This window comes from Streptomyces sp. NPDC048637 (genome assembly GCF_040650675.1).
Classification (GTDB): domain Bacteria; phylum Actinomycetota; class Actinomycetes; order Streptomycetales; family Streptomycetaceae; genus Streptomyces.
This window is the reverse complement of record NZ_JBEZHQ010000026.1, coordinates 55854-110678: the sequence shown is the minus strand read 5'-3', so window position 1 is coordinate 110678 and position 54825 is coordinate 55854. Positions and strand designations below refer to the sequence as shown.

Genomic DNA, 54825 nt, shown 5'->3' with positions numbered 1-54825 from the left:
CCCGCAGGCAGACCGCCAGCAGACGGCCGCAGGAGCCGGACCTTGTCCCACTGCTCAGGGCCGGGATTTCTGGCAGTAACTATCTCGACCTCATCCTCCGAGTACAGCATTCCTCGCGCCGCATACGAAGTATTCGGCCCCGTCCGGAAATTGAGACCGCCCACCATCACCAATTCCGAATTCGGTTTGCTCGGCGGAACTTCCGAGGCGTAAGCCGTTCCGATACCAAGACCCGCCATCGCCATAGCGCCGACAGCAGCGACGACTACCCGCAGACGCATGGGCTTCGACACAGACCTCACAGTGAACTCCCCTTCCAGGATCGATGACGAGCACTCCCGGAAGCCCGGTTGGGCGCTCGTCCTAACGAGTCACCAGCATGAGGGGCGGGCGGACGTGAGGCAACCTCTTATCCTAATAAGTTCGCCCATGAAGATGCCCCGTCACGCCCCCGGCTCAGGGGATGACGGGGCACCGGCCGTACTGGCGCGCCAACGCGGCCCCGGGCGGTCAGACGGTTCCGAACGCGCCGGCCTTGACGCCCACCACGAAGGAGGCGAACGCATCAGCGGTGAAGTCCAGCACCGGACCGTTCAGGTTCTTGGAGTCACGGACGGGGACGATGCCATGCGAAGCAAGGTTCGTGGCGACCGCAACGCACTGGCCGCCGTTGCCGCTGTATGAGGACGTGATCCAATGCAGGTCTTCGGTCGTCACGAGGTGCCCTTTCGAAGCTGTTCGATCATGGCTACGGAAGCCGCCTGAGAGAGGGCTTCGGCCTGTAGCTGATGGTAGGCCGTCAGTATGGGCAGCACGAACAGGCTTTCTCGTTCGAGGTGCCCACGCTGCGTTGACTCGGCGTACGACATGAGCGAGCGGTCAGGCATCGTGAGAACCGTGATGGGCAGGCTGAACGGCCTGCGCGCTCCCATGGTGAATGGCGCAACCTGCAACACAGTGTTCGGCCGTTCGGCGAACTCAAGCAAGCGCGCGAACTGAGCACTCATGATCGCGGGTGGCCCCATTGGTCGGCGGATGCATCCTTCATCAAGCACCGCGGCGATCAGAGGTGAGGGCGACCGCACCAGTGCGGCTTGCCTCCTGGCCACCAGTTCCACCCGCTCGTCCGCTTGCTCTGGGGTGATCGCCTCCCGCCGCACTGCGTCTGCTTCCAGCGTCGCCGCGTACTCCGGCGTCTGGAGCAGCCCAGGGATGACACCTACCTCATACAGCCTGATCTCTGCTGCCCGCGCCTCGTGCGTGACGTACTCCGGGAAGCCTTCAATGAGCGCGGTTTGCCGTGCAGCCCGCTCCTGACGCTCGAACTTGTCACCTGTGCCGAAGGCCTTGTCAGCGCTCGCCGCGAAATGAGGAGTTGGAGGACGCCGACCAGTTTCTACGGCCGAAATGTGCGTCCCGGAGTACCCCATGCGCGTCCCAAGCTCGTCCTGCGTCCAGCCGCGCTCATCGCGCAGCGCACGTAACCGCTGGCCGAAGCGCTCACCGGGCGACCCTTCAGGGTCCAGTTCTTTACGGTTCACCATCTTGGCGCTCAACTCCCCGAGCAATTCACGCAAGTTGAAGACAGCCTGACTGTAGGTCACGCTGAACTGGCTTGGTAGTGGAAGCGCTACGGAGAGGAGCGGACGTTGGCCCGGAAGCAGTCTCCCAACAAGCCCCACCCTCACCGTGCGACGGCCGGGAGGAGGAAGAGTGAACCCCGACTTCCCCGAGCGCGGTGAACCCCCGATGCGGTCCGCATTGAAGGCGCCGCCATGTGACTGTGAGCACCCGATGTGCCCCAACGTGAAGAGCCCAGATGCCACCGTGCAGCCGGAGCAAGAGCGAGCCGCCAACAGCGACAGCGAGACGTTGACACGCCTTCGTGCGCGGGTGCACCAGGACTACGCGCGGTGGCAGCAGTACGGACCACTGGGGCGGTTGCTGTGATAGAGGAAACCAGAGTTGACCCCTTCGCCGACACACCATACGCAAACAGCCCCAAAGGCTGGTGGACGAAGTACGGCGGCGCGATGGACGTTAAATCGGGCGTGATCCATATTCCGCTTGGTTCCCCGCACGTTCCATGTCGATGGCCCCGCTGTACGCAGGGATGCCCGGGAGGGAGTGCGCAGACGTGAAACGCGTATGCGAAGTGGCTGCCGCTTTTACGGGACCACTGCTCATCATCATGATCAGTGGCTCATGTGGATTCGTCATCGGAGCTTCATTCCGCCTCTAGGCTCCCACCCCTACCGAATATCGCCGGATCAATGCTCTCCCACATAAATTCGGAATCCCGGTAGGGGTGGGCCTCAACTCCGCAATTAGGGGAGTTCCCGGGACGTCGGTACCCCATCGCGGCCGGCGGTCCAACTGATTGCGGGTGCCCGGCCTTTCGTAGGGGAGGGCCGGGCACAACCAAGCCAACAACAAGGAAGATGGATGAGCGGGCAGCATTCCATAACCACATCGGTCTATGTCACTTCGAGTGGTGGCCGATACCACATGGCCAACGACTGCGTGGCACTTGGCAAACACAAGGCCCCAAGCGTGGTGGTGGTATCGCTGACCAAAGCCCAGCGGGCACGCAAGAGCCCCTGTCGGTTCTGTGACAACCGCTCTGGAACTTCCAACTAGACCCCCGGCAATCGAGTCCGCCGGGCGTGCTCCTCACGGAGGGCCCAACAAACCACACCGGCCCCAGTCTCGTTTTTCCCCAAGTCTCCGGGACGAAGAGGGGAGCACGAAAGGCCATCCGAGGTTCCAGACAGCTTCGGATGGCCCCAAAACGCCGCCTTGTACTGAAACTCATCGTTTTTCGGTACGGGGCGGGCAACACCCATCCTGCTGCCTTCCAGGGCAGCGGAAGCCGGGTGTGCAAAGAAATACACACAACCGAAAAGGAGAGTGCAGCAGTGACTACCGTCGAACTCCCCAGCGCTGAGCGCGTAGCGGAGCGAGCAACGGAAATCCTGGCAGCAGTTGAGGCTGACCATGAATTCCCCGCCTTCGTCGCGGCCAGCCTCAAGTACGACTCCGATTGGCAGTGCTTCACCGGCTCCGTAGTTGTCGCCGAGTACGACCAGGAGCAGGACAAACACGGGCTCTTCGCGGAAGGGCTCAAGGCCCTGTGCCTCAAGGCAGCCATGTTCGAGATGACCGGCGACGAGAACGCGGCGGAAATCCCGATCGCTGTCCCCGTGGACGAGATGACGCACGCGATGATCGCGCAGCCTCAGCTTCTCGCCCGCATCACGGCGCGGGTCGGTGCGCCCATCATCCACCAGACCGACCAGGAACACACGGATTGGCGACCGGAGGACTTCACCCACCAGGCGTATCGGGCGGCATGGGGCGAGCCGCCCGCCCGCTTCTGGATCGACGCGGACGAAGTCGCCCGCCGGCTCAAGTGGCTCGACGAGAAGTATGCGGCCATGGGCTTCCGAAAGCAGGGGCAGGCGCATTCCTTCCGCTTCACCGCGGATGAACTCGCCAGCGTTGCTGCATAGCGGCTAGCTGAGCGCCTGCCGAAGAACCTGGAGCGGATCTAGCGTCGGGAAGTCGCGCCGAATCTGCTCTTGCGCCTGAGCAATAAGAGATTCGAGCAAGACGGGCGCAGCCCCGTACAGCACGTCATGCAAGTACGCCACCAGCGCGGAAGGGTCGGGCGGCAACTGCAATTCGGCGGTCAGTGGCACGTTTTCGCTCTTGTAGCGAGCCGCAGGCAGCCCGACCTTTTCCGGATGGACGCAGACCGGTGTCCCGTCACTCAAGTACCGGTGTCCGTCCCCCTTGCTGAAGGGGCATTCCGGCGTCGGACGCTCGAACACGTCGAACTCTCCAACGGCGTGGAAGCGGGACGGACAGATGCCGCAAGCACCGTGGTGTACGTCGCCGTTCACGAAGGGTTCAGGCATAGCCGGAGCCTAGCTTTCACAAGCATCACAGACACCCGTTTCGGACTGCAGTCACCCCGCGCGGGGATGAGCGACGAGACGGGTTGCAGGGCCCGTTGCGGGGCCGCTGGGCGTGTTCCGCAACGGATGAGGAGCTAGCCCACGGTGCGCACCGTGCAAAGTTCCGCCCCCGTCCGTGCGTTGCCACCATGACTCACGGACGGGGCTCTTGTGCCTCAGACGGAGGCGTATCCATGCATCACTGCAATCTGTCCGCCCGCGCACCCTGTGCGGCGCGCCCTCGGCCCCACACGCGCGAATCCAGATCTCCGGACTCATCTGCTGCGGCTGCGGCCATCCGGTACCAGTTGACCGCCTTTTCGCCGTCGCTGCTGGGAAATGTATTGGCACACAAGGTCATCAACCGAGCAGCGACGGACCAAAGTCGCCGGTGTCCAACTGTTGCTGATGGCAGGGGACCCCGATCTGTTGTGGCAACCCTGGGCCGACCACCGGTGAGGCACGGCGATGACCTCACCGACATTCATCCTTCACTCATCGGAAACCGCTCATGCAAATAGAGAAGTATCAGTGAGGCGACGGAACGTGGCTTCCAACCCAGCTCCTTGACGAAGGTCGATCTTTTAATCAACTCCCTCGCGCGCGCCGCCATGTTCTCGTCGATTTCTAAATTGAGGTTCGTGCGTTGCCTGCCGGTGTCGACCTGCATAGCTAAAGCTTCTTTAGGCTGCGGCCGGAAAGTTCCATCCAGAAGCTCACCGAGGGCTTGCTCCCCGAGACTAGAGAGATCGATACCAGCATTTTCGGCGGACGATCGAAAGTGATCCCTCTCGACATCCCACACGTAAATCACAATACCTCGCTTGCCGCTCTCCGTGATGCGAGATGGAAGTTCAGCTAACGTATTAGCGGAATACGCTTCTACTCCCGCCTTGTCGATGTACACCTCGACCAGGAGGGACCATTCACGAATGGTGTCGGAGGACAGTACAGACCCTGCGGGGATCTGCACCCAGGTCGGCGGCTCCTTGACTCTCCTCAACACCTCGGTGAGGTTTACCCAGAAGAGACTTCCTAAATCCAAATCATAGACAACCCCCAGAACAGGGATGCGGCTTCCCCTCCAGTCGTCATAGTGGTCATCGATAGGAACTGCGTATCCGCGGGCACGCTTATATTTCTTGCCGCTCTTTACTTGAATCGCCACGACGTGCCCGGTACGACGACCATCCCGTGCCAGAGAAACGATGAGGTCTTCTCCGTAATCGCTACCCCCGTCGACCTCATGGACAATGTGATCATGCTCCTCCAACAATGCCCGCAGACTGTTCACGCCTGCCCGCTCAATGCGACGGCTCGGACGGATGGTCGTCATCGCCCTCCCTAAACTTCGTCCGGACATCTACGACGGCCCCACCCACCCCTCCGGGAGGGACCTTTTCCAGTTAGCGTGTCTACCGCCTTCGCTGGACGCACAACAAGTCCCTAAGCGCCCTCGCTACCCCCGCGTACTGCTGGAGGATGCCTGGGCGCTCAGCTGGTGCTGTACCCCGCAAGCAGACGCACATACCGCCAACGATGGCGACGCAGATGAATACGACTCTGAGAAGCAGAGCGGCCGACAAGGTGAACATGGCTAGCAGCGCGACCGGCGATGCGCTGGCTAGGTCGGTGATCTTTCCCCACATAGAAAACTCCTCCACGGAGGCTGCGTGCCGTCTCATGGAGGGTGGCGAACCTGGCTCGACCCCACGGGACGGGAAATTTCTCTCCTGGCCGGCGCCCTCGAAGGGAAGCGCGTCCGAGTGGGGTCCGCTCTCGGTAGCGTGTGGGAGCTAAGCTCCACTCTCTTAAAGTAGCAGCTCGACACCCCTGGGCCATAGGTCTTAAGGCATGCTCATGTTCTTGCCAAAGGCGGAAGCTTGACGCCTCACTCCACTTGCGCCGATTCGGAACCGCTTGCCACAGGGGCCGATCTCCCCCCTACGGCAGCACGGAACCCACTCCATAGGCTCTGCTCCCAGGTCGACACCAAGTCATCACCAGACCCCGCACAGTCCGGTTTGAACTGGTATGAACAGGGATTGAGGGTAGACCATGATGAGCCGCCTGACCTGCACAGATGCCCGTCAGAGGGGTATGCCCTCCGCTCGTACGGTGAACTTCCAGTTCACGCAGCAGAGGGCGTATGCGATCCGGAACGGCCGTCTTCGCGGGCAGGTGCGGGATGTCGCCTATCAGGGCATCACTCCTGAGTTCTGGGGTTCCATGGAGGCGGTCGGAGGACCGCAGACGTACGTCCTTGGAGGCGCTTTCAACTGCGGAAAGGCTCAACCTGGCCAGGTCGCCGCGGTGTCCCACGGGTGCCCGTCAGCGCTCTTCCGGCAGGTGAACATCCTGAACACCACGGAGGAATCGGGCCGGTCCTGACGGGGAGCGCGCCGTTACGCCTTGCGGCCGGGCCGCCGCCCGGCTGTCGGGGGGCGGCGGACGATGTCGTCGGAGCCGTCAGGCTCGCCAGGCGGGAGGGCCTGCGGATCGCGGTGCGCTCCGGCGGCCACAGCTGGTCCGCCTCACACCTGCGTGACGGCACGGTGCTGATCGACCTGTCGAATCTGCGGCACGTCGCGGTCGACCGGGAGGCGATGACCGGCACCGCCCAGCCGGGCATCAAAGGATCCGAGTTCAGCGCGGTGCCGGCAGATCAGAACCTGTTCTTCCCCACGGGGCACTGCTCAGGCGTCTCCCTCGGCGGGTATCTGCTGCAGGGCGGGTTCGCCTGGGCCGGGCGGGACTACGGACCGGCCTGTATGTCGGGCACCGGCATCGACGCGACAGCCCGCACGCCCGTCGATGGCCTACTCCGTGGAGGACGAGCTGTATGACGCGCTCTATGCGGCGTGGACCGATCCGGCCGACGACAGCGCGTACACCCGGTGGGTGACCGACCACATGCGCGCGTGGGAGCCCTGCGCCAGTGGCATCCAGCTGGCCGACGAGAACCTGCTCAACCGCCCGTACCGCTTCCTGACCGACGAGAACCTCCGTCGGCTCGACGGCCTCCGTGCCACCTGGGATCCGGACGGGATGTTCGTGTCCTGGCTCGGCCGGCCGGCTGAGCGCTGACGGTTCCCTGCCCCGCTCGGCCCTGCCCCGCTCGGTCGCCGGAGTGGCTGGTGGACACCCATCGGGCGCCGTCCGCCCGTGACGGCGCCCTCCCGTGCCGGGCAGACCGCTCGATAAGCTCTGCTCCCAGGTCGACACCACGTCATCACCCCGTCCCGCACAGTCCGCTTTCCACCAGGAGGCCGGTCGATGAGCACGCGCAGGTCGCGTACGAACACCCCGCACGAGATCGTCGAGCGGGCACTGGAGCTCTCCCGTGCCGACGGCTGTGTGGTCATCGCCGATGAGCACTCCAGCGCCAATCTGCGCTGGGCGGGCAATGCGCTCACCACCAATGGCGTCACCCGCGGCCGCACACTGACGGTGGTGGCGACCGTGGACGGCGGACAGGGCAGCGCGTCCGGTGTCGTCTCGCGCTCCGCGGTGACCGCGGACGACCTGGAGGGGCTGGTCCGGGCCGCCGAGGCGGCCGCCCGGGAGTCCGGGCCCGCCGAGGACGCGCAGCCGCTGGTCGGCGGCGAGAAGGCGTCCGCCGACTTCACCGAGGCGCCCGCCGAGACCTCCTCGGAGGTGTTCGCGGCGTTCGCGCCGGCGCTCGGCGAGTCCTTCCGGCAGGCCCGCTCCGGCGGCCGGGAACTGTACGGCTTCGCCCACCACGAGGTCGTCTCGTCATATCTGGGCACCTCGACCGGGCTGCGGCTGCGGCACGACCAGCCCACCGGGACGCTGGAGCTGAACGCCAAATCCCCGGACCGCACCCGCTCGGCCTGGACCGGCCGGGCGACCCGCGACTTCACCGATGTCGACCCGCGGGAACTGGACACCGAGCTGAGCCGGCGGCTGGGCTGGGCCGGGCGGCGCATCGAGCTGCCCGCCGGGCGGTACGAGACGCTGCTGCCGCCGACCGCCGTCGCCGACCTGCTGATCTACCAGATGTGGTCGTCCGGGGCCCGGGACGCCGCCGAGGGCCGTACGGTCTTCTCCAGGCCGGCCGACGGCGACGGCGCGGCGGGGCCCGGGGCGGGCACCCGGCTGGGCGAGCGGCTCAGCGAGCTGCCGCTGACGCTGCGCAGCGACCCGCGGGCGCCGGGTCTGGAGTGCGCACCGTTCGTCCTGGCGCACTCCTCCGGCGACGATGCCTCGGTCTTCGACAACGGGCTGCCGCTGACGGCCACCGACTGGATCCGCGAAGGGGTGCTCAACCGGCTGCCGACCACCCGGCACAGCGCCGGGCTGACCGGCCTGCCGGTGGCACCGGGCATCGACAACCTCCTTCTGGCGGGCGGTGGTTCGCGCTCGCTGGACGAGATGGTGGCGGCCGCCGGCCATGACGGTCCCGCGCTGCTGCTGACCTGCCTGTGGTACATCCGCGAGGTGGACCCGGCGACGCTGCTGCTGACCGGTCTGACCCGGGACGGTGTCTATCTGGTCGAGAACGGCGAGGTGGCCGGCGAGGTCAACAACTTCCGGTTCAACGAGTCGCCGGTGGACCTGCTGTCCCGGGCGGTGGAGGCGGGCCGTACGGAGCGGACCCTGCCGCGCGAGTGGGGCGACTACTTCACCCGCGCCGCGATGCCGGCGCTGCGCATCCCGGACTTCAACATGAGTTCGGTCAGCCGCGGGGTGTGAGACACCTGAGTGCGCCCGGCCCGTCGCGGCGGGCCGGGCGGGCGCACGGCGCGGGAGTGTCGTAGCGGGCTAATAGACTGTCCGCTTGTCCTCCCGTTTGGGAACCACGATCGATCAGGAACGCCATGACACGCCTCGGCGAATCCGTCGCCCGCGCCACCACGCTGCTCTCCACCGACCTCTCCTCGGACGCCACGGTCCAGGAGCTGCTCAAGGAGACGGGCGCACGGCGGTATCTGGATCTGACGGACCTGCCCGCCAAGGAGCAGGCCGCGCTGATCGCGGCCCGTACGGTCGAGGTCCTGCCGGGCGTGGAGAAGCTGGCCGAGCGGATCGAGGAGCGCCGGGCGGCCGGCACGGGCCTGCACATCAAGCTGGGCATCGACCCGACGGCGACCGATGTGCACCTCGGGCATGCGGTCCCGCTGATCATTCTGAGCCGGTTCCAGCGGCTGGGTCATGACGTCACGCTGATCATCGGTGACTTCACCGCCAAGATCGGCGACCCGTCGGGCCGTACGGCCGAGCGCCCGCCGCTGACCGACGAGGACATCGCGCAGAACCTCGCCACGTACCGCGAACAGGTTCGTCCCTTCTTCGACTTCGAGAAGGTCAGCTTCCGGCAGAACAGCGAGTGGCTGGCGCCGTACACCTTCCCGGAGCTGCTCTCACTGCTCGCCCAGGTGCCGGCCTCGCAGCTGCTGCAGCGTGAGGACTTCCGCAACCGGCTGGCGGCCGGGTCCGGTCTGACCATGACGGAGCTGCTGTACCCCATCGCCCAGGGCCTGGACTCGGTGGCGCTGGAGTGCGATGTGGAGCTGGGCGGCTCCGACCAGCTGCTCAATCTGCAGATGGGCCGCAAGCTGATGGAGCTGCGCGGGCAGCGGCCGCAGCTGGTGGTGACCATGCCGCTGATCGAGGGCACGGACGGCACCGGCGCCAAGATGTCCAAGTCCAAGGGCAATTACGTCGGGCTGAGCGCGCCCGCCGACGATGTCTTCGGCAAGATCATGTCGGTGCCGGACCGGCTGATGGAGCCGTACCTGAAGGCATGGACGGAGTGGACCGACGAGGAGATCGCGCTCGTTCTGGGCCGGATCACGGACCGCTCGCTGCACCCGATGGACCTCAAGAAGGTCCTCGCGGGCGAGGTCGTGGCCGCGCTGTACGGGCTGGACGCGGCGATGGCGGCGCGGGCCGGTTTCGTGGCGCAGTTCTCCAAGAAGTCGTTCTCCGATGTGGAGTCGCTGCCGTCCGTCGATGTCGCTGCGCACGGCGCGGAGACGGTGGCGGCCGTGCTGACGACGGTGCTGGAGTTCACCCCGAGCGCCTCGGCGGCGCGGCGGCTGGCCAAGCAGAATGCGCTGCGGCTGGTCGTGGAGGGCGAGGGTGCGGGGGGCCAGCAGACCGTGGTGCTGGCGGAGGCCGACGCGGTCCGGCCGCTGGGTGAGGTGCTGGCCGAGAAGCTGGCGGACACCACCGGCGTCGCGTACCTGAAGGCCGGCCGCAAGCTGGGCCGGCTCGAAGGCCGCTGAGACGGCAGAACGTACGGGCGGCCGGTGCGCGGGGGTGCGCGCCGGCCGCCCGTGGCGTGACTCGGCTGGGGCCCGCCTTCCGGTTCAGGGCGCGAGCGCGCCCGTCATCCGGGAGACACGCCCTAGGTTGCCTGTTTCTTGCGGCCCCGCATGGACATCCAGAGGCGGTCACCGATGGCGACGACGAGGACCGCGCCGGCCAGTTGCAGCAGATGCCGGATCCAGTCGATGCCCCTGGTGTCCGCCACCCCGATGCCGGTGGCCGCCCAGTTGCCGAGGACGCTGCCCAGCATGCCGAAGATCACGGTCAGCCACAGCGGAATCTGCTGCTTGCCCGGGATGATGGCCTTCGCGATCAGGCCCAGCACCAGGCCCACGATGATGGCCCACAACCACGTCATGTCGTCTCCTCTTGCGGCGCGGTGCAGATGACGGTCGCTCCGTCAGTGTCGCCCCGCTTCGACTACGGCGCACGCCGGAGCCGCTCGTACGCACGGTGTCCCGGCCGGACCGGGCGCAGCGGGGCACGACCCGGTCTCGAAGGCGGCGCAGTCGCGGCGTACCGTGGGAACCGACCGGACATCGGGGAGAATCCGGCATGACCGACCAGGTGGTGGAACGTGATGCGGAAGCAGAGCAGCGGCCAGACCTTCCGGATCACGGGGGCCCGGCAGGGGCTGTCCGAGGATGTCCGCGGGCGGCAGCGCCGGTATGTGATCTCGATGGTGGTGCGGACGGTCGCCGTGGTGCTGACCGTCGTGCTGTGGAACATCGAGCGGCCTGTGGCCATCGCGACGTTGGTACTGGGGCTGGCGCTGCCCTATATCGCGGTCGTCATCGCCAACGCGGGCCGGGAGAACGCCCCTTCGCTCCCGAAGACGTTCGTCGCGGGCCCGACCAGGCCGATGCTGACGCCGGGGGCCTCGGACGCCCCGGCGGAGTCCGTTCCGGAACGTCCGGCGGCGGGCTCTTCGGCACCGCAACACGACCCGAGCTGATCATCTCCCGGTCTGCAAAGCTCAAGAAAAGCTCAGATCAATCATGGAGTTCCGGTGCACTCGGCACCATCCCCCGTGACATACTGCGTACGCGCTCCGCATCCCCCGTCGGAGCGACGGACCGACGCCGGGCGGCTCCCCCCGTGGCTGCCCGGCGTCGTCATGTCCGCAGGGCCTGACGGTGGGATCGCCGGGCCGGGACCGTGATCCCAGGACGTAGGGTTGAGGCCGTGAACTCCCCGAATCCCCAGGACTCCGCCGACAGCACCGTCATCTGCTCCGCGAAGGGCTGCCGCGCCGCGGCCGTGTGGGTGCTGGCCTGGAACAACCCGAAGCTGCACACTCCGGACCGGCGCAAGACCTGGCTGGCGTGCGAGGAGCACCGGGAGCATCTGTCGCAGTTCCTCGGGGTGCGCGGCTTTCTGAAGGATGTCGTGACGCTGGCGGAGTGGGAGGCGTCGGCCGCCGGCCGCTGAGGCCGGACCGGCTCAGCCGCCGATCGCGGACATCGGGCGCTCCGGCTGCAGGAACGACGGGTCGTCCAGACCGGAGCCCGCCTTCTTGCCCCACATCGCGACCTTCCATATCCGTGCGATCTCGTCATCGGGGGCCCCGGAGCGCAGGGCGGTCCGCAGGTCCGTCTCCTCGGTGGCGAACAGGCACGTACGGACCTGGCCGTCGGCGGTCAGCCGGGTGCGGTCGCAGGCCCGGCAGAACGGGCGGGTGACCGAGGCGATCACTCCGACGCGGTGCGGGCCGCCGTCGACGATCCAGCGCTCGGCGGGTGCGGAGCCCCGCTCGTCCTGGCCCTCGGGGGTGAGCGCGAAGCGGGTGCGCAGCGAGGCGAGGATGTCGCCTGCGGTGATCATGCCGTCGCGCTTCCAGCCGTGCTGTGCGTCCAGCGGCATCTGCTCGATGAAGCGGAGTTCGTAGTCGTGGGCTATCGCCCAGGCCAGCAGGTCGGGGGCCTCGTCGTCGTTGAGGCCCGGCATCAGGACGGTGTTGACCTTGACCGGGGTCAGACCGGCCGCGCGGGCCGCCTCCAGGCCGCGGAGGACATCCTCGTGCCGCTTGCGGCGGGTCATGGCCTGGAAGACCTCCGGCCGGAGGGTGTCGAGGGAGACATTGACGCGGTCCAGGCCGGCGTCGCGGAGGGCGGCGGCGGTGCGCTGCAGGCCGATGCCGTTGGTGGTCAGCGACATCTGGGGGCGCGGGGTGAGGGCGGCGACGCGCTCGACGATGCCGGGCAGACCGGGGCGGAGCAGCGGCTCACCGCCGGTGAAGCGGACCTCGTCGATGCCCAGGTCGCGCACGGCGATGGTGATCAGCCGGACGATTTCGTCGTCGGTGAGCAGATCCGGCTTGGCGAGCCACTGGAGGCCCTCCTCCGGCATGCAATACGTGCACCGCAGGTTGCACCGGTCGGTGAGCGAAACGCGCAGGTCGGTGGCCACGCGGCCATACGTGTCGATGAGCACTGGGCCCCCTCCCCAAGAGTGATGGCTCGGTACGTCTCCTTCGGTGGATCAGTACGTCTTCGAGCCTACGCGATGGGTGTGACAGTGCGCAGAGATGAGAAGCACGAGGTGGGCGGGGGTGGTGTCGTAGCTCTCTACGACACCACCCCCGCCCGGCCCTGTGCGGACGCCTCAGCCGGGCCGCGTCAGTGGGCGCCGGTCCCGGTCAGCGAGCGGACCTCCAGTTCGGCGTACTTCTGGGCGTCCGGCTCCTCCTTCGACAGCAGCGACCCCAGCCAGCCGAGCAGGAAGCCCAGCGGGATGGAGATCAGGCCCGGGTTCTCCAGCGGGAAGAAGGCGAAGTCCGCGCCGGGGAACATCGAGGTCTCCTTGCCGGAGACGACCGGGGAGAAGAGCACCAGGAAGACCGAGGAGGCGAGGCCTCCGTAGATGGACCACAGCGCGCCCTGGGTGGTGAAGCGCTTCCAGAACAGGCTGTAGAGGATCGTCGGGAGGTTGGCGGAGGCGGCGACCGCGAAGGCGAGGGCCACCAGGCCGGCGACGTTCAGCCCCCGGGCGAAGACGCCCAGCACGATGGCGACCGCGCCGATGCCGACGGTCGCCCAGCGGGCCGCGCCGACCTCCTCCTTCTCGGTGGCCTTGCCCTTGCGGAGGACATTGACGTACAGGTCGTGCGCGAAGGACGAGGACGAGGCGAGGGTGAGGCCGGCGACCACCGCGAGGATGGTGGCAAAGGCGACGGCGGAGATCACGGCGAGCAGGATGGCGCCGCCGGTGGAGCCGGCGCCGCCACCGATCGCCTCGGCGAGGAGCGGGGCCGCGGTGTTGCCCGCCTTGTTGGAGGCGGTGATCGTCTCGGGCTTGATAAGGGCGGCGGCGCCGAAGCCCAGCGCGATGGTCATCAGGTAGAAGACGCCGATGATGCCGATCGCCCAGTTCACGGACTTACGGGCGGCCTTGGCGGTGGGGACCGTGTAGAAGCGGATGAGGATGTGCGGCAGGCCCGCGGTGCCCAGGACGAGGGCGAGGCCCAGCGAGATGAAGTCGATCTTCGAGGTGGCGGTGACGCCGTATTTGAGGCCGGGCTCCAGGAAGGCGGAACCCTTGCCGCTGTTCTCCGCGGCGGCGCCGAGCAGCGACGAGAGGTTGAAGTGGAACTTGAGCGCCACCAGGAAGGTGATGAGCAGGGTGCCGGCGATCAGCAGGACCGCCTTGACCATCTGGACCCAGGTGGTGCCCTTCATGCCGCCGATGGTGACGTAGAGGATCATCACGATGCCGACGAGGACCACGACCAGGATCTTGCCCGCCTCGCTGGTGATGCCCAGGAGCAGGGTGACCAGCGCGCCCGCGCCGGCCATCTGGGCGAGCAGGTAGAAGATCGAGACGATGATGGTGGAGGTGCCCGCGGCCGTACGGACCGGGCGCTGGCGCATCCGGTAGGCGAGGACGTCACCCATGGTGAACCGGCCGGAGTTGCGCAGCGGTTCGGCGACCAGGAGCAGCGCGACGAGCCAGGCGACGAGGAAGCCGATGGAGTAGAGGAAACCGTCGTAGCCGAAGAGGGCGATGGCGCCGGCGATGCCGAGGAAGGACGCGGCGGACATGTAGTCGCCCGAGATGGCCAGCCCGTTCTGGAATCCGGTGAACTGCCTGCCGCCGGCGTAGAAGTCCTCCGCGCCCTTGGTCTGCCGGCCGGCCCAGACCGTGATGGCGAGGGTGGCGGCGACGAAGGCCGCGAAGAGGGTGATGATCAGGGCGCGGTGTTCGCCCGCGCCGCCGGCCGCGAGCTGCTGCACGAGCGGCTGCTGGGTCAGGTTCATGCGTCACCCTCCAGGCGGGACTTGATGGCCTCGGCCTTCGGGTCGAGCTGTGCGGCGGCGTGCCGGGAGTACCACCAGGCGATGAGGAAGGTCGTCGCGAACTGGGCGATCCCGAGGACGAAGGCGACATTGAGGTGACCGGCGACCTTGAGGGCCATGAAGCCGCCTGCGTAGCTCGACAGCAGCACATATCCGAGGTACCAGGCAATGAAGGCGACGGTGAGCGGGAAGGCGAACGAGCGGTGCGCGCGGCGGAGTTCATCGAATTCCGCGCTCGACTGCACCTGGAGGTAGTCGGGCGGCTCATGCGTCCCCGGGTCGAGGGTCGGTGCGGCACTCACGGGATCTCCTGACGCGAAGGGGCTGGTTTCCCAGGGGCCGGTCCGGGATCTGCACGGGAGCGCCCCCGACCGGTCATAAGGCTTATATAAGTGATCTAGGTCACGCATGGTAGAGGCGCGTCACACGATCCGACAGGGGTGCGTTGGTTGAATCCCAGAAGAAACCGGGGGAATGCCCGCGCCGACCGCCACCGCGTGCGGGGCGCTTCGTTGAGCCCGGTGTGAATCCGCCGCCCCAGGCCCCGCAGCCACCCGCTCCCCGACGGCGCCCGTACGGCAGTGTCCGGCTGCCGGCGCCGCTCACCGTCACCCCGCCGGAACCCCGGCCGGGGACCACCGCGGCCGCCCGCCGCTGGTACGGCCCGCGGATCGCCCTGCCCCCGCTGAGCATCACCGCCCTGCGGCGCAACGGCTGACCGGTCCGCCCGCGGGGACCGTCCGGCGGCGGAGCGGGCAGCGGCAAGACGGGCGACGACTCACCGGCCATGGCCGCGACGGCGGCCACGACGGGGCGGCCAGATCACGCCGCGGTCGGCTGACGCGCCATCAATTCGGGGCTCATGAAAGGTTTTCGCCCCGTTTTTTTCCGTTTCCATTGCTGTCCGCGAGTGATCGCCGATAACTTCACGTCTCACTGCACCCGCCCGTGCGCAATCCGCCGCACGGGCGGTCTCCCGGATGATGTGGAGTACCCATGGCTCATCCCCGTTCCAGACGCATGCGGGCGCTGGCCGTACCGCTCGGACTGGCGCTGACGGCGTCGCTCGGTTTCCTGCCGAACGCGGCCACCGCCGCGCCGCAGGACTCCGCCCCGGCCGCAGCGGCCTCGGCCGACGGCCCGCTGCTCTCGTACGTCGTGAACACCACGCCCGGCCACACCACGGTCGGCAAGGTCAAGAAGGCGATAGCCCAGGCCGGCGGGAAGGTGATCATCGCCCATGAGCAGATAGGCGTGATCGTCGTCCACTCGGCCAACCCGCAGTTCGCCGCCACGGTGCGGACGGTGCCGGGCGTGCAGTCGGCGGGCGCGTCCCGTACCGCGCCGCTCAAGGCACAGGGCACCACCGACGTCGGCAAACCGCAGAAGGTCGACCTGCCGAAGTCCCAGCTCAAGGCGGCCGGCCAGGCAGCGAAGGCGAACGGCGCGGAGCCGCTCGAACCGCTGCAGTGGGACCTGCCCGCCATCAAGGCCGACAAGGCCGCGAAGGTGAACCCGGGCAGCAAGAAGGTCACCGTCGCCGTCATCGACACCGGCGTGGACGACACCCACCCCGATCTGAAGGCCAACTTCTCCGCGAAGCAGTCCGCCAACTGTGTAGGCGGCGTGGCCGACACCTCCAAGGGTTCCTGGCGCCCCTGGAACCCGGACGAGGACTACCACGGCACACATGTCGCGGGCACGATCGCCGCGGCCCGCAACGGCGTCGGCGTGGCGGGGGTCGCCCCGGGCGTGCAGATCTCCGCCCTCAAGGTCAGCGAGCCGGAGACGAGCCTCTTCTACGCCGAGAGCGTCGTCTGCGCCTTCGTCTTCGCGGCCGACCACGGCGTCGAGGTCACCAACAACAGCTACTACGTCGACCCGTGGATGTTCAACTGCAAGAACGACGCCGACCAGGCCGCCATCATTGATGCGGTCGGCCGTGCTGCGAGCTACGCCCAGCGCAAGGGCGCGATCAACGTCGCTGCGGCGGGCAACTCCGACCTCGATCTGGGGGCGGCCAAGCTCACCGACGACTCCAGCCCGAACGACACCACCCCGGTCGAGCGCACCATCACCCCGAAGACCTGCTGGGACGTGCCCACCCAGCTGCCGGGCACGGTGACGGTCGCGGCGAGCGGAGTGCAGAAGCTCAAGTCCGGTTACTCCAACTACGGACTCGGCCAGATCGATGTGGCCGCGCCGGGCGGCGACTCGAAGCAGGTGCCCGAGCTGCCCGCCAAGAACGGCAACATCCTCTCCACCATGCCGGGCGGCGACTGGGCCTACCTGGCCGGTACGTCCATGGCGAGCCCGCATGTCGCGGGTGTCGCGGCGCTGCTCAAGAGCGCCCACCCGAAGTCCAGCCCGCAGGAGATCCAGTGGCTCCTCAAGAAGCAGGCGGACAACCCCGGCTGCCCCACGGGTGAGACGACCTGCACCGGCACCAAGCATGTCAACAGCCACTTCGGCTACGGCATCGTCGATGCACTGGACGCGGTGAAGAAGTAACTCCACAGCCGGTAACGGCAGTTGCGGGGAGGGCCGGGTGATCGCACCCGGCCCTCCCTTCTGTCGTCCGGTGAGCGGGCCCGTGGGGCGGTCAGGCCAGGTCGCGGCCCAGGAAGGCCGCCAGCCGGTCCGTGGCGCTCGCCCCGGGCGGAGCGGGGCGCTCCGGGGCGAACGAGCTGCCCTCGGTGCGCGGCGCGGCGCCATAGATCCGGCGTGCCGCGGCCAGGGTCTCCTCGGCGGCCTCCGGCGCCAGTCCGGTCGGCGCGCCGGTTGCCCGTGCCAAGTCCCAGCCGTGGGCGAGGAGTTCGACCACGACCTGCTGGACGATCATCGCGCCGGGCGCCTCGTAGGGGCCGTAGGTGCGCTGGAGCATCCCGCTGCCGGTGAAGGCGGCGAGGGCGGCGCGTACCGAGTCGAAGAAGGCGGCGCGGTGGTCGTCGCCGAGGTGGTCGGCGGTGTGGTCACCGCGCGGGGCGTCCTCGGCGATCGAGGTGGCCATCAGGTTCTCCCACACCATGTGGTCGAGCAGCTGCCGTACGCTCCACCCCGCGCACGGTGTCGGCAGCGCGAGGTCCTCGGGCCGTACGGCGGCGACCAGGGCGGCGACGTCCCGGGTCACCTGCTCGTAGGCGCGCAGCACCCGGTCCGGGTCGGTGCCGTCGAACGCGGAGCGGTCCAGCTCGTACGGCCCGGGGTGGGCGCGCAGCGCGGCCGTGGTCCAGGTGCCCGCGGTGTCCCAGCGGGGTGGCGCGGGGCGGCCGGTGACCGTGCACAGCAGCTGCCAGTAGCGCTCGACAACGGGCTCGGCGGCGGTCTCCAGCTGTTCCAGCAGCCGGGCGCGGGCCGCCGGGTCATCCTCGGTGGGGGGGGGTCGGCGGTGCCGGTCTGAGTGGGGAGCCAGGCGGCGACCAGCTCGGCGATGACGGGCTCCGCGGCCGGGGAGTCCGGCGCGATGCCGGCCGCGACGGCCTCCTCACCCCGCACCCGCATCAGCTCCGCAACACGCACGGCGGCCTGCTCCTGCCCGGCCGGGTCCGGCTCCCCGGCGGGGCGCGGCTCGATCGCGGCGTGCCGCTCCCCCGGGGCGTCCGACGCGATCGTGGCGTGCCGCTTCCCCGCGGCGTCCGGCTCCGCCGCCGCCCGTGCCGTCCGCGAGCTGTACTCGGCCAGCCGGCGCAGCGCCGCCCGTAGTTCCGGCTCACGGACCAGGGCGGCCAGCTCGATCCAGGCGCCGATCTGCTCGGGGGTGGGGTCGTCGGGCAGGTCGGGGGTGGCGGCCAGCAGACCGCTGCGGTAGGCGGGGGCGTCCACCCCGTCGAGGGCGTCCTCGACGAAGTCCCTGATGATCCGGCGGCGTTCCCGGGCCGACAGACGGGCCAGTTCGGTCATGTACGGCAGCTCCTCTGCTGCGCTGCCCCGCGCGGCCACCGAACGCAGCACGGCGCACTGCAGCCGCAGGGTGCGGATCTGCGCGTCCAGCGCGTCCGCCCACTGCGCCGCCGTCTCGGCGACCCGTGCGCTCGCGGTGCAGCACGGACCGGATGGCCGCCAGTCCGATGCCCAGGTCGCGCAGGCTGCGCACGATCTCCAGGCGGGCCGGGGCGTCCGGGCCGTAGAGCCGGTAGCCCGCGGGGGTGCGGGCGGCGGGCGGCAGCAGGTGCTGGTCCGACCAATTGCGGATGGTCTTGACCGGAACACCGGTGAGCTGTGCCAGTTCGCCGATGGTGAGCAGACCTGTGCCGTCCTCGTTCATGCCGTCCACTCTCGGGTCTCCCACGGAGGGAGACGCAAACCGCGGCGCACCCGCGGGCGGCCCGGACCCCGCGGTGGCCGCCCGCCGCCCCCTCAGCGCCTTACGGTGTGCCCGCCGTCCGCAGCTCCTGCGCCCGCCGTGGTGTGGACCGCGGAGCCGTGGCGGCGGACCGCAGCACACCGTCGGCCAGCGCCCACTGGGCCGCGACATAGGTGAACATGATGCAGAACTGGGGGGCCGGGAGCTGCGGCCAGTGCGCGATCCCGCTCGCGATCAGGGTGTCGGAGAGCAGGAACAGCAGCCCGCCGGCCGCGGCCCACGGGCCCGCCCGGAGCGCGCCGAACGCCATCGCGGTGAGCAGCAGGCTGTACCCGGCGACCGGGATCCGCAGCTCCGCCGGGAGGTCCGGCCACAGCAGCACCACCGTGCCGGCCAGCAGGACGGCGTACGCGGCACCGGCCGCGGCGGCCCGCCCCCGCCGGCCGGCCGCGGGACCCGCCCCGTGCCGGGCGAACAGCAGCAGATAGCAGACATGTCCCGCGGCGAACGAGCCCATCCCCACCAGGAAGGCGAGGTCCCCGCCGATCTGGAGGAAGGTGTCGCCGCCACAGCCGAAGAGGAGCGCCCCGGCGAGGAGCGGGGGGCCGCCGCGCGCCAGCGCATAACCGGCGAGCACCGGCATCAGCACGGGCTTGGTGATCTGCACGACGGGCAGGACGCCCCCGAGCAGCGCCCCGAGGTGCACGACGCCCAGCAGGACGAACACCCACAGCAGCGGCTGTACGGCCCGCGGCCACCGTGCCGTCACGCGGCCGGCTCCTCGACGGAGGCGTGCGCCCGGTCCCCGGACGGGCCCGCCTTCCGGGCCGCCTCGGCGGCGACCCGCTCGGCCGGCTGCCAGCCCGGCCCGCGGAACACCCGCCCGGCGCGCTCACGCCAGCTGTCCGCGGCCCGTATGTCCCGCGCGATGGCGGCGTACTCATGCGTCGCCACCCGCAGCGGGTTGAAGGTCTCGATGTTCTTGGTGAGCCCGTAGACGGGCCGCTCGGTCTCGGCGACGAACGAGCCGAACATCCGGTCCCAGATGATCAGAATCCCGCCGAAGTTACGGTCCAGGTAGCCGCCCTGTGAGGCGTGGTGGACGCGGTGGTGGGACGGGGTGTTGAGCACGAATTCGAAGGGCCTCGGCAGCTTGCCGATCCGTTCGGTGTGCACCCAGAACTGGTAGAGGAGGTTGGCCCCGGAGGTGAAGGCGATCGCGGCCGGGTGGACGCCGAGGGCGACCATCGGGACGTAGAACGGCCAGACGGTCCACGTGGTCCAGGGCTGGCGCAGTGCGGTGGTGAGGTTGAACTTCTTGCTGGAGTGGTGCACCACGTGGCAGGCCCACAGGACGCGGATGACGTGGTGACCGCGGTGCGACCAGTAGTAGAAGAAGTCCTGTGCGAGCAGCATCAGGAGCAGCGTCCACCACAGCACGGGCACCCGCAGCGGGGTGAGTTCGTAGACCGCGGCGTAGATCGCCACGATGGGTATCTTCCACAGCGCGTCGAACACGAGGCTACCGAGCCCCATGCCGACGCTGGTGGCGGCGTCCTTCGCCTCGTAGCCCGTCGCATCCTCGTCGGGATGCAGGCGATAGCTCACCATCTCCACCACAGTGAGCAGGACGAAGGCCGGTACGGACCACAACACGACATCGGGCAGGTGCGGCATGTCCCGCACCATAAATGCGTTGACGGGGGTGCCGCTAGGGGTTGTTACTGAGAAGTATGTAAGACGTGCCGTCAGCTGGGCCACAGCATCGGCCGCCGGCACCCCCACCCAGACGTCCGGAATCGAGGTCCCATGACTGGTGCACCCACTCTCGCCCTGCTCGGCGGCGGCTTCTCCGACGATCCCGACACCCTCCTGGACGACTTCGTGCTGGACGCCGCGGGGCGGACCCGGCCGAAGGTCTGCTTCCTGCCGACCGCGAGCGGCGATGCGCCGGGGTACATCGAGGGGTTCCACACGGCGTTCGGCGCACGGGACTGCGAACCGAGCCACCTGGAGCTGTTCCGCCGCACCGTGACCGATCTGCGGGCATTCGTCCTCGCGCAGGACATCGTCTACGTCGGCGGCGGCAACACCGCCAACATGCTCGCCGTCTGGCGGGTGCACGGCCTGGACACGATCCTGCGCGAGGCGTACGCGTCCGGGGTGCTGCTGTGCGGGATCAGCGCCGGGGCGTGCTGCTGGTTCGAGTCCGCGTTCTCCGACTCCTTCGGCCCGCCGGTGCCGCTCGCCGACGGGCTGGGTCTGCTGCCGGGCAGCCTGTGCCCGCACTACGACAGCGAGCCGGAGCGCCGGCCCGGCTATCTGGCGGCGGTCAACGACCGGGTACTGCCCGGGGGTTGGGCGGTCGAGGACGGCGCCGCCGGCCTGTTCACCGACGGCCGCCTCGTGGACGTGGTCACCCGGAAGCCGGGCGCCACCCTCCGCCGGGTGAGCGTCGGCGCGGACGGCACGGTGGCGGAGGTGGCACAGGCGGCGCGGGTGCTGGGGGCCTAGGGACACCCCCCGGCGTCCTTGCCGGCCTCGTGCGGACGGGCGCCGTCCCTCACCACACCCGCACCACCCCACCCGGTGCGAACGCCGGGCTGGTGGCGTTCGGGGGGATTTTTTCGAGGGGCTCGGCGATGTCGGTGATCTTCGGGCCGACGCGGGCGGCGAGGGGGGCGAGGCGGGCGAGGTCGAAGCCGTAGACGCGGGCGGCGTTGGTGCCGAGCATGGCGGCGGTCTCGTCGGCCGGGACGCCGGCGTAGGCGAGGCGGAGGGCCTCGTGGGAGTGGGGGTGGGTGCCTTCGTCGTGGGGGTAGTCGCTGCCCCACATGACCTTGTCGAGGCCGATGCGGTGGCGGAGCGGGACTTCGTGCGGGCGCATGAAGCTGGCGCCCACGAAGCAGTGGTCGCGCCAGATACCGGCCGGCGAGTCGCCCATGGCCGCGGCCAGACCGACGCCGAACTTCGCTTCGGCGGTGGCGGCCCGGGACGCGGACGCCACCAGTCGCCCGTGGTAGTAGTCCAGCATGTCCAGGACACCGGGGATCCAGCCGGAGCCCTGTTCGGTGAGGACGAGGCGGAGACCGGGATGGCGGCGGAAGGCCCCGCCGAAGATCAGGTGCCACAGGGCCCGGTGGGAGAACCAGGTCGTCTCGACCATGAAGACGGCACGGGCGGCGGGTTCGTCGCCGAGCGGCGGGGAGGCCGAGCCGCCGTGGTGGTTGACGGGGACGTCCAGTTCCGCGCAGACCGCCCAGAGGGGGTCGTAGTACGGGGAGTGGAGTTCGGGGAGGCCGGAGCCGGGCGGGGTGCCGGGGAGCATGACGCCGCCGGTGAGCCCGGCTTCCCTGGTGCGGCGGACTTCCCGTACGGCTTCGTCGACCTCGTGGAGGAGGATCTGGGCGACGCCGGCCCGGCGGCCGGGGGCCTCCGCGCAGAAGTCGGCAAGCCAGCGGTTGTGGGCACGCAGACCCGCCCAGCGCTGCTCGAACTCCGTGCGGGTGGGCGCGGGGGCCATGAGGGCGGCGCTCGGGAAGAACGGCGGGATGGTGTTCGGGAAGACGACCTCGGCGACAATGCCGTCGGCTTCGAGTTCGGCCAGGCGGCGGGCGGAGTTCCAGTTGCGGTCGGCGGTGTCGGCGAGCAGGTCCTCGTGCGGGTTGACGTAGGACGCCGCCCAGGCGTCGAAGGCCTCGTGGTACCTGGACTCCAAGTACGGCCGGTAGTCGAGCAGGTCGGCGCCGGCGTGGCAGTCGGCGGAGATGACGGTGTAGCGGTCGTCGGTCAGCACTGTGCCCCCAGTACCGGGAAGTCGTGGTCGGTCAGCCAGTGGCGGCCCACCTCGCGGGAGCGTGCCCAGGAGGCCTCCACCGACGGCTGGTCGGCGCGCTGGCCGAGTTCGGCCGGGGTGGGGCCGATACGGCGGGCCAGCGGGGCCAGCCGCGCGGTGTCGAAGCCGAAGGCCTCCGCGGCGGACAGGCCGAGCATGCGGCGGGTCTCGGCGACCGGAATGTCATGGAAGGTTTTCTTCAGCCAGCCGCGGGTGTCGGGCCAGGTGCCTTCGGGGTGCGGGAAGTCGCTGCCCCAGAGGATGTTGCCGACGCCGATCTCGTAACGCTGGGCGAGCTCCCGGCGTTTGGTGTTGGTGGCGCAGACGAAGACCTGCCGGTCCAGGTACTCGTGCGGCGGGCGCTTGAGCGCGGCGAACGGGGAGAGCTTCTTGCCGCCGTGCGCGCCCAGGTAGAGGCGGTCCATGAACCACAGGAGGTTGGGGAGCCACCAGCAGCCGGACTCGGCGATGCCGAACCGGAGGCCGGGATGGCGTTCGAAGACTCCGGACCAGAGCAGGAACCACAGCGGGCGGGCGGGCCACCAGGTCACCTCGGAGACATAGATGCCGAGGTGGTCGCCGTACTCGTGGCGGGGTGCGGCCCCGGAGTGGGTCAGCACCGGCATCGCGCACTCGGCGGCCGCCGCCCACACCGGGTCGTAACGGCGGTCGTGGTACGGCTCCTTGTCGACCCACATGGACGGGATCATCAGGGCGCCCAGCCCCGACTCCTTGGCGCGGTGGATCTCGGCCACGACCCGGTCCGTATCGGCGGTGACCGGTAACAGGGCCACTCCGCAGTGCCGTTCGGGATGCCCGGAGACGAAGTCGGCGAGCCAGCGGTTGTGCGCCTGGGCACCCGCCATGCCGAGGTCGGGGTCCTGGTCGCCGGAGAGGCCGAGGCCGACACCGAAGGGGGCGGCCGTGCCGCTGTCGACGGCGTCCGCGTCCGGGAAGACGACTTCTGCCGCCACCCCGTCGCCGTCGAGTTCCTTCAGCCGCTGGGCGGGGTCCCAGCCGCCGCGCAGGCCCTCCTCGTGGTCCTGGAACCACCGGGTGGCGAAGGCCTCGTTGCGGATGCCGAGGCGGGTGGCCGCCGCGCGGCGGGCGTCCCGTTCACCGAGGAACGTGTCGAAGGCGCGGTGGAAGCGGGCCTCCAGGTAGGGGCGGTACTCCTCGGTGGGGAGCCCGGCGTGGCAGTCGGAGGAGATGATCAGGTAGGGATCGAGCAGTTCGGGACGGGTGTCCGGCCGGTCCGTAGGGACCTGTGGGTCCGTCATGGCGGAACCTCCCTCAGTCGTCCGGGTCGAGGATGAAGTGCTCCAGATAGGCGGGGGCGGTGCGGTCGAGCATCGAGGCGGACCGCGCCCGGATCTGCGCGTCGGTGTGCGCGCTCGGCGGCAGCAGCCAGAAGCGGCCGGCCCGGACGCCGGCCACGACCTGCGCCGCGACCTCCTCGACGGGGGTGAAGGCGACCTCCTGCCCGGCCTCCTTCATCGCCGCCTCCCACTGCGCCAGGCTGCGGTACGGCGTCCGGCGCGGCCGGGACTTGGCATAGCGCACGGGCCGGTTGCGGTGCGACTCCCACAGGCCGGTGCGGAGCATGTGCGGGCCGGGGAAGAGCACCGAGGCACCGATGGGGGCGCGCTCGGCCCTGAGGTGGGCGTACAGCGATTCGGTCATGGTCACCACGGCCGCCTTGGTGACGGCGTAGACGGACGCGGTGGGCAGCGGTGCGACACCACCGTCCGTCGAGGAGGTGTTGACGACATGGCCGGGTGCGCCGCCCGCCAGCATCCGGGGCAGAAAGCACTGGATGCCGTGGAAGACGCCCCAGACGTTCACCGCGAACGCCCAGGCCCAGTCGTTGGGCTCGTGTTCCCACATCCGTCCCTCGGCGCCGGAGCCCACCCCCGCGTTGTTGCACAGCAGATGGACGGCGCCGAAAGCGTCGTACGCGGCGTCGGCGAGGGCCTCGACCTCTGCCCGCACCCCGACGTCCACGGTGCGCGCCAGTACCCGGGCGCCGTCCGCGGTCAGCTCGTCGGCGGCGGCCCGCAGCGGCTCCTCCTCCACGTCCGCGAGGACGACCCGCAGCCCGTCCGCGGCGAAGCGGCGCGCCATGGCCAGGCCGATACCGCTCGCGGCGCCGGTGACGACCGCGACCTGTCCCGCCGTCAGCTCCATGCCCGCTCACCTCTCCGTGCCGGTCGGACCGGCTGCTTCCGCGGCCCGGGGCTTCGGGGCCGGTCTCCGGGCGGACACGGCATCAGGCACTCCCCGCGGGCGGCCCGTCGAGCAGCTGCTGGGGATCGTCGTAGCGCTGGTGGACGTACGGCAGCAGGGACCGGGCGCTGACCCGCTCGACGACCCGGCCCTGCTGGTCGGTGGTCTTCTCGCCGTGGGTGAGCTCGACGAGGGTGCGTACGGGGAGGTCGGCGACGGGGTCGTACATCGACTCGCGGAGGACGACATCGCCGGTGATCCGCTCCAGTCTGCGGACCTTCTCGTGGCGCAGGCAGTGCACCAGCACCGGGTCGAGGTCGAATCCCGAACCGTCCACGGCGGGCAGGAACTTGAAGTAGAAGTCGGTCTTCCGGGTCGGCTCGGGGACCGGCAGCGGTCCGCTCACCGCACCGCGCACCTCGACGAAGGCGATGCCGTGCCGGGCGAGCGCGGCGCGGACGACCGGGCCGTCACGCTCGACGGTGACCTCGCCCAGCTTCTTGGGTTCGCCGAAGACCTCACGCCCGCCGGTCAGGGCCCGCTCGTGGGTCATCGGCATGACGAGCGGATACCAGCCCTCGACGCCGTGGTGGGCGGCGGCGACGGCGACCGAACCCGCGCCCAGGGGGTAGCCGGGCAGCTCGACCTTGCTGATGCTGACGCGGACCAGCGGGCGGGCGGTGGGTTCGAGGGGCGGCGGCAGCACGGCCGCGACCGCGTCCGGGTCGCTCTCCCACACGGCGACCACACCGGTGGACCAGATGTCGGGGAGCCGGGAGCCCGCGGTGCGCGCCGCGGTGATCTCCGCCGCGGTGCGCGCTCCGTAGCGTATGCGTGCCATGGCGTACCACCCTTCGTCGTCGGTGACTTGCGGGGGTCGTGCGAGGCGTCTGTAACACTGTTACACCGAGCGGGATGAAGGGTAAAGGGCCGTGTGCATACGGGAGTTGAGGGATAGTGGGGGAATATGACACGTACCGCGCTGACCAGCGAAGAGGTTCTGACGGCCGCCGCCCGGCTGGTGCGGGCGGACGGCCCCGGGGCACTGACCATGCGCCGCCTCGCCACGGAACTGGGCACCGCCGTCACCTCCATCTACTGGCACGTCGGCAACCGCGAGTCGCTGCTGGACGCCCTCGTCGAGCGCACCGTCCGGGAAATGGGCGAGATCCACCCCACCGGGGACACCCCGCACGCACGCATCGCATCGGTCGCCCGCGCGCTGCACTCGGCGCTGCGCGAACGCCCACAGCTGATCGCGATGGTGCACGAACGCGGCCTGACGGAACGGATGTTCCTGCCGGCGCAGCAGGCGCTGGTCCATGAGATGCACGCCGCCGGGCTGCGCGGCGAGACGGCCGCCGAGGCGGTGCGGGCGGTCCAGTTCCAGGTCGTCGGCTTCGTCCTGGTCGAGCGCAACCGCGAACGGTCACCCGAGCAGCATCCGAGCGAGGGCGAGCTGTGGGACTCCCCCGCCGCCGGGCACGATCCGGCACTGGCCCGCGCGCTGGCCGGCCCGGTCGACACCGGGCGGCTGTTCACCGTCTCCCTGGAGGCGCTGGTGACCTCACTGCTCTCTCCCGGGGCGCCCGCCTCCTGAACGGGGAGGGAGCGGTCGACGGCGGCTCGCAGTTGCCCGGAACTGTCCACCGCTGGGGGTCGAGTGGCGACACCCGGCCATGCGGCCGCCCGTTCGTATGGTTCTCTCTTGCCGCTCCTGGGGTCCGCTTTGCCCCCTTCCTTCCGGTCCTTCCGGGAGAATCCATATGTTCCATTCCTTCGGTGGTGGTGCTCCGTTTCCTCGGGTGGTGGCACTCCCTCCTTTCCGCTGGTGACGCTCCGTCTTTTCCGGGAGCTGTTTTCCGCGCCCCCTGGGGCCTGCTGGTTTTCCCCGCCGCCCACCCCCCTTCGGGGGGTGGGCGGGTGCGGGTGAGGTGAGCACCCCGGAGACCAGATCCGCCACATCACTCCCCCCCACACGCCCCGTCAACTCCCCCACCCACCCCCGAACTGCGGGGCCGCCAGGTGTGTGGGGCTCCGGGTGTCCGATGCGATTCGGTGGCTGTCAGTGGCGGCCCGTATCCTCAGGGACCATGCTCGAAGACCGCATGGCAGCAGCCGCCGACCCGATCGCGCCGAAGATTGGGCAGCAGCCGGGCCCGCAGACGCCGCCGGCTCCCTGGCCGTCCGCGTATCCCCAGGGATACGCGGTGGTCGACGTGGAGACCACGGGCCTGGCCCGCGACGACCGGATCATCTCGGCAGCCGTGTACCAACTCGACGCGCAGGGCGAGGTCCAGGACCACTGGTACACCCTCGTCAACCCGCAGCGGGACCCGGGGCCGGTCTGGATCCACGGGCTCACGAGTGCCGTGCTCGCCGATGCCCCGCTCTTCCCGGAGATCGTCCCGGAGCTGTCCCGGCGCCTGGCGGACCGCGTCCTGGTCGCGCACAACGCCATGTTCGACTGGTCGATGATCGCCCGCGAGTACGCCCGCGCCTCGGCGACCGCGCCGGTGCAGCAGCGACTGTGCACCATCGCCCTGTCCAAGGAGCTGCGGCTGCCGCTGCCCAACCACAAGCTGGAGTCCCTCGCCGCCCATTACGGCGTGGTGCAGGAGCGCGCCCACCATGCGCTGGACGATGCCCGGGTGCTGGCCGAGGCGTTCCGTCCCAGTTTGCGGCGGGCCGCGCAGGAGGATCTGCGGCTGCCGCTGCTGAGCTGCCAGCCGCTGACGGAGTGGTCGGACGCCCCGTCGCCCCGGCAGCACACCTCCGCCGCGTCCTACCGCCCCACGTCCTGGCGGCCGTCCCGTAAGCGCCCGGCGTGCCCGTACCCCAACCCGGGGCGTTACGCATCGGGCGGCCGGCTCGTCCAGGGGATGCGGGTCGCCTTCTCGGGCGACACGTCCGTGGACCGCGAACTGCTGGAGGACCGGGCGATCGAGGCGGGGCTGCATGTCGCCACGAGCATGTCCCGGCTGACCAGTCTGCTGGTGACCAACGACCCCGACGCCCGGACCTCCAAGACCGCCAAGGCCGCCTCGTTCGGCACCGTCGTGATCGACGAGGCGGCCTTCATGCAGCTGCTGCAGGACGTGGCCCCGGCGCCTGCGTCCGGGTGAAGCCCGCCCAACACACCCGTCGGCACCTCGCCGCACACGGGCGGCGCCCGCACGCTGTGGCGCATGGCACGTTGTGAGGTCTGCGGAAACGAATACGGCATGACTTTCGAGGTGCACGCGCAGGGCGCGGTGCATGTCTTCGACTGTTTCGCCTGCGCCATCCACCGCATGGCGCCGATCTGTGAGCACTGCCGGTGCCAGATCATCGGGCAGGGCGTCGAGGCCGACCAGAAGTGGTACTGCGGTGCGCACTGCGCCCGCTCGGACGGCAGAGTGGGCATCGTCGACCGGGTATGAGAGCCGGGCGCGCCCACCGGACCGGCGCGGCGGCCCCGGCCGGGCCCTCCGCCGGCCGGCTCCCCCGGCTGACGCCGGGCGGTCCCCCAGGGGGACCCGCAGCTCGGGGGCCCCGGCGCCCCAGGTACCGTCGAAGCCGTGTACCGCTTCCTGTTGTCCCGGCAGTGGGTGATCCTCACCCTCGTGGGTCTTGTGCTGATCCCCGTCATGATCAAGCTGGGCTACTGGCAGTTCCACCGTCATGAGCACAAGGTGGCCCAGAACCAGCTGATCGCGCGCAGCCTGGCCGCCGACCCGGTTCCGGTCAGCACGCTGGCCGCCCCCGGCCGGGACCTGCCCCGGCGCGACATGTGGCGCACGGTCAAGGCCACCGGCACCTACGACACCGCGCACGAGGTCGTGGTCCGCCAGCGCACCGCCGCCGACGAGCAGAGCATCGGCTACTACGTGCTGACCCCGCTGGTCCTCGGCGACGGCGAGGCCGTACTGGTCAACCGCGGCTGGATCTCGGCCGGCAACGACCTCACCAGGTTCCCGGACGTCCCGGCCGCCCCCCGGGGCAAGGTCACCGTGACCGGCCGGATGATGGCCGACGAGACCACCGCCGCCAGTGGCATCAAGGACACCAAGGGTCTGCCCGCCCGCCAGGTCATGCTGATCAACAGCAAGGAGCAGGCGAAGCGGGTCGGCCGGCCGCTGCTCGGCGGCTATGTCGAGGAGACCGGCCCCAAGCCGGCCGGCAGCACGCCGGAGCTGGTCCCCGAGCCGGACCACGACTCCATCGGCCCGCACATGGCGTATGCCATCCAGTGGTGGCTGTTCGCCGCGGCGGTACCGGTCGGCTGGATCGTCCTCGTACGCCGTGAGCGCCGCGACCGGGTGACGGCCGCGGCCAAGAAGGCGGAGGAGGCCAAGGAAGCCGGGGAGGCCCGGGAGGGCGAGGCCGCCGGGGCCGCGCGGGACGGCGGGCGGCCTGCGGAACCGGCCGGTTCCGGGGAAACTGAGGCAGCCGGCGACAACGCGACGCCGGCCCCGGCCAACCCGTAGCCCGGACGGCCGTCACCACCGCGTAGCGCATCCTCCGGGCGGGAAGAGGCGCTGCGTGCACCCACGTATCGAGGACTATGCGCTCATCGGCGATCTGCAGACCGCCGCACTCGTCGGCCGCGACGGGTCCATCGACTGGCTGTGCCTGCCGCGCTTCGACTCCGGCGCCTGCTTCGCCGCCCTCCTCGGCGGCAAGGACAACGGCCACTGGGGGCTCGCCCCCCGGTCCTCCGACGCCCGTGCCCAGCGCTCCTACCGCGGCGACTCGCTGATCCTCGACACCGTCTGGGAGACCCCCACGGGCAGTGTCCGGGTCACCGACTTCATGCCACAGCGCGACCGTCAGCCCGATGTCGTAAGGATCGTCGAGGGGCTCAGTGGCAGCGTCGAGATGCGCGGGGTGCTGCGGCTGCGGTTCGACTACGGGCGGGTGGTGCCCTGGGTGCGCGCCACCGAGGGCTCCCGGGTGGCGATCGCCGGGCCGGACTCCGTGTGGCTGCGCACCCCGGCCCAAAGCAGCACCTACGGCAAGGACTTCAGCACCCGTTCGGACTTCACCGTCGGCGCGGGCGAGCGCAGCGCCTTCGTGCTGACCTGGCACCCCTCGCACGAGCCCCGGCCGGTCCAGATCGATCCGTTCGAGGCGCTCCAGGACACCCTGGACGACTGGCACACCTGGTCCGGGCGCTGCCGCTACCAGGGGCCGTACCGCGAGGCCGTGATGCGCTCGCTGATCACCCTCAAGGCCCTCACCTACGCGCCCACGGGCGGCATCGTGGCGGCGCCGACCACCTCGCTCCCCGAGGAGCTGGGCGGCGTACGCAACTGGGACTACCGCTACTGCTGGCTGCGGGACGCCAGCCTCACCCTGAACTGCCTGCTGTCCGCCGGATATCTGGACGAGGCCGGCGCCTGGCGGGACTGGCTGCTGCGCGCGGTGGCCGGCGCCCCCGACGATCTGCAGATCATGTACGGGCTGGCCGGTGAGCGGCGGCTGCCGGAGGCCGAGCTGCCGTGGCTGACCGGATACTGCGACTCCGCGCCCGTACGCATCGGCAATGCCGCCGTCGAACAGCGTCAGCTCGATGTCTACGGCGAGGTCCTCGACTCCTTCCACATCGCCCGCTCGGCCGGGCTGCCGGCCGAGCAGCACGCCTGGAACATCCAGCGGGCGCTGGTGGACTACCTGGAGTCCACCTGGCGCGACCCCGACGAGGGGCTGTGGGAGATCCGCGGGCCGCGCCGGCACTTCGTGCACTCCAAGGTGATGGCCTGGGTCGCGGCCGACCGGGCGGTGCGGGCGATCGAGTCGTACCCGAAGTTCGGCGGGGACGTCGACCGCTGGCGGGCGATGCGCGACGAGGTCCGCCGCGAGGTGTGCGAGCACGGCTATGACGCCGACCGGGGCACCTTCACCCAGTTCTACGGCTCCAGGGAACTGGACGCCGCGACCCTGCTGATCCCCCGTGTCGGCTTTCTGCCGGGTGACGACCCACGGGTCCTCAGCACCATCGACACGGTGCGCCGGGAGCTGTCGCACGACGGTCTGGTGAGCCGTTACAGCACCGAGGGCATCTCGGTCGACGGGCTGCCGGGCAGCGAGGGCACGTTCCTGGTCTGCTCGTTCTGGCTCGCCGATGCGCTGCAGCTGAGCGGCCGGCGGGCCGAGGCCCAGGAGATGTTCGAACGGCTGCTGGGACTGCGCAACGACGTGGGGCTGCTCTCCGAGGAGTACGACCCGGCCGCCCGGCGCCAGCTGGGCAACTTCCCGCAGGCGTTCAGCCATATCGGCCTGGTGGGGACCGCCTTCGGCCTCCAGGACGGGGCACAGGCACACTAGGGGCCATGGACCTTGGACTCACCGACCGGACGTACCTCGTCACCGGGGCGACCCGTGGCCTCGGCTTCGCCACCGCCCGTGCACTGGTCACCGACGGCGCGAACGTCGTGATCACCGGACGCACCGAGGAGAGCGCGGCCGCGGCGGCCGCCTCCCTCGGTGAGCGGGCCCTGGGGGTGGCGGCCGACAACGCCGACCCGGACGCCCCCGACCGCCTGGTGGCGGCGGCCCGGGAGCGCTTCGGCCGGCTGGACGGGGTGCTCATCAGCGTGGGCGGCCCGGCCCCCGGCACCGCCGCCGACAACACCGACGCCCAGTGGCAGTCGGCCTTCGAGTCGGTCTTCCTCGGCGCGGTACGGCTGGCCCGCGCGGCCGCCGCCGAGCTGACGGAGGGCGGCGTGATCGGCTTTGTGCTGTCCGGCTCGGTGCACGAGCCGATCGGCGGTCTGACCATCTCCAACGGGCTCCGCCCCGGTCTCGCCGGTTTCGCCAAGTCGCTCGCCAACGAGCTGGGGCCGCGCGGTATCCGCGTCATCGGCGTACTGCCCGGCCGGATCGCCACCGACCGGATGACCCAGCTCGACGCGCTCTCCGGCGACCCGGAGGGCTCCCGCGCCCGTAATTGCGCGTCGATCCCGCTGGGCCGCTACGGACGGCCGGAGGAGTTCGGCCGGGCCGCGGCCTTCCTGCTGTCACCCGCCGCGTCGTATGTCACCGGAGTGATGGTGCCGGTGGACGGCGGGGCCCGGCACGGGTTCTGACGGGGGCGGGCGACGGTCCCGGGGCCGCCTGCCCGACAGGGCGGACAGCCCTAACTGACCCGCTCGGGACGGTGCTTGACCGCGCGCAGCCGGACATCGGCCGGCAGCCGGTCGAGCCCGGCCGAGCGGCGGGCGTGCGCCACCGCCTCGTCGGACAGACGCCGGACTACGGTGCCCGGGTCGGCGTGCGGGGCGAGCGCCAGCACGGCCCGTACCTGCGGTTCGCTCCGGCGGCCGGTCAGCACCACCCCGGCCCCGTCGACGCCGTCCAGCGCCTCCGATTCGGCCGCCAGGGCGGCCTCCAGCGCCCGGCCGCGGAGCAGGGCGCCCTCCCCGTCGCCGCTGTCGACGAGGATCTCGTTCAGCCGGTGGCGCCGGAGCTGGGTCAGCAGCCACCACAGCATCAGCAGTACGAAGACGGCCAGCGCGGCGATGACGACGGGCCACCACCAGCCCTGGTCCGTCCAGCGGGTGCGCTGCCGGGTGGGGAGCAGCACCTCGTCAGGGCGGGACCAGGGCCAGCCGGCGGGCAGTGCGAGGTGCCATTTCGCGGGCAGGCCGAGGCCGCCGAGCAGCACCATGCCCCCCACGCCGAACAGCACCACACCGATCAGGCCGAGCAGCACCCGGTTGACCGTTCCGCGGACCCTGCGCATCTCTCGCTCACCTCTTCTTCGGGCGCCGGACGTCCACGGTCAGGCGGAGCTTGTGTGCCAGGCCCAGCTGCCGCAGGCCCTCGCCGAGCGAGGTGTCGAGGTCGGCGCGGACCTCGTCCAGTTCGCGGAAGTGCGAGACGCAGTGCGCTTTCGCCTTGCGGCGGCTGACGGCCATCCGTACGGACTGGACGCCGGCGACCTCCATGGCGCGGTCGCGCAGCACCAGCGCGGCGGCCGCACGGTCCAGCCCGGCCCGGATGTCCGGCGCCGCCGGCCGCATCGGCAGCACCTGGCGCAGCCCGGGGGTGACGGCCAGCACGATCAGCCAGATACCGAGCACCACGGCGACCGCGGCGGCGCCCAGCACCCAGGGGTTGTCGAGGTGACGGGTGGCCAGTTCGCGGGCGAGCCGCCGGCGCCAGGCCATCGCGGGGCGGTCGGCGCGTACCGCGGCCACGTCGTAGAGCAACAGGCCCGCGGCGGCCAGCAGCAGCAGCGCGACCAGGGCGGCCGGTACCCGGCGGGCCGACCAGAAGCGCCGCACCCGGTGGTGGCCGGCGGTGTCCGTGGACGGGCTGTCCGGGGCGGACGGTGTCGTCCCGTCCGCCTCCCCCGGCGTCTTGTCCAGCGTGGGCAGCCGCCGGGTGTCCGGCAGCTGAGCATCCTCGTCGCTCATCGCACCCTCCGGCGGTCCGTATGGTCCAGCAGCGGGGAGTGCAGACGCTCGACCTCCACCGCGACCTCGGGCACTTCCATGTTCGCCAGCGCGGTCACCCGCTCGGTGACATGACGGCGCACCACACGGCACTGTCCGCCGATGTCGGAGGGGTAGCCCAGCTCCACGGCGATCCGCACCCGCGCCTCGCCGAAGGTCCGGCGGTCGTCGCGCCGGTGCACCGTCACCGTCGCATGGGCGTCCGTACGGGCGTGCGGGGACTCCCCGCGCAGCGCCTCCCGGGCGGCCCGTGCGGCGATCTTCGCCACCACCCGGTCCGCGATTCTGGTCGCGCCCCGCTCACCCGCCGGTACGGCGGTGGCAGCGGCGGCCGGGGACACCGTCGCCACCCGGCTTCACCGCCGCCGGTCGCGGTCGCCGCTGCGCGGACGGAAGAATTCGCCGGCCTCCAGATCCCCGTCGAGGAACCTGCCGGCCACGAACCCGATGGCGCCCAGCGCCGCCACCAGGATGAAGGCGCCGAAGCCACCGAAGTACCCGGCGAAGCCCAGCGCCATACCGGCCAAGAGGCCGACCACGGCCATTCTCATCGTGCGCTCCTTCGCTGCCACTCCGGACGGATCCGGCTACTGGAGCCGCGGCTCCGCTTCCTCTTCTTCGTCTGCCTCGTCGGGCAGCTTGACGTCGCTGACCGCGATATTGACCTCGACGACCTCCAGGCCCGTCATCCGCTCCACGGCGGAGATGACGTTCTCCCGGACCGACCGGGCGACGTCGGCGATGGCGACGCCGTAGTCGACCACGATCTCCAGATCCAGCGCGGTCTGTACCTCGCCGACCTCGGCCTTGACGCCCCGGGTCGCGGTCGCGGACCTGCCGCCGCCGGGCACCCGGTCCCGGACGGCGCCGAGCGTACGGGCGAGGCCGCTGCCCATGGCATGCACGCCGATGACGTCCCGGGCCGCCAGACCGGCGATCTTCTCCACGACACCGTCGGCAATGGTGGTCCGCCCCCGGGTCGCCGGGTCGCCGCTGCCCCGTTTGGCAGGCGCCCTGGGTCCCTCTGCGTGCTGCTGGCTCTCGCTCATCGCCGTATCCCTTTCCGCGGGGAGAAGCGGTCCGCCCGCTCCGTTCCTCACATTAGGTCCGGTATGTCCGTACCGCTCCAGGGATGCGGCAGGAGAGTGCTCCGTACGGCGCCGTCGGGCACACCGCCCTGCCGGGCGGGCGGGTCTGCGGCAGGCTGGGGGCGTGGTCCGGAACGTGTCCGGGAAACGGTCCGCGGACCTTCCGGGAAAGGGGTGACGCGGTGGCCGGGAACCAGTTGGCGCAGACGGTCCGGACGCAGCTCGGAATCGGCCGGGTGCTGCCGCTCGGCGGTCCCGCGGACGGGTCGTGGATCACCGAGCGGGCGGCTGCCGGGGCGCTGCGGGCAGCCGCCGGAACACCGTCCGGTGTCCGCATCGGCTCACTGCGGCTGTCCGTCGCCGATCCCGGCAGCGCCCCCGAGCCGGCGGTGCCGGCGCCGCCGAGTGCCCTGCCGCCCGGACCGCTGCGGATCGAGGCGGACTTCGCCACGGTCGCCGACCGGCCGCTGCCCGCACTCGCCGACCAGGTACGCGCGGCGCTGCTGGAGGCCTCGATCCGGGAGCTGGGGCTGGTGGTGGGCGTGGTGGATCTGCGGGTCAGCGGCCTGCTGGAAGCGGACGAGGCCCCGGCGGAGACCGCGTCACCCCGCCCCGCTCCCGAGGGGGAGGTGCCGCCCGCCGCCCCCGTGACGGGTGACCGGACCGGGGCGACGCAGGACGGCGCGGCGGGGATCGCCGCCGTCGCCCGGGGCGTCGCGGGAGTGGCCCGGCTGGCGCCGGTGCTCGGCGGCCCGTCCCGTCCGGTGCGGCTCACGGACGGGCATGCGCTCGTCCAGCTGGCGACCGCACCCGGTCACCGGGCGCTGGATGTCGCCTGCGCCGTACGGCAGGCGGTGGCGGCCGCGCCACCCGCGCCCTCGACGGTCGCCGTACTGGTCACGGCGGTGGAACGGAGCTGACAAGCCGGCCGGGCACGTCCCTGGGCGCGCCGCCGGGCCGGCTCGTGAGTACGTGAACGGTGCGGTACCGCCGCGGGTGCTACTCCCCCACGCCCGCGAGGTCGCGCAGCCGGCGCGCCTGCGCGGCCCGTTCGGCGCGGCGCTGCTCCTCGTACGAACGGCCCGCGGCACCGGCCAGCAGGGCCTTGGTCTCGATGACGGCATCGCGCGGCGCGGCGGTGAGCGCGGCCGCCAAGTCGGCCACCGTGGCGTCGAGTTGGTCGCCGGGCACCACAAGGTTGGCGAGACCGATCCGCTCGGCCTCCTCGGCGTGCACAAAGCGCCCGGTGGCGCAGATCTCCAGCGCCCGGGCGTAGCCGACCAGTCCGACCAGCGGGTGAGTACCGGTCAGGTCCGGTACGAGTCCCAGGCTGGTCTCGCGCATGGCGAACTGCACATCCGGCGCGACCACGCGCAGATCGCAGGCGAGCGCGAGCTGGAAGCCGGCGCCGATGGCGTGCCCCTGGACGGCGGCGATGGACACCAGGTCATTGCGCCGCCACCAGGTGAACGCTTCCTGGTACTCGGCGATGGCGGCATCCAGTGCGCTGTCCGTGCCGTGCGCCAGATCGATGAACGACGGCTCGCCGTCGAAGCCTTCGGGCGTGAACGCCTGACGGTCGAGGCCCGCGGAGAAGGACTTGCCCTCACCACGCAGCACCGCGATCCGTACGCTTCCCGGCAGCAGCGACCCCGCTTCGGCAAGCGCCCGCCACATGGCCGGCGACTGCGCATTGCGCTTGGCCGCGCCGGTGAGGGTCACCGTGGCGATCGCACCGTCCACGGTGAGTCGCACACCGTCCTTGTCGAGCAGAGTCATCAGCGCCTCCGAGTCAGCCAGCCGCACCTGCGTGCGTAAGTGACTGAACGGTAACCTCCCGGTCGACCGCTCGGCCGACCGGGGGGACACCGTTGCACCCGGAGTCGCGGCTGTCAGGCCGATGCGGCCTTCTTGCCCCTCGTGGCTCCGCCTCGACCGCGCAGGACCACACCGGATTCGCTGAGCATCCGGTGCACGAATCCGTAGGAGCGGCCGGTTTCCTCGGCCAGCGCCCGGATGCTCGCACCGGAGTCGTACTTCTTCTTCAGGTCTGCCGCGAGCTTCTCGCGCGCGGCGCCGGTTACCCGGCTGCCCTTCTTCAGAGTCTCGGCCACCCGTGCCTCCTCGTGGGAAGTGCGCTCTGGACTCTCATGATCACCCCTCCCCGGCTTCCTGGCCACCCATTCCGCAAGGTCGATACGACATCGTTTGCCGGCGGACGCCCGGTCAAGCGGGCCGGAATCGCTCATTCCGACTGCGCGGAAGGCCGTCCGCGCCCGGCCGCCCGCGAGAAGTGGCAGGTCAGGTGGTGTGCGGCCGAAAAGGCGACGGCCGGGTCCCCAGGACCCGGCCGCAGGCCGCAGACTCGCCGGTGTACGAGCCGTTCTCACTCAGATGATGGATCACGCATCGGCCGAATGATCCATACGGCATGATCCATTCGCCGCGGTCAGGCCAGCGCGACCAGATCCGCGTAGTCCTGGCCCCACAGGTCCTCGACACCGTCGGGCAGCAGGATGATCCGCTCCGGCTCCAGCGCGTCCACCGCTCCCTCGTCGTGGCTCACCAGGACCACCGCGCCCGTGAAGGTGTGCAGCGCGCCGAGGATCTCCTCGCGGCTGGCCGGGTCGAGGTTGTTGGTGGGCTCGTCGAGCAGCAGGACGTTGGCGGAGGAGACGACCAGCGTCGCCAGGGCGAGGCGGGTCTTCTCGCCGCCGGAGAGCACCCCGGCGGGCTTGTCGACGTCGTCGCCGGAGAAGAGGAAGGAACCCAGCGTCTTGCGGATGGCGACCAGGTCCATGTCCGGGGCGGCCGAGCGCATGTTCTCCAGGACCGTGCGGTCCGGGTCCAGCGTCTCGTGCTCCTGGGCGTAGTAGCCGAGCTTGAGGCCGTGCCCGGGGCGGACCTCGCCGGTGTCCGGGGTCTCGACGCCGGCCAGCAGCCGCAGCAGGGTGGTCTTGCCGGCACCGTTCAGACCGAGGATGACGACCCGGGAGCCCTTGTCGATGGCCAGGTCGACGTCGGTGAAGATCTCCAGGGAGCCGTAGGACTTCGACAGGCCCTCGGCGGTGAGCGGGGTCTTGCCGCACGGCGCCGGGTCCGGGAAGCGCAGCTTGGCGACCTTGTCGGAGGCGCGCACCGCCTCCAGGCCGGCCAGCAGCTTGTCGGCGCGCTTGGCCATGTTCTGCGCGGCGACGGTCTTGGTGGCCTTGGCCCGCATCTTGTCGGCCTGGCTGTTGAGGGCCGCGGCCTTCTTCTCGGCGTTCTGCCGCTCCCGCTTGCGGCGCTTCTCGTCGGCCTCGCGCTGCTGCTGGTAGAGCTTCCAGCCCATGTTGTAGATGTCGATCTGGGAGCGGTTGGCGTCCAGATAGAAGACCTTGTTGACGACGGTCTCGACCAGGTCGACATCGTGGGAGATCACGATGAAGCCGCCGCGGTAGGTCTTGAGGTAGTCCCGCAGCCAGACGATGGAGTCGGCGTCGAGGTGGTTGGTCGGCTCGTCGAGCAGCAGGGTGTCGGAGTCCGAGAACAGGATCCGGGCCAGCTCGACGCGGCGGCGCTGACCGCCGGAGAGCGTATGGAGCGGCTGGCCGAGGATGCGGTCGGGCAGGCCGAGGCTGGCGGCGATGGTCGCGGCCTCCGCCTCGGCGGCGTACCCGCCCTTGGTCAGGAACTCGGTCTCCAGGCGCTCGTACTTCTTCATCGCCTTGTCGCGGGTGGCGCCCTTGCCGTTGGCCATCCGGTCCTCGTTCTCCCGCATCTTGCGGAGCACGGAGTCCAGATCACGGGCGGACAGGATGCGGTCGCGGGCGAGCACGTCCAGGTCGCCGGTGCGCGGGTCCTGCGGCAGATAGCCGACGTCGCCGGCGCGGGTGACCGTGCCGGAGGCGGGGATGCCCTCGCCCGCCAGCACCTTGGTGAGGGTGGTCTTGCCGGCGCCGTTGCGGCCGACCAGGCCGATGCGGTCGCCCTTGGCGATACGGAAGGAGGCGGACTCGATGAGGATTCGGGCGCCGGCGCGCAGCTCGAGGCCGGAGGCGGTGATCACGGAAAAGCTCCAGGGCAGGAAGACGGCGGATTGGACGGACGGTCCGAGAGCGGGCTGCGCCGTCTAATGAACCCAAGGGAGAACTGCCATAGGAGGCAGTCTAACGGCCCTGTGCAAATGATTTTCCGGGTGGCGGCCGGAGGGACCGGCCCCGTGGGGTGCGCCGGGCAGCGGCCCCTTCGCACCACCGCACGTCGTGGCGCACCACGCGGCGGCGGGCGGCGGCGGACGCGGGGTCAGATCCCGCGTGAGACTGTGACGCAGCTCTCAACGAGCCGCTCCGGCGTCTCTTCACGGGGAGGTTCCCCGGCCGCCCCGCCGTGGCGCTCAGACGCCGCCCGTGTGGACCTGGAACGCCGCGCGGCGGACGGCCTTGGCGAGGGCCGGGTCCGGGTGGGCGGCGGCCAGGGCCACCAGCACCTGGACCGTCCTGGGGTGCCCGACGGCGCGTACCTCCTCCAGGAGGCGTGGCACCGAGCCCTGGACCGCCGAGTCGAGGTGGCGTACGAGGAGCTGGGTCTCGCCGTGGTCGGCGACGGCCGCGGCGGTGTCCACCCACAGCCAGGTCGACTCCTCGCGGGTGAGCACATCGGGCGCGGTCTCCGGGTCGCCGCCCTCGTGCTCGACCAGCCACAACAGGGCGTACGGCCGCAGACCCGGCTCGTCGGCCGCGGCCCGTACGGCGGCCTCGGCCGGGGCGCCGACCGCCCGCAGCGCCTCGAAGGCGAGGCCGCGCAGCAGCGCGTCCTCACCGCGGGCCACGGTCAGCAGCTCCTCGACGGCGGCGCCGACGGAGCGGGCGGCGAGCCAGGCGCGGTATTCGGCGCGGGCCGGTCCCGGGGTGAGCCGGGCGCATCCGCGGAGCATCGCCTCCGCGGACTGTTCGATATTGCCGGCCGGGCTCTGCGCGGCGACACAGATCTGCTCCAGCTTGACCCACACCGACCAGTTGCCGAGCGGTGTCAGCTGCGCCTCGGACACCTCGTGCACGGCCTCCCGGGCGCCGTCCGCCGGCACCAGCGCGCCGACGGTCCGCAGGGCGTCCAGCGCCCAGTCCAGCAGCTCGGCCAGCGACGCCCCCGCGGCGTCGTCGGCGGCCACCGCGGCCTCGTCGGCGCTGCCCGGGGCCGCCGGGTCCTGGCCGTAGGGGACCTCGCAGCGTTCGGTACGCAGTTCGGCGACGCGCTGATCGAGCATGTCGAGCAGCACCGGCAGTCGTTCGGGCCCGGCCGTCAGATGCAGCAGGGACAGCAACTGCGGCAGCGCCTCGACGACTTCGGCGACTATCGCGGGGCCGGCGCCGGCCGGTGCGGGGCGGGCCAGCGACCAGGCGTCGAAGAGCGCGACCCAGCCGCGCAGTACGGCGGTGTCGTCGCGGTCCCAGGCGCGCAGCCGCCAGCCGGGGCGGGCGAGGCCGTCGTGGAGTTCGACGAGCCCGGCCAGCCGGGCCCGGTCCCAGTCGGTGCGGACCTGTTGCGGCGTCAGGCCCAGGGCTTCGGCGGCGCGTTCCGCGACGGCCTTCGGCAGCGCTCCGTCGGGGCCGGCGCGCAGGCTGCCGCCGGCGGCGCCGGCACCGACGCTGTCGGCCCAGCGGGCGAGCCGGGCGGCGCCGGCCAGTACGGCACGGGCCTGGCGGGCCAGTTCCGCGGGCGGCGGCGTGCCCTCGGGTGGGCGGGGCGCCGGGCGCTTGGCCCGGGTTGTCACCGCCCGGCGGGCGGCCGCAACCGGTTGACGGGGGACGAGTCGGAGCCGGGAGTCGCGCGGAGTACGGGACGTCACAGGAGCAGTGTTGCCGCTGTCGGCCCGAAAGCCCAATCGGAACCCGGCTTGCGATCTGCCACGGCGACGTCATCTCACCGACCCATCCCTGATGGGGGGAGTTGTCCCCCCGTATACCCGGGAGCCATCGGGGCGCCGGGGCCGGTGGAGCGGGAAGCGGCCGGTGGGGGCCGGTGCCGGGGACGGCATCCGGCCGGGCCCGGGAGGCGGCGGTGCTACATGAGCGGGGTGAGGAAGCGCCGCAGGGCCTCTTCGTAGCCCGTCGGGTCGGCGTTCCACATCGCGGCGTGCGGTGCGTGCGGGACCGGTTGCAGCGTGATCAGGTCGGCCCGGCGGGCGGCGAAGGAGCGGGAGGCCGTCCAGGGGGCGATCAGGTCGTCGGGCCCGTGGAAGAGCAGGGTGGGAATATCCAGCTCGTCCGGGTCGACGGCGTCGGCGGGATGGTCCAGGGACATTCCGGTGCTGCCCTCGGCGGCGCGTACCACCAGCGGCAGCAGGGCGCGCGGGATCCGCCGGGCGGTGGCCAGCGCGCGGACGGTGGCGTTCCGGTCGAGGACCGGGGAGTCCAGGACGAGGCCGCTGATCCGGTCGCGCAGCGCGGAGTGGGCGGCGGCGCGCAGTGCCATGGTCGCGCCGGTGGACCAGCCGTAGAGGACGACGTCCTGGGCGCCGTAGCGCAGGGCGTAGCGGATCGCCGCGTCCAGGTCGCGCCATTCGGTGTCGCCGAGGTGGCTGACGCCGTCGGCGGTGCGCGGGGCGCCGAGGTCGTTGCGGTAGGACAGGTCGAGGACCGGCAGCCGGTGGCGGTGCAGGAACGGCATGACCACCATGGGGTGTTCGCGGGTGGTGCCCAGACCGTGTGCGGTGATGACCCAGGTGTCGCGTACGCCGGGGACGAACCATGCCGGGAGGGCGCCGAGTTCGCCGGGGATGTCGACGTCGGCGCAGTCGAGGCCGAGGGTGTGCCGGGGGTTGCCGAGGTGCAGCTGCGGGGTGAGCCGCATCCGGTTGCCCGGCCTGAGGGTGCCGTGGGTGACCCGGACCAGACGGCGGACGACCGCGTCGGCGGGGTGCGGGACACCGTGGATGACGTCACCGATCACCGCATGGCAGCCGGAGCCGGTGAGCCCGTACGTGCCGGGCCGCAGGGACGCCAGGCTGCGGGTGAGGGCGATGCGCTCCTCGGTGGCGGAGTGCACGGTGAGGCGGGAGTCGCCCGGGAAGGGCTGGTCCGGCGATGGTTTCAGGGCAATGTCGCTGGCGTACCGGCCGACCGCCACGGCGGCCGCCCCGGCACCTATCACGGTGATGGCGGCCACGGCCGCCGCAGTACCCAGGCGCACCTCATCAGTGTGCGCAGCGGTGCCGGGTGCGGCCACCGGGCGGAGTCGGGCGGGTGACCGGCCGGGCCCGTCCAGTCCGGGCATCCGGACGGGCCCGGGGGGGTGGCGGACGGGTGCGGGCCGCCACCCGGGGCGGGCGTTCAGCCCTGCCGGCCGCCCTGCTGGCCGTAGCCGCGCAGCTGTGCGGCGGCCTCGTCGAGCTCACCGGCCGACAGCAGATTCGGCGTCCGGCCCGGTACGGAGCTCGCGCTGAGCCACACCCGGCACATCCATTCCAGCTGGGCGGTGCGGTCCAGCGCCTGGCCGAGGCTGTCTCCGTAGGCGATGGTGCCGTGGTTCTGCAGCAGGCAGCCGGTGCGGTCGCGGAGCGCCTCGCGCATGTTCGCGGCGAGCTCGTCGCTGCCGTACAGGGCGTAGGGCGCGACGCGGACGGGGCCGCCGAGCGCCGCGGCCATGTAGTGGACCGGCGGGAGTTCGGGGACGAGGGTGGAGACGGCGGTGGCGTACGGGGCGTGGGTGTGGACGACGGCGGTGGCCGTGGTGCTGCGGTAGACCGTCAGATGCATCGGGAGTTCGCTGGTCGGCCGGAGCGCGCCGATGATCTGGCGGCCTTCGAGGTCGACCGCGGTGGTGTCGCCGGGCCCGAGCCGGTCGTACGGGACGCCGCTGGGGGTGACCAGGACGAGGTCTCTGATGCGGCGCGAGACATTGCCCGAGGTGCCGACGACCAGGCCGTCGGTGACCGTTCTGCGGGCGGTGGCGACGAGTTCGCTCCAGGCGGCGGCGAGGTCGTCGGGGTGTTCCTTCATGGGTCCTCCGTCGCGGTGCGGCGAATGCGGATGATGCGGTGCGCGACACCGTACGAGCGGGCCGGGGCACCGTACGCCGGGGGCCCGTCCGACCGGTATCCGCCATATGGGGACTCCTGTGCCTGTGCCGGGGATTGACCTGATTTGAGCTTTCTTGGGTGGCTCGCCCCTTACCGTCGAGGTGATTCCACGACGACAGGACCGCGGGAACGGCTCGTCGGCCAAGCCCATGAAGTTCGCCGACAGATGAGGCGGAAGTGACGCCAGAGGCACCTCCGCGTGAACACTGCGGTGGCGCCATCGCCGCGCCCGTCCCCGTTCACTTTCCGTTCACCCGCTCTCCGTACGGTCCCGAGCGTCACTGACCTTCGAACTGATTGCCTGGGTGAATGGAACACATCACGCTTCTCATCGGGATCGTGATCGTCACGGCCTTGGTGTTCGACTTTACGAACGGCTTCCACGACACGGCCAACGCGATGGCCACCACCATTTCCACCGGGGCCTTGCGACCCAAGACCGCGGTGGCGATGTCGGCAGTGCTCAACCTCGTCGGCGCGTTCTTGTCCGTGGAGGTGGCCAAGACCATCTCCGGGGGGATCATCGACGAGAGCGCCGGCATCAGACCTGAAGTGATCTTCGCCGGCCTGGTCGGCGCGATCGTCTGGAACCTGCTGACCTGGCTCGCGGGTCTCCCCTCCAGCTCCTCCCACGCCCTCTTCGGCGGTCTGATCGGCGCGACCCTGGTGTCCGTCGGCACCAACGGCGTGCACGGCGACGCCGTGGTGATGAAGGTCCTGATCCCCGCGGTGGCCGCGCCGGTCGTCGCCGGTCTGGCCGCGATGGCGGCGACCCGGCTCACCTACCGGCTGACCCGCAACCGCGACGAGGCGGACACCGCCAAGGGCTACCGCGCGGGACAGATCGCCTCCGCCGCCCTGGTCTCCCTCGCCCACGGCACCAACGACGCCCAGAAGACGATGGGTGTGATCACGCTCGCGCTGATCACCGGCGGCGTGGTCGCCCCGCACGCCGACCCGCCGCTGTGGGTCATCGCCTCGGCCGGTGTCGCCATCGCGCTCGGCACGTACCTGGGCGGCTGGCGGATCATCCGCACGATGGGCAAGGGCATCACCGACATCCAGCCGCCGCAGGGCTTCGCCGCCCAGACCGGCGCCGCGGCCACCATCCTGGCCTCCTCCCACCTCGGCTTCGCGCTCTCCACCACCCAGGTCTGCTCCGGCTCCGTGATGGGCTCGGGCCTGGGCCGCAAGGGCGGCGTGGTGCGCTGGTCCACGGCCGGCCGGATGGTCCTCGCCTGGGGCCTGACGCTGCCGGCCGCCGGTGCGGTCGCGGCGGGCGCCGCGTTCCTCGCCGGCCAGGGCGACTGGGGCGTGGCGGCGGTGGCGGTCCTCGGACTGGTCATCTGCGGCGCGATCTGGGCCGCCTCCCGGCGCAAGCCGGTCGACCACACCAACGTCAACGAAGGCCCGGCCGCGGAGCCGGTGGGCGTGGTCACCGCCGCGCTGCGCACCGTCTCCCCGCCCCCGGCAGGCCAGCAGGCCCCGGCGGCCGACGCCCCGGAGACCGGCGCCGCTCCGGCCGAAGCCCCGGAAACCACCGGGATTCCGGCCCAGGCGTCCGGCGCCGACACCTCCACCACCCCGCGCGCCAAGGCCGCGACGGTCACCCGCTAGCTGTCATCACCTAAGGAACTCCATGAGCATCGACTGGGCAGCTCTCGGCCAGGTCTTCGGCGTCACCCTCGTGGTGACGGTCGGGATCGTGGGCCTGTTCACCGTCGGCATCGTCGGCACGTCCCGCAGGCCGGGCCAGGAAGGTGCGGCAGCCGCGGTCGCCGCACCGGGTGCGGGCGCACGGGCCGGCGCGATGACCGCCTTCGGTCTCTGCGCGGCGGCCGTGGCCTATGGCATCTATCTGATCGTTGCCGGCTGACACCGCCGGGCACGACGGACCGGGCGAGGCGTCCGGTGGACCACGGCATCAGCCGTCGTCCGCCGGGCGCCTTGTTCCTTGTTCGCCCCGTCCGCCGAGCGCGTCATCGGCCTGCCGGGCCAGCCGGTCGGCGATGGCGGTGCCGCCGCGGCCGTTGAGATAGGCGGACACCCCGATCTGCACGACCTTGCTGAAGGTCTGGTAGTGGGCGCTGCGCGGGCGCGGTGCGGCCGCCAGCAGCGCCTCGTGCAGCGTGCGGGGGTCGGGCCGGGGCTCCGGTCCCGTGGCGCCGTGCTCACCGCGTTCCGCGCCGTCGGGCGGCAGCGGGCAGTGCGGCGCCGTGGCCGCCGCCCGGTACGCCGAATCGCGGGTGGCCGCGAACCCCCGCTCCAGCAGACAGCGCTCGCTGCCGGGGCTGGTCAGCGCCTCGATCAGGGACCGGGCGCCGGCCGGCCGTTCGCTGCCGGCCGCGAGGGCGAGATTCTGCCCGCCCAGCACGGACATCCGTTTGCCGTCGCTGGGGCGGGCCGGCAGCTGGGTGACGTCGAACTGCTCGCCGGGGGTGAGCTTCTCGGCGACCGAGGCGTATTCGACCGGCCAGTTGCGCATGAACAGCGCCCGGCCGTCGGCGAACCAGCGGCGGCTCTCCGTCTCATCCATCGTGGTGGCCTCGTGCGGCATGATCGAGTCGAGCCGGAGTTTGAGGTCGGCGATGCCCTGCTGGAGCGCGCCGACCTGCTCGCCCTTGGTGAAGCTGGTGGCGTCCGGGTCGCCGCCGTTGACCCAGGCCGACTCCAGGGTGTTGACGGTCAGCCCCTCGTAGGGCCGCAGCTGGGCGACCATGCCGTACATCGTGGGCCGCTGCTTCTTGTGGTCCGTGGCGGCGTCCCGGGCGGCCTTGCGGTTGTAGGCCTGCGCCACCTCGGTCGCCACATCCTTCAGCTCGCCCCAGTTGGACGGGGCGCCATGGCCGTACTCACGGAGGATGTCCTTGCGGTAGTAGAGCAGTCCGGCGTCGGTATTGAAGGGCACCCCCCACACCTTGCCGTCGTACTCCACGGTCTTGGCCACGCTGTCGAGGAAGTCGCCGTCCAGGCCCGTGGCCCAGGGACGGATCACGCCCGCCTCGGCGAACTCCGTGGTCCAGGCGACATCGAGGTTGAGCACGTCATAGCCGCCGTTGCCGGACTGGCCCGCCGCCAGCAGCTGGCTGCGCTGGCCGTCGGCGGTGTCCGGGAGCCGGACGATCCGGACGGTGCGGCCGGTGCGCCGCTCCCAGTCGTGGATCAGGTCCTGACGGACGCCGGAGCTGCTGAGGTCGCTGCCGGTGGCGAGGACGATCGCGCCCTTCTCCGGGACGAGTTGCTCACCCGGCGTACAGCCGCTCATCGCGAGCAGCAGGGCCAGACCGGCCAGGGCGGCGGGTGCGGCGGTGCGTGGAGCGGTCATCGGTCCCCCTGCGTGGCCGTGCCGATGGAGGCGACCCGCCCGGCCAGGGTGTCGACGGCCTGCGGGCCGCCGGGCACACACTGGCCGTGGGAGGCGTCGGCCAGCCGCTGGAGGGCGAAGGTGTCACAGCCGGACTTGCCCATCACCAGCGCCAGGACGGGCACTTCGGGCCCCTCCTCGACGAGGGTGCCAAGGGTCCGCTCCACGCCCGCCGCGCGCCCCGGGCCCGCACCGTCGTCCTGGTCGAGGATCAGCACAATGGCCTTGTTGGTGGCCGGGGACTTCTTCATCCGGCGCACCGCGCGGGTCAGCGCCTCCTCCATCGCGGCACCGTGCTCGACCAGTTCGCCGCCCGCGATCCGGTCCAGCGCGGCCCTGCCCGGGGCCGGGTCGGCGCTGCCGAGCGGGACCAGCTCGCGCACCGCGTCGGCGTCGGTGGGGTGCGCCCGGTCCGGGAAGGCCCACAGGCCGTAGGTATGGCGTGCGCCGACCATCTCCAGGACGCGCCCGGCCGCGTTCAGGGCGGTCGGGAGCCGCCCGCCGTCCGCCATGGAAGTGGAGGTGTCGAGGAGGATCAGCACCTGGCTGGACCGCTGTGCCTTGTCGTAGCCGTCCAGCACCTGGGACACCTGGTCCGGGTCCGCCGTGAAGGGGACGGTCCGGGCGACGGGGCTGACGTCCGCGCGGCTGTCGAGCAGCGGTGAGCCCGGCCCCGGGCCGGTGCCTTTCACCCCGCGGTAGCCCTGTGCGGTGAGGGTGCGCTGTCCGCCGTCCGGGGCGCGCAGCCAGGTCGCGAAGCCCGCCACGGCGGCCTGCCGTGGGGTGGCGTCGGTGGTGCCGTGCCAGTCGACGCGGATCAGCGGGTGGTCCAGGGCGGGGACGTTCTCGGGGTAGTAGGCGACGTACCGGTTGCGGAGCGGGAGCGCGGCGTCCAGGGCCGGGCAACTGCCGGTGGCGCGGCCGAGGTTGTAGTCGGCGAGGGACTTCTCCGACACCAGCGGCGCGGACTTCGTACGGTCGACGGCGCCGGCGGCGTCCGCGTCGGGGCGCAGCGAACACAGCAGTTCGGTGCTGCCCGCGTACTGGCTGCCCGGGGCGGACAGCCGCTCCTCGGCGTGCCGGGCGAGGGTGAGGTCGGGCGCGCCGGGCGAGGCGGTGCCCGCGCTGTCGTGGGTGAGGTAGAGGCCGATGGTGTGCAGCAGCCCGGTGCCGGACAGCGCCGGGCTCGGCCGCAGGAGCCGGAGGTCGCGGTGGCTGCGGTCGGTGCCGGTGAGCAGCTCCCGCCAGGAGGCGCCGGCCGGTTCGACTTCGTCCAGCCGTTGGCGCGCCGGGATGCCGACGACCAGGGGGGTGTAGGCGACCGGGGCGTTGTAGTGCAGGGTCGCCGGGGAACCCTTGGCGGGCATCCCGCGGCGGGCCGCGTAGTAGTCGGCGGTGGATTCGGGGATCCAGATGTCGGGCTGTGGTCCGGGCCGGTGGAGAGGGTCGATGCCCTTGTCGCCTGGCCCGCCCTTGCCGGTGCCCTGGGCCTCGCCCTGCCAGCGGCCGGCGGCGGCGAAGCCCTGGTCGACCTGGTCCTTGGCGGCGGAGTAGACGGTGATCTGGGCGCGCCGGCAGCCGTCGGGGAGGTCGCCCCCGCCGTTGAGGGGGCGGGTGTTGGCGTCGGACATCTCGTAGTCGAAGGCCGCCTGGCGCAGCGCGGGTTCGGCCTCGGGGGCGGTCAGCAGCCGCAGTTCGAGGGCGGGCGGGCAGGCTTCCGTGCCGTTCGGGAGGTTCAGCAGCACGACGCCCGCGGTGGCCGGTACGAGGATGATCGCCAGCACCATCAGGATGCGGAACCAGTGCCGGAAGGAGGCGTTCAGCCGGCGGCGTAAGCGGACCCGCAGCGGGGTGGGCGGCCGGATCTCGGGGGTGGCGAAGGACAGGATGACGTCGTCGACGGTGTTCTGCTTCGCGGAGCGGGGCTCCCAGACGTCGCCCATCGGGGTCCGCTCTCCGGCGAGTTGTTCCCGCAGCTCCCGGACGAGGTCCTCGAAGGTGACGAACCGCTTGCCGGGGATGCCCTGTTCGAGGGTCTGCCGCAGGGCGCGGGTGAAGACGCTGCCGCCGGTGGGCTCCTCGCCGCTGAAGATCCGGCGGTTGGGCTGCGCGGCCATCAGCAGCGACATGGGGGTGCGGCAGGCGTGGAAGGCTTCACCGGCGTTGCCGGCGTAACAGCACTCCAGGACGATCACGATCCGGTCGGCCCGTGCGTTGTCCAGGTAGGACAGCACCATGTCCTGCCAGGAGACGGTCTTGTGACGCCGTTCCGACGCACCGACCATGAGCTGGAGATTGCCGCCGTCCGGGCCCACCCGGCCGTGGCCGGAGAAGTAGACCAGCAGCAGTCCGCGGGCCTCCTGGGTGACGGTGTCCAGCGCCTGTTCGACCTCCCATGGCTCCTGGGGCCGGCAGATGACGACCTCGCCCTTGGTGAACAGATCGGTGCCGGGAGCGAGCAGGACCCGCTCCAGTTCCTGGGGGTTGTCCCGCACCGCCGGGAGCGGACGCAGATGCCGGTAGTCGTCGACACAGATCAGCAGCGCCCGGTTGACCTTGCCCCGTGCGTCGTATTCGGACATCCGGCTCAGTCCCCGGTGGTGCTGCCGCCCCCGTTCGCCGGGCTGCCGGGATCGGGGCGTCCGGGGGCCGGGGCGCCCGGTCCGGGGTCGCCGAGTGCGCGCAGCTCGCCGTCCCCGCCGCCGACCGCCACGGCGGGCCGTTCGCCGGTGTCGCGTTCCTCCCTGCGGCGGCGCAGCCATTCGCGCAGGGCGATGCTCAGGCTTTTGGTGATCTCGGCGGCGACCGCGCCGACGACGACCAGGATCAGGTCGTCGACGCCGATGGCCATGTCGCCGGGGCCCTCGTCGCACTCCCCCGACGGCCGCAGTTCCCAGTCGTGCGCCCGCTGGGTCAGCCAGGGCTCCCGCTCCAGCCAGGCCTTGAGGTCCTCGACGTCCTGGTCAGGATTGTTGGTGCCCGTGATCCTGATACGGATCTCATGACGGTCAGCGCGCTGCGGCATCCCCCGGCCCCCTTCCGGCGGCCCCGTCGCCGTGCACCAGATAGTGACGCGGGATCAGGTGTGCAGGCAACCGTCTGTGACCCGACTGCCACGCTGTGGCGTGCACCACAGCGCCTGCCATACGGCAGCGTCGCAGGTCAAGGGTGAGTTGACGGGCATTCGCGGGGCGTGGTGGACTGCCGGAGCCATTCGGCGACAGCTGAGGAAGTCCGGTGCGAATCCGGCGCGGTCCCGCCACTGTCACCGGGGAGCGTTCCTCCAGCGAAGGCCACGGTCCGCCTCGCACACGTCGGATTCGGCTGACGTGCGCGGGACTGGAAGGCCGGAGGACACGCCGATCCGGGAGCCAGGAGACTCTTGTCGCCGTCACGTCGAGCCAGGGCGCGGACCCTGAGTGAGGACATACCGCCATGCCCGGCCGCCCCGTGAGATCCCCACTGCCCGCTGCCGCAGGTCCCTTTCGAGGCCTGACGGCGGGCTGATCCGATGCGCGGCGAACACGCGGGATATGCGTGCGGCGCGGCCCTCGGCTTTCTCGGCGACCTGATCGCGGCGGATCCGCGGCGCGGCCATCCGGTGGCCGCGTTCGGCCGGGCCGCGGGCGCCGTCGAGCGCCGGCTGTGGCGCGACCACCGCGGCTACGGGGCGGTCCATACCGCGCTGTGCGCGGGCGGTGCTGCCGCCGGTGCCGCGCTGCTCCAGCGCGCCGTGCGGGGCACCGCTCCCGCTTCTCCGCTGTCGCTCCGTGGTGGCGCGGGGGTCGCGCTGACCGCGGCGACGGTCTGGGCCGTGCTGGGCGGCACCTCGCTCGGCCGGGAGGCACGGGCCGTCGGCGGGGCGCTGACGGCGGGTGATCTGGACGTGGCGCGGGAGCGGCTGCCGCATCTGTGCGGGCGCGATCCGCAGGCGCTGGACGGGCCGCAGATGGCCCGCGCCGTGGTGGAGTCGGTCGCCGAGAACACCTCCGACGCGGTGGTGGGCGCCCTGGTGTGGGGCTCGCTGGGCGGCGTGCCCGGCCTGGTGGCGTTCCGCGCGGTGAACACTCTGGACGCGATGGTGGGGCACAAGTCGGCGCGCTACCGCCGCTTCGGCTGGGCCGCGGCCCGGCTCGACGATCTCGCCGGCTGGCCCGGCTCCCGGCTGACCGCCGCGCTGACCGTGCTCGCGGGCCCCGACCGGCGCGGTGCGCTGCGGGCCTGGCGGGCGGACGGCGGTGCGCATCCGAGCCCCAACGCGGGCCCGGTGGAGGCCTCGTTCGCGGGGGCGCTGGGCGTACGGCTGGGCGGCACACTGGCGTACGGCGGGCGGGTGGAACACCGTCCGGTGCTCAACGGCGCGGCGCCGCCGGTGGCGGCGCCCGACATCGAGCGGGCGGTGCGGCTCTCCCGCCGGGTGAGCGCGCTGGCGCTGGCGACGACGGTGGCGGCGCGGCTGGTGGCCGGCGCGGCGCTGCGCACACGACAGCCGGGTTCCCGGCGCAGGAGGAGCCGGTGAACGGGCGGTTGAAGGCATCCGGCGGGGCGGTCGGCGGTGGGCTGCTGGTGGCCGGTACGACGTCCGACGCCGGCAAGAGCGTGGTGACGGCGGGCATCTGCCGCTGGCTGGTCCGGCAGGGCATCCGGGTGGCGCCCTTCAAGGCGCAGAACATGTCGCTGAATTCGTTCGTCACGCGCGAGGGCGCGGAGATCGGACGGGCCCAGGCGATGCAGGCCGCCGCGGCGCGGGTGGAGCCGACCGCGCTGATGAACCCCGTCCTGCTCAAGCCGGGCAGCGACCGCAGCAGCCAGGTGGTGCTGCTGGGGAAGCCGGTCGGCGAGCTCAGTGCCCGGGGGTACTTCGGGGCGTCGTCCGCGGGGAAGACGCCTTACGCGGGCCACCGGGAGCAGTTGCTCGGGACGGTGACCGACTGCCTTCAGGAGCTGCGGCGTACCCATGACGCGGTGATCTGTGAGGGCGCCGGCAGCCCCGCCGAGATCAATCTGCGGCGGACCGACATCGTGAACATGGGGATCGCGCGGGCCGCCCGTATCCCGGTGGTCGTGGTCGGCGACATCGACCGCGGCGGGGTGTTCGCCTCGTTCTTCGGCACCACGGCGCTGCTGTCCAAGGAGGACCAGGCGCTGGTCGCGGGGTATCTGGTCAACAAGTTCCGGGGCGATGTGACGCTGCTGGAGCCGGGGCTGGAGATGCTGCGCGGCCTCACCGGGCGGCGGACGCTGGGCGTGCTGCCCTTCGCGCACGGGCTCGGCATCGACGAGGAGGACGGCCTGCGGGTGTCGCTGCGGGGCGCGGTGCGCGAGAGCGTGGTGGCTCCGCCGCACGGCGCGGATGTGCTGCGGGTGGCGGTCTGTGCCGTACCGCTGATGTCGAACTTCACGGACGTGGACGCACTGGCCGCCGAACCGGGTGTGGTGGTGCGGTTCGTGGACCGGGCCGAGGACCTCGCCGACGCCGACCTGGTGGTGCTGCCGGGGACCCGGGGCACGGTGCGGGCGCTGGAGTGGCTGCGGGAGCGCGGGCTGGCGGACGCGATCGCCCGGCGGGCCGCCGAGGGCCGGCCGGTGCTGGGCATCTGCGGCGGCTACCAGATGCTGGGCGCGCACATCGAGGACGAGGTCGAGTCCAAGGCGGGCGCGGTCGACGGGCTGGGGCTGCTGCCCGTACGGGTGCGGTTCGCGGTGGAGAAGACGCTCGCGCGGCCGTCCGGCGAGGCGCTGGGCGAGCCGGTGGAGGGGTACGAGATCCACCATGGTGTCGCCGAAGTGACCGGCGGGGATGAGGCGTTCATCTCCGATGGCCAAGGGCGCAGCCTGGACGGTTGCCGGGTCGGCTCCGTATGGGGCACGCACTGGCACGGCGCGCTGGAGAGCGACGGCTTCCGCCGGGCGTTCCTGCGGCGGGTCGCGGCGGACGCGGGCCGGGCGTTCGTCCCGGCCCCCGGCACCAGCTTCGCCACCCTGCGCGAGGAGCAGCTGGACCGGCTGGGCGATCTGATCGAGGAGCACGCGGACACCGGCGCGCTGCTGCGGCTGATCGAGGAAGGGGTGCCGGAGGGACTGCCGTTCGTGCCTCCGGGGGCGCCATGAGGGGTACACACACGACGAATCCGGAGCTCGACGGCGACGTGGAGGACGACACAGCATGACAACCGCGCACAACACGACCCCGCAGTACCCCTTCACCGCAGTGGTCGGGATGGACGATCTGCGGCTCGCGCTGCTGCTGAACGCGGTGAGCCCCGCGGTGGGCGGCGTGCTGGTCCGCGGGGAGAAGGGCACCGCCAAGAGCACCGCCGTCCGGGCGCTGTCGGCACTGATGCCGGCCGTGGACGTGATCAGCGGCTGCCGCTTCGCCTGCGCCCCGGCCGTGCCCGACCCCGGCTGTCCCGACGGGCCGCATGAGACGGGTGCCGTCGAGGAGCGCCCGACGCGGATGGTCGAACTGCCCGTCGGCGCCTCCGAGGACCGGCTGGTCGGCGCGCTGGACATCGAGCGGGCGCTGTCGGAGGGCGTGAAGGCCTTCGAACCCGGCCTGCTGGCGGATGCGCACCGCGGCATCCTGTACGTCGACGAGGTCAATCTGCTCCATGACCACCTCGTAGACCTGCTGCTGGACGCGGCCGCCATGGGCGCCTCGTACGTGGAGCGCGAAGGTGTCTCCGTACGGCACGCGGCCCGCTTCCTGCTCGTGGGGACGATGAACCCCGAAGAGGGCGAGCTGCGGCCGCAGTTGCTGGACCGGTTCGGCCTCACCGTCGAGGTGGCCGCCTCGCGCGAGCCCGACCAGCGGGTGTCGGTCGTCCGGCGCCGGCTGGCCTACGACGCCGATCCGGCCGGCTTCGCGGCCGACTGGGCGGCCGAGGAGGACGAGCTGCGCGGGCGTATCGCCGCGGCCCGGGAGCTGCTGCCGCGGGTGACGCTGGGCGATGCGGCGCTGCGGCAGATCGCCGCGACCTGTGCCGCGTTCGAGGTGGACGGGATGCGCGCGGACATCGTAATGGCGCGTACCGCCACGGCGCTGGCCGCATGGGCGGGCCGGACGGACGTCCGGGAGGAGGACGTCCGGCAGGCGGCGCTGCTGGCGCTGCCGCACCGCCGGCGCCGCAACCCCTTCGACGCCCCCGGCCTGGACGAGGACAAGCTCGACCAGACGCTGGAGGAGTTCGGCGGCGCGGACGAGGGCACGGACGGCGACGACGACCCGGAGCCGGACGGTCCGGACGGCGGTCCCGACGGGGGCGGCCCCGACGGCGGCGGGCATCCGCCGCAGGAGGGCGGGCCGGAGGAGTCGCCGCTCCCGCCGGAGGCCGAACTCCCGCACCAGCAGGACCGGGAGGCCCCGCAGTCTCCCCAGGCCCCCGAGCAGCCCGGACAGGCCGAGCAGCCCGAGCCCGAGCCGGAGAGCGCGCCTCAGGGCGGCGCGGCCGGGGAGAAGGCGGCGGTCGGGGCCACCGAGCCGTTCAAGACCCGGCGCCTCGATGTGCCGGGCCTGGGCGAGGGCGCGGACGGCCGCCGCTCCCGTGCCCGGACCGCCCATGGCCGGACCACCGGGGCCCGGCGTCCCCAGGGCGCCCTGGGCAAGCTGCATCTGTCGGCGACCGTGCAGGCCGCGGCACCGCACCAGCGGGCCCGTGGCCGCAGCGGGCGGGGACTGGTGGTGCGCCGGGACGATCTGCGCGAGGCGGTACGCGAGGGGCGGGAGGGCAATCTGGTCCTGTTCGTCGTGGACGCGTCCGGTTCGATGGCGGCGCGGAAGCGGATGAGCGCGGTCAAGGGCGCGGTGCTCTCGCTGCTGCTGGACGCCTACCAGCGGCGCGACAAGATCGGCCTGATCACCTTCCGCGGGACCGGCGCCGAGCTGGCGCTGCCCCCGACGTCCTCGGTCGAGGCGGGTGCGGCGCGGCTGGAGCAGCTGCCGACGGGAGGCAGGACGCCGCTGTCCGAGGGCCTGCTGAGGGCCCATGAGGTGCTGCGGGTGGAGCGGATGCGGGATGCCTCGCGGCGGCCGCTGCTGGTGGTCGTCACCGACGGCCGGGCGACCGGCGGCCCGGAGCCCGTCGTGCGGGCCGGCCGCGCCGCCCGGCTGCTGGCCGGTGAGGGCACCGCCTCGGTGGTCGTGGACTGTGAGGCGGGTCCGGTGCGGCTGGGTCTTGCGGGCGAGCTGGCCCGTGAGCTGCAGGGCACCGCGATCACCCTCGACGAACTGCGCGCGGACAGCGTCTCCGCGCTCGTACGGACCGTGCAAGGCAACAGGAAGGCCGCGTAATGCCGCAGGGACAGCCGTCCGTCGTACCGAACGACGGGCTCACCACCCGCCAGCGCCGCAACCGTCCGCTGGTGTTCGTCCACACCGGCCAGGGCAAGGGCAAGTCCACCGCCGCCTTCGGGCTGGCGCTGCGCGCCTGGAACCAGGGCTGGCCGGTCGGGGTGTTCCAGTTCGTGAAGTCGGCGAAGTGGAAGGTCGGCGAGGAGCGGGCGCTGAAGGTGCTCGGGGAGTCCGGTGAGGGCGGCACCGTCGCCTGGCACAAGATGGGCGAGGGCTGGTCCTGGGTGCAGCGCGACATCGCCTCCAGCGAGGACGCGGCGCGCGAGGGCTGGGAGCAGGTCAAGCGGGATCTGGCCGCGGAGACCTACAAGCTGCTGGTGCTGGACGAGTTCGCCTATCCGCTGAAGTGGGGCTGGATCGACACCGACGAGGTGGTGTCGGTGCTGCGCGACCGCCCCGGGACCCAGCATGTCGTCATCACCGGGCGGGGCGCCCCCGAGGCGCTGCTGGACTTCGCCGATCTGGTGACGGACATGACCAAGGTCAAGCACCCGATGGACGAGGGCCAGAAGGGCCAGCGGGGCATCGAATGGTGACCGTGGTGAGCGCGGCGTGAGCGGCGGTTCGATCCCCCGGCTGGTGATCGCCGCACCGTCGTCGGGCGCGGGGAA

Annotated in this window: 57 protein-coding genes, 2 pseudogenes and 1 riboswitch (2 of these 60 running past the window's edge); of the genes and pseudogenes, 26 read left to right on the top strand and 33 right to left on the bottom strand. The window is 71.4% G+C overall.

Annotated features, from left to right (window positions below; genetic code table 11):
• From AB0C46_RS27990 to AB0C46_RS27980, 3 genes are all read right to left on the bottom strand, one after another.
• Positions 1-293, bottom strand: partial view of an SH3 domain-containing protein gene (locus AB0C46_RS27990; protein WP_362831121.1) — the 5' portion only. The gene continues 94 nt to the left of window position 1, outside the view; only the first 293 of its 387 coding nucleotides appear in the window; the start codon lies at positions 291-293; the stop codon falls past the left edge of the window.
• A 217-nt stretch (positions 294-510) separates the two neighbouring features.
• Entirely contained in the window at positions 511-717 is a 207-nt protein-coding gene (locus tag AB0C46_RS27985) for a DUF397 domain-containing protein (protein WP_362831120.1), read from the bottom strand.
• Positions 714-1544: a helix-turn-helix transcriptional regulator gene (locus AB0C46_RS27980; RefSeq protein ID WP_362831147.1), complete on the bottom strand. Its 831-nt coding sequence runs from the start codon at positions 1542-1544 to the stop codon at positions 714-716. Before AB0C46_RS27980 ends, AB0C46_RS27985 begins: the two co-directional genes overlap by 4 nt.
• A gap of 262 nt (positions 1545-1806) precedes the next feature.
• Between AB0C46_RS27980 and AB0C46_RS27975 the strand changes: the two genes are divergently transcribed.
• Positions 1807-1950, top strand: coding sequence for a hypothetical protein (locus AB0C46_RS27975; RefSeq protein ID WP_362831118.1), 144 nt, complete (start codon positions 1807-1809; stop codon positions 1948-1950).
• A 968-nt stretch (positions 1951-2918) separates the two neighbouring features.
• Positions 2919-3512 carry a hypothetical protein gene (locus tag AB0C46_RS27970; RefSeq protein WP_362831117.1) on the top strand — a complete coding sequence of 198 codons (594 nt, stop codon included), beginning with the start codon at positions 2919-2921 and terminating at the stop codon, positions 3510-3512.
• Positions 3513-3515: 3 nt separating this feature from the next.
• On the opposite strand, the gene AB0C46_RS27965 is transcribed toward AB0C46_RS27970, so the two are convergent.
• The 3 genes and pseudogenes from AB0C46_RS27965 to AB0C46_RS27955 all read right to left on the bottom strand — a co-directional run bounded on the left by AB0C46_RS27965 (position 3516) and on the right by AB0C46_RS27955 (position 5295).
• On the bottom strand, positions 3516-3920 hold the full coding sequence (locus AB0C46_RS27965) for a hypothetical protein (RefSeq protein WP_362831115.1): 405 nt from the start codon (positions 3918-3920) through the stop codon (positions 3516-3518).
• A gap of 268 nt (positions 3921-4188) precedes the next feature.
• Positions 4189-4347, bottom strand: a pseudogene (locus AB0C46_RS27960) (XRE family transcriptional regulator); the annotation flags it as partial.
• Between the two features lie 96 nt (positions 4348-4443).
• A complete protein-coding gene (locus AB0C46_RS27955; protein ID WP_362831114.1) occupies positions 4444-5295 on the bottom strand; it encodes a DUF4365 domain-containing protein in 852 nt (283 codons plus the stop codon).
• A 722-nt stretch (positions 5296-6017) separates the two neighbouring features.
• Here AB0C46_RS27955 and AB0C46_RS27950 point away from each other — a divergent pair.
• From AB0C46_RS27950 to tyrS, 5 genes are all read left to right on the top strand, one after another.
• Positions 6018-6350: a metallopeptidase TldD-related protein gene (locus tag AB0C46_RS27950; protein WP_362831112.1), complete on the top strand. Its 333-nt coding sequence runs from the start codon at positions 6018-6020 to the stop codon at positions 6348-6350.
• Entirely contained in the window at positions 6284-6805 is a 522-nt protein-coding gene (locus AB0C46_RS27945; protein ID WP_362831110.1) for an FAD-dependent oxidoreductase, read from the top strand. The genes AB0C46_RS27950 and AB0C46_RS27945 overlap by 67 nt, the downstream gene beginning before the upstream one ends.
• A complete protein-coding gene (locus tag AB0C46_RS27940) occupies positions 6786-7046 on the top strand; it encodes a hypothetical protein (protein WP_362831109.1) in 261 nt (86 codons plus the stop codon). The genes AB0C46_RS27945 and AB0C46_RS27940 overlap by 20 nt, the downstream gene beginning before the upstream one ends.
• 189 nt (positions 7047-7235) lie before the next feature.
• Entirely contained in the window at positions 7236-8675 is a 1440-nt protein-coding gene (locus AB0C46_RS27935) for a metallopeptidase TldD-related protein (RefSeq protein ID WP_362831108.1), read from the top strand.
• Positions 8676-8800: 125 nt separating this feature from the next.
• Complete coding sequence (tyrS, locus tag AB0C46_RS27930) at positions 8801-10210, top strand: tyrosine--tRNA ligase (protein ID WP_362831107.1); 1410 nt, start codon at positions 8801-8803, stop codon at positions 10208-10210.
• A 122-nt stretch (positions 10211-10332) separates the two neighbouring features.
• Here tyrS and AB0C46_RS27925 read toward each other — a convergent pair whose 3' ends face one another.
• Positions 10333-10611 (bottom strand): GlsB/YeaQ/YmgE family stress response membrane protein, encoded by a 279-nt coding sequence (locus AB0C46_RS27925; RefSeq protein WP_362831106.1) that lies wholly within the window; start codon positions 10609-10611, stop codon positions 10333-10335.
• Between the two features lie 222 nt (positions 10612-10833).
• Between AB0C46_RS27925 and AB0C46_RS27920 the strand changes: the two genes are divergently transcribed.
• Both AB0C46_RS27920 and AB0C46_RS27915 read left to right on the top strand, forming a co-directional pair.
• Complete coding sequence (locus AB0C46_RS27920; RefSeq protein WP_362831105.1) at positions 10834-11208, top strand: DUF3099 domain-containing protein; 375 nt, start codon at positions 10834-10836, stop codon at positions 11206-11208.
• 230 nt (positions 11209-11438) lie between these two features.
• Complete coding sequence (locus AB0C46_RS27915; protein WP_362831104.1) at positions 11439-11684, top strand: hypothetical protein; 246 nt, start codon at positions 11439-11441, stop codon at positions 11682-11684.
• A 12-nt stretch (positions 11685-11696) separates the two neighbouring features.
• Here AB0C46_RS27915 and moaA read toward each other — a convergent pair whose 3' ends face one another.
• From moaA to AB0C46_RS27900, 3 genes are all read right to left on the bottom strand, one after another.
• Positions 11697-12686, bottom strand: a complete 990-nt coding sequence (gene moaA / locus AB0C46_RS27910; protein WP_362831103.1) for a GTP 3',8-cyclase MoaA — start codon at positions 12684-12686, stop codon at positions 11697-11699.
• Positions 12687-12871: 185 nt separating this feature from the next.
• Positions 12872-14509, bottom strand: a complete 1638-nt coding sequence (locus AB0C46_RS27905) for a cation acetate symporter (protein ID WP_362831102.1) — start codon at positions 14507-14509, stop codon at positions 12872-12874.
• Positions 14506-14850 carry a DUF485 domain-containing protein gene (locus AB0C46_RS27900; RefSeq protein WP_362831100.1) on the bottom strand — a complete coding sequence of 115 codons (345 nt, stop codon included), beginning with the start codon at positions 14848-14850 and terminating at the stop codon, positions 14506-14508. Before AB0C46_RS27900 ends, AB0C46_RS27905 begins: the two co-directional genes overlap by 4 nt.
• 221 nt (positions 14851-15071) lie before the next feature.
• Between AB0C46_RS27900 and AB0C46_RS27895 the strand changes: the two genes are divergently transcribed.
• Together AB0C46_RS27895 and AB0C46_RS27890 are read left to right on the top strand one after the other, a co-directional pair.
• Entirely contained in the window at positions 15072-15266 is a 195-nt protein-coding gene (locus tag AB0C46_RS27895) for a hypothetical protein (protein WP_362831098.1), read from the top strand.
• 278 nt (positions 15267-15544) lie between these two features.
• Positions 15545-17059, top strand: a complete 1515-nt coding sequence (locus AB0C46_RS27890) for a S8 family serine peptidase (RefSeq protein WP_362831097.1) — start codon at positions 15545-15547, stop codon at positions 17057-17059.
• Positions 17060-17150: 91 nt separating this feature from the next.
• Here the strand turns inward: AB0C46_RS27890 and AB0C46_RS27885 are convergent, their stop codons facing one another.
• The 5 genes and pseudogenes from AB0C46_RS27885 to AB0C46_RS27865 form a co-directional block, all read right to left on the bottom strand.
• Positions 17151-17699, bottom strand: coding sequence for a TIGR03086 family metal-binding protein (locus tag AB0C46_RS27885; protein ID WP_362831096.1), 549 nt, complete (start codon positions 17697-17699; stop codon positions 17151-17153).
• The gene (locus AB0C46_RS27880) at positions 17675-18448 is read right to left on the bottom strand and encodes a hypothetical protein (protein ID WP_362831094.1); all 774 of its coding nucleotides are present in this window, start codon (positions 18446-18448) and stop codon (positions 17675-17677) included. Before AB0C46_RS27880 ends, AB0C46_RS27885 begins: the two co-directional genes overlap by 25 nt.
• Positions 18449-18641: 193 nt before the next feature.
• Positions 18642-18812 (bottom strand): annotated as a pseudogene (locus AB0C46_RS27875) (MerR family DNA-binding transcriptional regulator); the annotation flags it as partial.
• A gap of 100 nt (positions 18813-18912) precedes the next feature.
• Positions 18913-19620 (bottom strand): lysoplasmalogenase, encoded by a 708-nt coding sequence (locus tag AB0C46_RS27870; RefSeq protein WP_362831093.1) that lies wholly within the window; start codon positions 19618-19620, stop codon positions 18913-18915.
• Positions 19617-20528 carry a sterol desaturase family protein gene (locus AB0C46_RS27865; RefSeq protein WP_362831092.1) on the bottom strand — a complete coding sequence of 304 codons (912 nt, stop codon included), beginning with the start codon at positions 20526-20528 and terminating at the stop codon, positions 19617-19619. The genes AB0C46_RS27870 and AB0C46_RS27865 overlap by 4 nt, the downstream gene beginning before the upstream one ends.
• 132 nt (positions 20529-20660) lie before the next feature.
• On the opposite strand from AB0C46_RS27865, the gene AB0C46_RS27860 reads away from it, so the two are divergent.
• Positions 20661-21365, top strand: coding sequence for a peptidase E (locus AB0C46_RS27860; protein WP_362831091.1), 705 nt, complete (start codon positions 20661-20663; stop codon positions 21363-21365).
• A 49-nt stretch (positions 21366-21414) separates the two neighbouring features.
• Here AB0C46_RS27860 and AB0C46_RS27855 read toward each other — a convergent pair whose 3' ends face one another.
• The 4 genes from AB0C46_RS27855 to AB0C46_RS27840 all read right to left on the bottom strand — a co-directional run bounded on the left by AB0C46_RS27855 (position 21415) and on the right by AB0C46_RS27840 (position 25753).
• Positions 21415-22644 carry an amidohydrolase family protein gene (locus tag AB0C46_RS27855; protein WP_362831145.1) on the bottom strand — a complete coding sequence of 410 codons (1230 nt, stop codon included), beginning with the start codon at positions 22642-22644 and terminating at the stop codon, positions 21415-21417.
• Positions 22641-23966, bottom strand: a complete 1326-nt coding sequence (locus AB0C46_RS27850; protein ID WP_362831090.1) for an amidohydrolase family protein — start codon at positions 23964-23966, stop codon at positions 22641-22643. The genes AB0C46_RS27855 and AB0C46_RS27850 overlap by 4 nt, the downstream gene beginning before the upstream one ends.
• Before the next feature lie 13 nt (positions 23967-23979).
• The gene (locus tag AB0C46_RS27845) at positions 23980-24873 is read right to left on the bottom strand and encodes an SDR family NAD(P)-dependent oxidoreductase (RefSeq protein WP_362831089.1); all 894 of its coding nucleotides are present in this window, start codon (positions 24871-24873) and stop codon (positions 23980-23982) included.
• An 82-nt stretch (positions 24874-24955) separates the two neighbouring features.
• Positions 24956-25753, bottom strand: coding sequence for an acetoacetate decarboxylase family protein (locus AB0C46_RS27840; RefSeq protein ID WP_362831087.1), 798 nt, complete (start codon positions 25751-25753; stop codon positions 24956-24958).
• Positions 25754-25879: 126 nt separating this feature from the next.
• On the opposite strand from AB0C46_RS27840, the gene AB0C46_RS27835 reads away from it, so the two are divergent.
• The 6 genes from AB0C46_RS27835 (at position 25880) to AB0C46_RS27810 (ending at position 31982) form a co-directional block, all read left to right on the top strand.
• Complete coding sequence (locus tag AB0C46_RS27835; RefSeq protein ID WP_362831086.1) at positions 25880-26512, top strand: TetR family transcriptional regulator; 633 nt, start codon at positions 25880-25882, stop codon at positions 26510-26512.
• A 493-nt stretch (positions 26513-27005) separates the two neighbouring features.
• A complete protein-coding gene (locus AB0C46_RS27830) occupies positions 27006-28037 on the top strand; it encodes a DEDDh family exonuclease (RefSeq protein WP_362831084.1) in 1032 nt (343 codons plus the stop codon).
• Between the two features lie 63 nt (positions 28038-28100).
• Positions 28101-28334 (top strand): hypothetical protein, encoded by a 234-nt coding sequence (locus AB0C46_RS27825; protein WP_006606380.1) that lies wholly within the window; start codon positions 28101-28103, stop codon positions 28332-28334.
• Between the two features lie 138 nt (positions 28335-28472).
• Positions 28473-29381 (top strand): SURF1 family protein, encoded by a 909-nt coding sequence (locus AB0C46_RS27820; RefSeq protein ID WP_362831083.1) that lies wholly within the window; start codon positions 28473-28475, stop codon positions 29379-29381.
• Positions 29382-29436: 55 nt separating this feature from the next.
• Positions 29437-31221 carry a glycoside hydrolase family 15 protein gene (locus AB0C46_RS27815; protein ID WP_362831081.1) on the top strand — a complete coding sequence of 595 codons (1785 nt, stop codon included), beginning with the start codon at positions 29437-29439 and terminating at the stop codon, positions 31219-31221.
• A gap of 5 nt (positions 31222-31226) precedes the next feature.
• Positions 31227-31982 carry an SDR family oxidoreductase gene (locus tag AB0C46_RS27810; RefSeq protein ID WP_362831080.1) on the top strand — a complete coding sequence of 252 codons (756 nt, stop codon included), beginning with the start codon at positions 31227-31229 and terminating at the stop codon, positions 31980-31982.
• A 50-nt stretch (positions 31983-32032) separates the two neighbouring features.
• Here the strand turns inward: AB0C46_RS27810 and amaP are convergent, their stop codons facing one another.
• From amaP to AB0C46_RS27785, 5 genes are read right to left on the bottom strand one after another with little or no spacing between them, the layout of a single operon-like run.
• The gene (gene amaP, locus AB0C46_RS27805; RefSeq protein ID WP_362831079.1) at positions 32033-32638 is read right to left on the bottom strand and encodes an alkaline shock response membrane anchor protein AmaP; all 606 of its coding nucleotides are present in this window, start codon (positions 32636-32638) and stop codon (positions 32033-32035) included.
• 7 nt (positions 32639-32645) lie between these two features.
• Positions 32646-33314, bottom strand: a complete 669-nt coding sequence (locus AB0C46_RS27800; protein WP_362831078.1) for a DUF6286 domain-containing protein — start codon at positions 33312-33314, stop codon at positions 32646-32648.
• The gene (locus tag AB0C46_RS27795; protein WP_362831077.1) at positions 33311-33703 is read right to left on the bottom strand and encodes a hypothetical protein; all 393 of its coding nucleotides are present in this window, start codon (positions 33701-33703) and stop codon (positions 33311-33313) included. The genes AB0C46_RS27800 and AB0C46_RS27795 overlap by 4 nt, the downstream gene beginning before the upstream one ends.
• A 6-nt stretch (positions 33704-33709) precedes the next feature.
• Positions 33710-33904: a hypothetical protein gene (locus tag AB0C46_RS27790; protein ID WP_362831076.1), complete on the bottom strand. Its 195-nt coding sequence runs from the start codon at positions 33902-33904 to the stop codon at positions 33710-33712.
• A gap of 36 nt (positions 33905-33940) precedes the next feature.
• Positions 33941-34402 (bottom strand): Asp23/Gls24 family envelope stress response protein, encoded by a 462-nt coding sequence (locus tag AB0C46_RS27785; protein ID WP_362831075.1) that lies wholly within the window; start codon positions 34400-34402, stop codon positions 33941-33943.
• 221 nt (positions 34403-34623) lie between these two features.
• Here AB0C46_RS27785 and AB0C46_RS27780 point away from each other — a divergent pair, with 221 nt between their 5' ends.
• Complete coding sequence (locus AB0C46_RS27780) at positions 34624-35361, top strand: hypothetical protein (RefSeq protein WP_362831074.1); 738 nt, start codon at positions 34624-34626, stop codon at positions 35359-35361.
• A gap of 79 nt (positions 35362-35440) precedes the next feature.
• Here the strand turns inward: AB0C46_RS27780 and AB0C46_RS27775 are convergent, their stop codons facing one another.
• From AB0C46_RS27775 to AB0C46_RS27750, 6 genes are all read right to left on the bottom strand, one after another.
• A complete protein-coding gene (locus tag AB0C46_RS27775) occupies positions 35441-36220 on the bottom strand; it encodes an enoyl-CoA hydratase/isomerase family protein (protein ID WP_362831073.1) in 780 nt (259 codons plus the stop codon).
• Positions 36221-36333: 113 nt separating this feature from the next.
• Positions 36334-36555 (bottom strand): helix-turn-helix domain-containing protein, encoded by a 222-nt coding sequence (locus AB0C46_RS27770; protein WP_006606369.1) that lies wholly within the window; start codon positions 36553-36555, stop codon positions 36334-36336.
• Positions 36556-36890: 335 nt separating this feature from the next.
• The gene (gene abc-f / locus AB0C46_RS27765) at positions 36891-38489 is read right to left on the bottom strand and encodes a ribosomal protection-like ABC-F family protein (protein WP_362831072.1); all 1599 of its coding nucleotides are present in this window, start codon (positions 38487-38489) and stop codon (positions 36891-36893) included.
• Between the two features lie 327 nt (positions 38490-38816).
• Positions 38817-40268 carry a hypothetical protein gene (locus AB0C46_RS27760; RefSeq protein ID WP_362831071.1) on the bottom strand — a complete coding sequence of 484 codons (1452 nt, stop codon included), beginning with the start codon at positions 40266-40268 and terminating at the stop codon, positions 38817-38819.
• Between the two features lie 215 nt (positions 40269-40483).
• Complete coding sequence (locus AB0C46_RS27755; RefSeq protein WP_362831070.1) at positions 40484-41611, bottom strand: alpha/beta hydrolase; 1128 nt, start codon at positions 41609-41611, stop codon at positions 40484-40486.
• A 140-nt stretch (positions 41612-41751) separates the two neighbouring features.
• Entirely contained in the window at positions 41752-42420 is a 669-nt protein-coding gene (locus AB0C46_RS27750) for a class II aldolase/adducin family protein (RefSeq protein WP_362831069.1), read from the bottom strand.
• A gap of 389 nt (positions 42421-42809) precedes the next feature.
• Here AB0C46_RS27750 and AB0C46_RS27745 point away from each other — a divergent pair, with 389 nt between their 5' ends.
• Positions 42810-44117, top strand: a complete 1308-nt coding sequence (locus AB0C46_RS27745) for an inorganic phosphate transporter (RefSeq protein ID WP_362831068.1) — start codon at positions 42810-42812, stop codon at positions 44115-44117.
• A gap of 22 nt (positions 44118-44139) precedes the next feature.
• Positions 44140-44376 (top strand): hypothetical protein, encoded by a 237-nt coding sequence (locus AB0C46_RS27740; protein ID WP_362831067.1) that lies wholly within the window; start codon positions 44140-44142, stop codon positions 44374-44376.
• Positions 44377-44424: 48 nt separating this feature from the next.
• On the opposite strand, the gene AB0C46_RS27735 is transcribed toward AB0C46_RS27740, so the two are convergent.
• Genes AB0C46_RS27735 through AB0C46_RS27725 form a run of 3 tightly spaced genes read right to left on the bottom strand, consistent with a single transcriptional unit; the run spans position 44425 to position 48889 of the window.
• Complete coding sequence (locus tag AB0C46_RS27735; protein WP_362831065.1) at positions 44425-45825, bottom strand: extracellular solute-binding protein; 1401 nt, start codon at positions 45823-45825, stop codon at positions 44425-44427.
• Positions 45822-48446: a VWA domain-containing protein gene (locus AB0C46_RS27730; RefSeq protein WP_362831064.1), complete on the bottom strand. Its 2625-nt coding sequence runs from the start codon at positions 48444-48446 to the stop codon at positions 45822-45824. Before AB0C46_RS27730 ends, AB0C46_RS27735 begins: the two co-directional genes overlap by 4 nt.
• 5 nt (positions 48447-48451) lie before the next feature.
• Positions 48452-48889 (bottom strand): hypothetical protein, encoded by a 438-nt coding sequence (locus AB0C46_RS27725; RefSeq protein ID WP_362831063.1) that lies wholly within the window; start codon positions 48887-48889, stop codon positions 48452-48454.
• 200 nt (positions 48890-49089) lie between these two features.
• Positions 49090-49246, top strand: a riboswitch (cobalamin riboswitch).
• Between the two features lie 129 nt (positions 49247-49375).
• Here AB0C46_RS27725 and AB0C46_RS27720 point away from each other — a divergent pair.
• The 5 genes in view from AB0C46_RS27720 to AB0C46_RS27700 are tightly spaced (at most 55 nt apart) and all read left to right on the top strand, a layout consistent with a single transcriptional unit that may run on beyond the window.
• The gene (locus AB0C46_RS27720; protein ID WP_362831062.1) at positions 49376-50383 is read left to right on the top strand and encodes a cobalamin biosynthesis protein; all 1008 of its coding nucleotides are present in this window, start codon (positions 49376-49378) and stop codon (positions 50381-50383) included.
• Complete coding sequence (locus AB0C46_RS27715) at positions 50380-51975, top strand: cobyric acid synthase (RefSeq protein WP_362831061.1); 1596 nt, start codon at positions 50380-50382, stop codon at positions 51973-51975. The genes AB0C46_RS27720 and AB0C46_RS27715 overlap by 4 nt, the downstream gene beginning before the upstream one ends.
• A 55-nt stretch (positions 51976-52030) precedes the next feature.
• Positions 52031-54154 (top strand): putative cobaltochelatase, encoded by a 2124-nt coding sequence (locus tag AB0C46_RS27710; protein WP_362831059.1) that lies wholly within the window; start codon positions 52031-52033, stop codon positions 54152-54154.
• Positions 54154-54750 carry a cob(I)yrinic acid a,c-diamide adenosyltransferase gene (gene cobO, locus AB0C46_RS27705; RefSeq protein ID WP_018091818.1) on the top strand — a complete coding sequence of 199 codons (597 nt, stop codon included), beginning with the start codon at positions 54154-54156 and terminating at the stop codon, positions 54748-54750. Before AB0C46_RS27710 ends, cobO begins: the two co-directional genes overlap by 1 nt.
• Before the next feature lie 16 nt (positions 54751-54766).
• Positions 54767-54825: the 5' portion of a cobyrinate a,c-diamide synthase gene (locus tag AB0C46_RS27700; protein WP_362831058.1), read on the top strand. It continues 1339 nt past the right edge of the window; only the first 59 of its 1398 coding nucleotides appear in the window; it begins with the start codon at positions 54767-54769; its stop codon lies beyond the right edge, outside the window.

What these genes read in the sequence shown, in the direction of transcription:
- AB0C46_RS27980 (WP_362831147.1), bottom strand. Translation starts at nt 1,544, where the DNA reads ATGGTGAACCGTAAAGAACTGGACCCTGAAGGGTCGCCCGGTGAGCGC.
- AB0C46_RS27965 (WP_362831115.1), bottom strand. Translation starts at nt 3,920, where the DNA reads ATGCCTGAACCCTTCGTGAACGGCGACGTACACCACGGTGCTTGCGGC.
- AB0C46_RS27955 (WP_362831114.1), bottom strand. Translation starts at nt 5,295, where the DNA reads ATGACGACCATCCGTCCGAGCCGTCGCATTGAGCGGGCAGGCGTGAAC.
- AB0C46_RS27950 (WP_362831112.1), top strand. Translation starts at nt 6,018, where the DNA reads ATGATGAGCCGCCTGACCTGCACAGATGCCCGTCAGAGGGGTATGCCC.
- AB0C46_RS27935 (WP_362831108.1), top strand. Translation starts at nt 7,236, where the DNA reads ATGAGCACGCGCAGGTCGCGTACGAACACCCCGCACGAGATCGTCGAG.
- tyrS (WP_362831107.1), top strand. Translation starts at nt 8,801, where the DNA reads ATGACACGCCTCGGCGAATCCGTCGCCCGCGCCACCACGCTGCTCTCC.
- AB0C46_RS27925 (WP_362831106.1), bottom strand. Translation starts at nt 10,611, where the DNA reads ATGACGTGGTTGTGGGCCATCATCGTGGGCCTGGTGCTGGGCCTGATC.
- AB0C46_RS27920 (WP_362831105.1), top strand. Translation starts at nt 10,834, where the DNA reads ATGCGGAAGCAGAGCAGCGGCCAGACCTTCCGGATCACGGGGGCCCGG.
- AB0C46_RS27905 (WP_362831102.1), bottom strand. Translation starts at nt 14,509, where the DNA reads ATGAACCTGACCCAGCAGCCGCTCGTGCAGCAGCTCGCGGCCGGCGGC.
- AB0C46_RS27890 (WP_362831097.1), top strand. Translation starts at nt 15,545, where the DNA reads ATGGCTCATCCCCGTTCCAGACGCATGCGGGCGCTGGCCGTACCGCTC.
- AB0C46_RS27880 (WP_362831094.1), bottom strand. Translation starts at nt 18,448, where the DNA reads ATGACCGAACTGGCCCGTCTGTCGGCCCGGGAACGCCGCCGGATCATC.
- AB0C46_RS27865 (WP_362831092.1), bottom strand. Translation starts at nt 20,528, where the DNA reads ATGCCGCACCTGCCCGATGTCGTGTTGTGGTCCGTACCGGCCTTCGTC.
- AB0C46_RS27860 (WP_362831091.1), top strand. Translation starts at nt 20,661, where the DNA reads ATGACTGGTGCACCCACTCTCGCCCTGCTCGGCGGCGGCTTCTCCGAC.
- AB0C46_RS27850 (WP_362831090.1), bottom strand. Translation starts at nt 23,966, where the DNA reads ATGACGGACCCACAGGTCCCTACGGACCGGCCGGACACCCGTCCCGAA.
- AB0C46_RS27845 (WP_362831089.1), bottom strand. Translation starts at nt 24,873, where the DNA reads ATGGAGCTGACGGCGGGACAGGTCGCGGTCGTCACCGGCGCCGCGAGC.
- AB0C46_RS27840 (WP_362831087.1), bottom strand. Translation starts at nt 25,753, where the DNA reads ATGGCACGCATACGCTACGGAGCGCGCACCGCGGCGGAGATCACCGCG.
- AB0C46_RS27835 (WP_362831086.1), top strand. Translation starts at nt 25,880, where the DNA reads ATGACACGTACCGCGCTGACCAGCGAAGAGGTTCTGACGGCCGCCGCC.
- AB0C46_RS27830 (WP_362831084.1), top strand. Translation starts at nt 27,006, where the DNA reads ATGCTCGAAGACCGCATGGCAGCAGCCGCCGACCCGATCGCGCCGAAG.
- AB0C46_RS27825 (WP_006606380.1), top strand. Translation starts at nt 28,101, where the DNA reads ATGGCACGTTGTGAGGTCTGCGGAAACGAATACGGCATGACTTTCGAG.
- AB0C46_RS27810 (WP_362831080.1), top strand. Translation starts at nt 31,227, where the DNA reads ATGGACCTTGGACTCACCGACCGGACGTACCTCGTCACCGGGGCGACC.
- amaP (WP_362831079.1), bottom strand. Translation starts at nt 32,638, where the DNA reads ATGCGCAGGGTCCGCGGAACGGTCAACCGGGTGCTGCTCGGCCTGATC.
- AB0C46_RS27800 (WP_362831078.1), bottom strand. Translation starts at nt 33,314, where the DNA reads ATGAGCGACGAGGATGCTCAGCTGCCGGACACCCGGCGGCTGCCCACG.
- AB0C46_RS27790 (WP_362831076.1), bottom strand. Translation starts at nt 33,904, where the DNA reads ATGAGAATGGCCGTGGTCGGCCTCTTGGCCGGTATGGCGCTGGGCTTC.
- AB0C46_RS27785 (WP_362831075.1), bottom strand. Translation starts at nt 34,402, where the DNA reads ATGAGCGAGAGCCAGCAGCACGCAGAGGGACCCAGGGCGCCTGCCAAA.
- AB0C46_RS27775 (WP_362831073.1), bottom strand. Translation starts at nt 36,220, where the DNA reads ATGACTCTGCTCGACAAGGACGGTGTGCGACTCACCGTGGACGGTGCG.
- AB0C46_RS27750 (WP_362831069.1), bottom strand. Translation starts at nt 42,420, where the DNA reads ATGAAGGAACACCCCGACGACCTCGCCGCCGCCTGGAGCGAACTCGTC.
- AB0C46_RS27745 (WP_362831068.1), top strand. Translation starts at nt 42,810, where the DNA reads ATGGAACACATCACGCTTCTCATCGGGATCGTGATCGTCACGGCCTTG.
- AB0C46_RS27740 (WP_362831067.1), top strand. Translation starts at nt 44,140, where the DNA reads ATGAGCATCGACTGGGCAGCTCTCGGCCAGGTCTTCGGCGTCACCCTC.
- AB0C46_RS27735 (WP_362831065.1), bottom strand. Translation starts at nt 45,825, where the DNA reads ATGACCGCTCCACGCACCGCCGCACCCGCCGCCCTGGCCGGTCTGGCC.
- AB0C46_RS27730 (WP_362831064.1), bottom strand. Translation starts at nt 48,446, where the DNA reads ATGTCCGAATACGACGCACGGGGCAAGGTCAACCGGGCGCTGCTGATC.
- AB0C46_RS27725 (WP_362831063.1), bottom strand. Translation starts at nt 48,889, where the DNA reads ATGCCGCAGCGCGCTGACCGTCATGAGATCCGTATCAGGATCACGGGC.
- AB0C46_RS27720 (WP_362831062.1), top strand. Translation starts at nt 49,376, where the DNA reads ATGCGCGGCGAACACGCGGGATATGCGTGCGGCGCGGCCCTCGGCTTT.
- AB0C46_RS27710 (WP_362831059.1), top strand. Translation starts at nt 52,031, where the DNA reads ATGACAACCGCGCACAACACGACCCCGCAGTACCCCTTCACCGCAGTG.
- cobO (WP_018091818.1), top strand. Translation starts at nt 54,154, where the DNA reads ATGCCGCAGGGACAGCCGTCCGTCGTACCGAACGACGGGCTCACCACC.